The organism is Alteromonas sp. C1M14 (assembly GCF_018860965.1).
Taxonomy (GTDB): Bacteria; Pseudomonadota; Gammaproteobacteria; order Enterobacterales; family Alteromonadaceae; genus Alteromonas.
Genome location: NZ_JAHKQF010000004.1, coordinates 57,672 through 115,342, shown reverse-complemented (window position 1 = coordinate 115,342; position 57,671 = coordinate 57,672). Strand labels below are relative to the sequence as shown.

The 57,671-nt window shown below is 46.7% G+C and carries 55 protein-coding genes (2 of these 55 cut by a window edge); 23 read left to right on the top strand and 32 right to left on the bottom strand.

Annotated elements, in window-relative coordinates; genetic code table 11:
- Positions 1–968, top strand: the 3' portion of a protein-coding gene (panP, locus tag KO501_RS03700; protein ID WP_216028307.1) for a pyridoxal-dependent aspartate 1-decarboxylase PanP. It extends 658 nt beyond the left edge of the window; the window shows 968 of its 1,626 coding nt (coding positions 659–1,626); its start codon lies beyond the left edge, outside the window; the stop codon is at positions 966–968.
- Positions 969–1,009: 41 nt separating this feature from the next.
- Here panP and panC read toward each other — a convergent pair whose 3' ends face one another.
- The 7 genes from panC to sfsA form a co-directional block, all read right to left on the bottom strand.
- Positions 1,010–1,858, bottom strand: coding sequence for a pantoate--beta-alanine ligase (panC, locus tag KO501_RS03695; RefSeq protein WP_216028306.1), 849 nt, complete (start codon positions 1,856–1,858; stop codon positions 1,010–1,012).
- A 3-nt stretch (positions 1,859–1,861) separates the two neighbouring features.
- Positions 1,862–2,656 (bottom strand): 3-methyl-2-oxobutanoate hydroxymethyltransferase, encoded by a 795-nt coding sequence (panB, locus tag KO501_RS03690; protein ID WP_216028305.1) that lies wholly within the window; start codon positions 2,654–2,656, stop codon positions 1,862–1,864.
- A 61-nt stretch (positions 2,657–2,717) separates the two neighbouring features.
- The gene (folK, locus tag KO501_RS03685) at positions 2,718–3,221 is read right to left on the bottom strand and encodes a 2-amino-4-hydroxy-6-hydroxymethyldihydropteridine diphosphokinase (RefSeq protein ID WP_216028304.1); all 504 of its coding nucleotides are present in this window, start codon (positions 3,219–3,221) and stop codon (positions 2,718–2,720) included.
- Complete coding sequence (gene pcnB / locus KO501_RS03680) at positions 3,214–4,518, bottom strand: polynucleotide adenylyltransferase PcnB (protein ID WP_216028322.1); 1,305 nt, start codon at positions 4,516–4,518, stop codon at positions 3,214–3,216. Before pcnB ends, folK begins: the two co-directional genes overlap by 8 nt.
- A gap of 94 nt (positions 4,519–4,612) precedes the next feature.
- Positions 4,613–5,530, bottom strand: a complete 918-nt coding sequence (gene gluQRS / locus KO501_RS03675) for a tRNA glutamyl-Q(34) synthetase GluQRS (protein WP_216028303.1) — start codon at positions 5,528–5,530, stop codon at positions 4,613–4,615.
- 70 nt (positions 5,531–5,600) lie between these two features.
- A complete protein-coding gene (gene dksA, locus KO501_RS03670) occupies positions 5,601–6,050 on the bottom strand; it encodes an RNA polymerase-binding protein DksA (protein ID WP_216028302.1) in 450 nt (149 codons plus the stop codon).
- A gap of 219 nt (positions 6,051–6,269) precedes the next feature.
- A complete protein-coding gene (sfsA, locus tag KO501_RS03665; protein WP_216028301.1) occupies positions 6,270–6,971 on the bottom strand; it encodes a DNA/RNA nuclease SfsA in 702 nt (233 codons plus the stop codon).
- A gap of 56 nt (positions 6,972–7,027) precedes the next feature.
- Here sfsA and pepB point away from each other — a divergent pair, with 56 nt between their 5' ends.
- Positions 7,028–8,317 carry an aminopeptidase PepB gene (gene pepB / locus KO501_RS03660; RefSeq protein WP_216028300.1) on the top strand — a complete coding sequence of 430 codons (1,290 nt, stop codon included), beginning with the start codon at positions 7,028–7,030 and terminating at the stop codon, positions 8,315–8,317.
- 54 nt (positions 8,318–8,371) lie between these two features.
- Here pepB and KO501_RS03655 read toward each other — a convergent pair whose 3' ends face one another.
- A complete protein-coding gene (locus KO501_RS03655) occupies positions 8,372–8,554 on the bottom strand; it encodes a helix-turn-helix domain-containing protein (protein WP_216028299.1) in 183 nt (60 codons plus the stop codon).
- Positions 8,555–8,724: 170 nt separating this feature from the next.
- Here KO501_RS03655 and KO501_RS03650 point away from each other — a divergent pair, with 170 nt between their 5' ends.
- Both KO501_RS03650 and KO501_RS03645 read left to right on the top strand, forming a co-directional pair.
- Positions 8,725–9,324, top strand: coding sequence for a YhgN family NAAT transporter (locus KO501_RS03650; protein WP_216028298.1), 600 nt, complete (start codon positions 8,725–8,727; stop codon positions 9,322–9,324).
- Positions 9,325–9,329: 5 nt separating this feature from the next.
- Entirely contained in the window at positions 9,330–9,905 is a 576-nt protein-coding gene (locus KO501_RS03645) for a YjaG family protein (protein WP_216028297.1), read from the top strand.
- Here KO501_RS03645 and rsmD read toward each other — a convergent pair.
- A complete protein-coding gene (gene rsmD, locus KO501_RS03640) occupies positions 9,902–10,507 on the bottom strand; it encodes a 16S rRNA (guanine(966)-N(2))-methyltransferase RsmD (RefSeq protein ID WP_216028296.1) in 606 nt (201 codons plus the stop codon). The two genes, KO501_RS03645 and rsmD, sit on opposite strands and share 4 nt — an antisense overlap.
- A gap of 85 nt (positions 10,508–10,592) precedes the next feature.
- Here rsmD and ftsY point away from each other — a divergent pair, with 85 nt between their 5' ends.
- From ftsY to ftsX, 3 genes are read left to right on the top strand one after another with little or no spacing between them, the layout of a single operon-like run.
- Positions 10,593–11,930 carry a signal recognition particle-docking protein FtsY gene (ftsY, locus tag KO501_RS03635; RefSeq protein ID WP_216028295.1) on the top strand — a complete coding sequence of 446 codons (1,338 nt, stop codon included), beginning with the start codon at positions 10,593–10,595 and terminating at the stop codon, positions 11,928–11,930.
- Between the two features lie 43 nt (positions 11,931–11,973).
- Complete coding sequence (gene ftsE, locus KO501_RS03630) at positions 11,974–12,663, top strand: cell division ATP-binding protein FtsE (RefSeq protein ID WP_216028294.1); 690 nt, start codon at positions 11,974–11,976, stop codon at positions 12,661–12,663.
- The gene (gene ftsX / locus KO501_RS03625) at positions 12,660–13,640 is read left to right on the top strand and encodes a permease-like cell division protein FtsX (protein ID WP_216028293.1); all 981 of its coding nucleotides are present in this window, start codon (positions 12,660–12,662) and stop codon (positions 13,638–13,640) included. Before ftsE ends, ftsX begins: the two co-directional genes overlap by 4 nt.
- Positions 13,641–13,648: 8 nt before the next feature.
- Here ftsX and KO501_RS03620 read toward each other — a convergent pair whose 3' ends face one another.
- Positions 13,649–14,899, bottom strand: coding sequence for an HDOD domain-containing protein (locus KO501_RS03620; protein WP_216028292.1), 1,251 nt, complete (start codon positions 14,897–14,899; stop codon positions 13,649–13,651).
- A 284-nt stretch (positions 14,900–15,183) separates the two neighbouring features.
- Here KO501_RS03620 and KO501_RS03615 point away from each other — a divergent pair, with 284 nt between their 5' ends.
- Positions 15,184–16,608, top strand: a complete 1,425-nt coding sequence (locus KO501_RS03615) for a serine hydrolase domain-containing protein (protein ID WP_216028291.1) — start codon at positions 15,184–15,186, stop codon at positions 16,606–16,608.
- A gap of 49 nt (positions 16,609–16,657) precedes the next feature.
- On the opposite strand, the gene KO501_RS03610 is transcribed toward KO501_RS03615, so the two are convergent.
- Together KO501_RS03610 and KO501_RS03605 are read right to left on the bottom strand one after the other, a co-directional pair.
- Complete coding sequence (locus KO501_RS03610) at positions 16,658–18,247, bottom strand: amidohydrolase family protein (RefSeq protein WP_216028290.1); 1,590 nt, start codon at positions 18,245–18,247, stop codon at positions 16,658–16,660.
- Between the two features lie 116 nt (positions 18,248–18,363).
- The gene (locus KO501_RS03605; protein WP_216028289.1) at positions 18,364–21,402 is read right to left on the bottom strand and encodes a TonB-dependent receptor; all 3,039 of its coding nucleotides are present in this window, start codon (positions 21,400–21,402) and stop codon (positions 18,364–18,366) included.
- A 431-nt stretch (positions 21,403–21,833) separates the two neighbouring features.
- Here KO501_RS03605 and rpoH point away from each other — a divergent pair, with 431 nt between their 5' ends.
- Positions 21,834–22,688 carry an RNA polymerase sigma factor RpoH gene (gene rpoH / locus KO501_RS03600; RefSeq protein WP_216028288.1) on the top strand — a complete coding sequence of 285 codons (855 nt, stop codon included), beginning with the start codon at positions 21,834–21,836 and terminating at the stop codon, positions 22,686–22,688.
- Between the two features lie 72 nt (positions 22,689–22,760).
- Here rpoH and KO501_RS03595 read toward each other — a convergent pair whose 3' ends face one another.
- From KO501_RS03595 to pip, 3 genes are all read right to left on the bottom strand, one after another.
- Positions 22,761–23,687, bottom strand: a complete 927-nt coding sequence (locus KO501_RS03595; protein ID WP_216028287.1) for a bifunctional GNAT family N-acetyltransferase/hotdog fold thioesterase — start codon at positions 23,685–23,687, stop codon at positions 22,761–22,763.
- Positions 23,688–23,855: 168 nt separating this feature from the next.
- Complete coding sequence (gene dtd / locus KO501_RS03590; protein ID WP_216028286.1) at positions 23,856–24,293, bottom strand: D-aminoacyl-tRNA deacylase; 438 nt, start codon at positions 24,291–24,293, stop codon at positions 23,856–23,858.
- Positions 24,290–25,264: a prolyl aminopeptidase gene (gene pip / locus KO501_RS03585; protein WP_216028285.1), complete on the bottom strand. Its 975-nt coding sequence runs from the start codon at positions 25,262–25,264 to the stop codon at positions 24,290–24,292. Before pip ends, dtd begins: the two co-directional genes overlap by 4 nt.
- 86 nt (positions 25,265–25,350) lie before the next feature.
- On the opposite strand from pip, the gene KO501_RS18280 reads away from it, so the two are divergent.
- Positions 25,351–25,593 carry a DUF6677 family protein gene (locus KO501_RS18280; RefSeq protein ID WP_252728130.1) on the top strand — a complete coding sequence of 81 codons (243 nt, stop codon included), beginning with the start codon at positions 25,351–25,353 and terminating at the stop codon, positions 25,591–25,593.
- The gene (locus KO501_RS03580; RefSeq protein WP_216028284.1) at positions 25,590–26,240 is read left to right on the top strand and encodes a DUF2959 family protein; all 651 of its coding nucleotides are present in this window, start codon (positions 25,590–25,592) and stop codon (positions 26,238–26,240) included. The genes KO501_RS18280 and KO501_RS03580 overlap by 4 nt, the downstream gene beginning before the upstream one ends.
- Before the next feature lie 67 nt (positions 26,241–26,307).
- Here the strand turns inward: KO501_RS03580 and KO501_RS03575 are convergent, their stop codons facing one another.
- Together KO501_RS03575 and metF are read right to left on the bottom strand one after the other, a co-directional pair.
- The gene (locus KO501_RS03575; protein ID WP_354667806.1) at positions 26,308–27,174 is read right to left on the bottom strand and encodes a virulence factor BrkB family protein; all 867 of its coding nucleotides are present in this window, start codon (positions 27,172–27,174) and stop codon (positions 26,308–26,310) included.
- Positions 27,175–27,278: 104 nt separating this feature from the next.
- Positions 27,279–28,169: a methylenetetrahydrofolate reductase gene (gene metF, locus KO501_RS03570; protein WP_216028282.1), complete on the bottom strand. Its 891-nt coding sequence runs from the start codon at positions 28,167–28,169 to the stop codon at positions 27,279–27,281.
- 153 nt (positions 28,170–28,322) lie between these two features.
- Here metF and metJ point away from each other — a divergent pair, with 153 nt between their 5' ends.
- Positions 28,323–28,646 carry a met regulon transcriptional regulator MetJ gene (metJ, locus tag KO501_RS03565; protein ID WP_216028281.1) on the top strand — a complete coding sequence of 108 codons (324 nt, stop codon included), beginning with the start codon at positions 28,323–28,325 and terminating at the stop codon, positions 28,644–28,646.
- A 49-nt stretch (positions 28,647–28,695) separates the two neighbouring features.
- Here the strand turns inward: metJ and KO501_RS03560 are convergent, their stop codons facing one another.
- Together KO501_RS03560 and rpmE are read right to left on the bottom strand one after the other, a co-directional pair.
- Positions 28,696–29,937 (bottom strand): malic enzyme-like NAD(P)-binding protein, encoded by a 1,242-nt coding sequence (locus tag KO501_RS03560; RefSeq protein WP_216028280.1) that lies wholly within the window; start codon positions 29,935–29,937, stop codon positions 28,696–28,698.
- A 361-nt stretch (positions 29,938–30,298) separates the two neighbouring features.
- A complete protein-coding gene (rpmE, locus tag KO501_RS03555; RefSeq protein WP_216028279.1) occupies positions 30,299–30,511 on the bottom strand; it encodes a 50S ribosomal protein L31 in 213 nt (70 codons plus the stop codon).
- Positions 30,512–30,749: 238 nt separating this feature from the next.
- On the opposite strand from rpmE, the gene priA reads away from it, so the two are divergent.
- From priA to hslU, 4 genes are all read left to right on the top strand, one after another.
- On the top strand, positions 30,750–32,921 hold the full coding sequence (gene priA / locus KO501_RS03550; RefSeq protein WP_216028278.1) for a primosomal protein N': 2,172 nt from the start codon (positions 30,750–30,752) through the stop codon (positions 32,919–32,921).
- A gap of 102 nt (positions 32,922–33,023) precedes the next feature.
- Positions 33,024–33,590, top strand: coding sequence for an SPOR domain-containing protein (locus KO501_RS03545; RefSeq protein WP_216028277.1), 567 nt, complete (start codon positions 33,024–33,026; stop codon positions 33,588–33,590).
- A 162-nt stretch (positions 33,591–33,752) separates the two neighbouring features.
- Positions 33,753–34,277: an ATP-dependent protease subunit HslV gene (hslV, locus tag KO501_RS03540; RefSeq protein ID WP_216028276.1), complete on the top strand. Its 525-nt coding sequence runs from the start codon at positions 33,753–33,755 to the stop codon at positions 34,275–34,277.
- A 78-nt stretch (positions 34,278–34,355) separates the two neighbouring features.
- The gene (hslU, locus tag KO501_RS03535; RefSeq protein ID WP_216028275.1) at positions 34,356–35,684 is read left to right on the top strand and encodes an HslU--HslV peptidase ATPase subunit; all 1,329 of its coding nucleotides are present in this window, start codon (positions 34,356–34,358) and stop codon (positions 35,682–35,684) included.
- A gap of 49 nt (positions 35,685–35,733) precedes the next feature.
- Here hslU and KO501_RS03530 read toward each other — a convergent pair whose 3' ends face one another.
- The 5 genes from KO501_RS03530 to KO501_RS03510 all read right to left on the bottom strand — a co-directional run bounded on the left by KO501_RS03530 (position 35,734) and on the right by KO501_RS03510 (position 38,741).
- On the bottom strand, positions 35,734–36,630 hold the full coding sequence (locus KO501_RS03530) for a hypothetical protein (RefSeq protein WP_216028274.1): 897 nt from the start codon (positions 36,628–36,630) through the stop codon (positions 35,734–35,736).
- Between the two features lie 58 nt (positions 36,631–36,688).
- The gene (locus KO501_RS03525; protein ID WP_216028273.1) at positions 36,689–36,871 is read right to left on the bottom strand and encodes a hypothetical protein; all 183 of its coding nucleotides are present in this window, start codon (positions 36,869–36,871) and stop codon (positions 36,689–36,691) included.
- 72 nt (positions 36,872–36,943) lie between these two features.
- A complete protein-coding gene (locus KO501_RS03520) occupies positions 36,944–37,201 on the bottom strand; it encodes a helix-turn-helix transcriptional regulator (RefSeq protein ID WP_216028272.1) in 258 nt (85 codons plus the stop codon).
- Positions 37,202–37,519: 318 nt separating this feature from the next.
- The gene (locus tag KO501_RS03515; RefSeq protein ID WP_216028271.1) at positions 37,520–38,272 is read right to left on the bottom strand and encodes a hypothetical protein; all 753 of its coding nucleotides are present in this window, start codon (positions 38,270–38,272) and stop codon (positions 37,520–37,522) included.
- Positions 38,214–38,741, bottom strand: a complete 528-nt coding sequence (locus KO501_RS03510) for a nicotinate-nicotinamide nucleotide adenylyltransferase (protein WP_216028270.1) — start codon at positions 38,739–38,741, stop codon at positions 38,214–38,216. The genes KO501_RS03515 and KO501_RS03510 overlap by 59 nt, the downstream gene beginning before the upstream one ends.
- Before the next feature lie 257 nt (positions 38,742–38,998).
- On the opposite strand from KO501_RS03510, the gene pncB reads away from it, so the two are divergent.
- Positions 38,999–40,207: a nicotinate phosphoribosyltransferase gene (pncB, locus tag KO501_RS03505; protein WP_216028269.1), complete on the top strand. Its 1,209-nt coding sequence runs from the start codon at positions 38,999–39,001 to the stop codon at positions 40,205–40,207.
- A gap of 8 nt (positions 40,208–40,215) precedes the next feature.
- On the top strand, positions 40,216–42,333 hold the full coding sequence (gene nadE, locus KO501_RS03500) for an NAD(+) synthase (protein ID WP_216028268.1): 2,118 nt from the start codon (positions 40,216–40,218) through the stop codon (positions 42,331–42,333).
- A 36-nt stretch (positions 42,334–42,369) separates the two neighbouring features.
- On the opposite strand, the gene KO501_RS03495 is transcribed toward nadE, so the two are convergent.
- The 8 genes from KO501_RS03495 to KO501_RS03460 all read right to left on the bottom strand — a co-directional run bounded on the left by KO501_RS03495 (position 42,370) and on the right by KO501_RS03460 (position 51,342).
- Positions 42,370–43,572 carry a hypothetical protein gene (locus KO501_RS03495; RefSeq protein ID WP_216028267.1) on the bottom strand — a complete coding sequence of 401 codons (1,203 nt, stop codon included), beginning with the start codon at positions 43,570–43,572 and terminating at the stop codon, positions 42,370–42,372.
- Positions 43,569–45,926, bottom strand: coding sequence for an EAL domain-containing protein (locus KO501_RS03490; RefSeq protein ID WP_252728127.1), 2,358 nt, complete (start codon positions 45,924–45,926; stop codon positions 43,569–43,571). Before KO501_RS03490 ends, KO501_RS03495 begins: the two co-directional genes overlap by 4 nt.
- Positions 45,919–46,587 (bottom strand): methylamine utilization protein, encoded by a 669-nt coding sequence (locus tag KO501_RS03485; RefSeq protein WP_216028266.1) that lies wholly within the window; start codon positions 46,585–46,587, stop codon positions 45,919–45,921. Before KO501_RS03485 ends, KO501_RS03490 begins: the two co-directional genes overlap by 8 nt.
- Positions 46,588–46,765: 178 nt before the next feature.
- A complete protein-coding gene (gene gorA / locus KO501_RS03480; RefSeq protein ID WP_216028265.1) occupies positions 46,766–48,115 on the bottom strand; it encodes a glutathione-disulfide reductase in 1,350 nt (449 codons plus the stop codon).
- A gap of 113 nt (positions 48,116–48,228) precedes the next feature.
- Complete coding sequence (locus KO501_RS03475; RefSeq protein ID WP_216028264.1) at positions 48,229–49,557, bottom strand: response regulator; 1,329 nt, start codon at positions 49,555–49,557, stop codon at positions 48,229–48,231.
- A 45-nt stretch (positions 49,558–49,602) separates the two neighbouring features.
- Positions 49,603–50,541, bottom strand: a complete 939-nt coding sequence (locus KO501_RS03470) for an ATP-binding protein (RefSeq protein ID WP_216028263.1) — start codon at positions 50,539–50,541, stop codon at positions 49,603–49,605.
- A gap of 43 nt (positions 50,542–50,584) precedes the next feature.
- Complete coding sequence (locus KO501_RS03465; protein WP_216028262.1) at positions 50,585–50,749, bottom strand: hypothetical protein; 165 nt, start codon at positions 50,747–50,749, stop codon at positions 50,585–50,587.
- A gap of 29 nt (positions 50,750–50,778) precedes the next feature.
- On the bottom strand, positions 50,779–51,342 hold the full coding sequence (locus KO501_RS03460; protein WP_216028261.1) for a response regulator: 564 nt from the start codon (positions 51,340–51,342) through the stop codon (positions 50,779–50,781).
- Between the two features lie 340 nt (positions 51,343–51,682).
- Between KO501_RS03460 and KO501_RS03455 the strand changes: the two genes are divergently transcribed.
- The 5 genes from KO501_RS03455 to KO501_RS03435 form a co-directional block, all read left to right on the top strand.
- Complete coding sequence (locus tag KO501_RS03455; protein ID WP_216028260.1) at positions 51,683–53,383, top strand: EAL domain-containing protein; 1,701 nt, start codon at positions 51,683–51,685, stop codon at positions 53,381–53,383.
- Positions 53,384–53,453: 70 nt separating this feature from the next.
- Positions 53,454–55,490: an oligopeptidase A gene (gene prlC / locus KO501_RS03450; RefSeq protein WP_216028259.1), complete on the top strand. Its 2,037-nt coding sequence runs from the start codon at positions 53,454–53,456 to the stop codon at positions 55,488–55,490.
- Positions 55,490–56,185 (top strand): DNA-3-methyladenine glycosylase I, encoded by a 696-nt coding sequence (locus KO501_RS03445; protein WP_216028258.1) that lies wholly within the window; start codon positions 55,490–55,492, stop codon positions 56,183–56,185. Before prlC ends, KO501_RS03445 begins: the two co-directional genes overlap by 1 nt.
- Before the next feature lie 105 nt (positions 56,186–56,290).
- On the top strand, positions 56,291–57,085 hold the full coding sequence (gene ubiE / locus KO501_RS03440; protein ID WP_216028257.1) for a bifunctional demethylmenaquinone methyltransferase/2-methoxy-6-polyprenyl-1,4-benzoquinol methylase UbiE: 795 nt from the start codon (positions 56,291–56,293) through the stop codon (positions 57,083–57,085).
- Positions 57,085–57,671, top strand: the 5' portion of a protein-coding gene (locus KO501_RS03435; protein ID WP_216028256.1) for an SCP2 sterol-binding domain-containing protein. 67 nt of this gene lie beyond the right edge of the window; 587 of the gene's 654 nt are visible here — the first part of the coding sequence; its start codon is at positions 57,085–57,087; its stop codon lies beyond the right edge, outside the window. The genes ubiE and KO501_RS03435 overlap by 1 nt, the downstream gene beginning before the upstream one ends.

The following is a 57,671-nucleotide window of genomic DNA, read 5'->3' as shown; positions in this document are numbered from 1 at the left end:
ATTATTCCTTATCTAAGGCTGTGGATGTGCTAGGCATTGGCAGAGAAAACCTTATTTCCTTACCTTGCCCTAACCAAACCTTGTCCCCAGAATTAGCCCTAGCGGAAGGTAAACGCTACCAACAAGATGGCAATAAATTGCTTGCCATTGTTGGGGTCGGCGGAACCACCGAAACCGGCCATGTGGATCCGTTAGATGAATTAGCCGATGTGGCCAGAGAGTTAGGTTGTTGGTTCCATGTGGATGCAGCTTGGGGTGGTGCTACCTTGTTTTCCAAAACCTATCGGGAACGGCTAAAAGGGATTGAGCGCGCCGACTCGGTAACCATCGATGCCCATAAGCAGATGTATGTGCCCATGGGGGCGGGTATGGCACTGTTTAAAAACCCAGAAGACGCCAATACTGTGCGTCATCATGCCCAGTATATCCTGCGTCAGGGGTCTAAAGATCTCGGCGCTACCACCTTGGAAGGCTCGCGCAACGGCATGGCGATGATGGTATATGCATCGCTACATATTTTTGGCCGTCGGGGTTACGAATTACTGATCGATCAAAGTATCAGTAAAGCGGCTAAATTTGCCAGTATGATCAATGACCATCCAGATTTTGAATTGGTCACGGCCCCTACTTTATCCATTCTCACTTATCGGGTATGCCCAGAGAACACCCGGGCTAAGTTAAAAACCGTTAGTCAAAAAGAGCAACGCAAACTTAACCACAAACTGGATAGTCTGGTGGTAAATGTACAAAAGTTGCAGCGGGAAGCGGGCAAATCCTTTGTCTCTCGCACACGTTTAGAAAGCCTGGATTATGAAGGCACATCTGTCACGGTATTTCGGGTGGTGCTGGCTAACCCCCTTACCAGTGAACGTGATTTACACAATATTCTTGAAGAACAGTCCACCCTTGCCCGCGGGCGTCATATTTGGAAAGAACTTAGCGAAGGAAAGCACTCAATTTCTAATTAAAATGAGTGCTTACCTAGTCGTTTAATAAAGGCGAGGGTGTATCAGCGGGTGAAGCTCAGGTTGTCAATGAGGCGGGTGTTACCTAAGTATGCAGCAACAAGGATGACGATGTCGGTGGTATTCTCATCGGCTGCGGTTAAGGTTTCAGCATCACTTATCGCCAAGTAATCCGGTTTGAATCCCGCTTGCTCTATTTGTGCTGTGTAGGCTTCAATCAGCTGGGCATAATCTCGCTTGCCCCCTTTGATATCCTCTTTCAGTGCGATGATCAGCCGATACAACGACGGCGCACATGCTCGCTGACTTTCATTAAGATAGCCATTGCGTGAACTCATGGCCAAGCCACTTTCTTCCCGTTCAATGGGCACACCCTTAATGGTAATGGGCATGGAAAGATCTTGAGCCATCAGACGAATGATCTGCAATTGCTGAAAATCCTTTTCGCCGAAAAAGGCCATGTCAGGACTAACCATGTTAAAGAGTTTACAGACAATGGTTGCCACGCCACGGAAATGACCCGGGCGACTGGTTCCACATAAGATGTGAGATAAGCCGGGCACTTCCACATAGGTTTGTTTGGCCAACCCTCGAGGGTACATTTCAGAAACCGTGGGTAAAAATAGGGCTTCCACTCCCAGGGCTTCCAGCTTTGCCTTATCTTCATCCAAGGTGCGTGGGTAGGCGTCGAGATCTTCATTTTTACCAAATTGCATCGGATTAACAAAAATCGACACCACAACCACATCACAGTGCTCTTTGGCGGCACGGACCAGTTGCAGATGACCGTTGTGTAGATTTCCCATGGTTGGTACGAAACCTACTTTTTGATCGGCATTACGCCAGTTTTTGCGCGCCTGGCGAAGCGCTTGAACGCTAGTAAGAGATTGCATGATTTACTCGAAACTATGTGAAGATGCGGGAAACGCACCACTTTTTACTTCTTCAATGTATTTCTGCACGGCCTGGCGCATATCACCGGTCTCTTGCAGATAATTTTTAGAAAACTTGGGCATATAGTTGGCGCTAATACCAAACATGTCGTGCATCACTAAAATCTGACCATCGGTACAAGGACCGGCCCCGATACCAATTACTGGTATGGTCAATGCCTCGGTGATGGCTTTGCCTAAGGCGGTAGGGACACATTCTAACACCAGTAATTGTGCGCCAGCTTGTTCCAATGCTAGGGCATCTTCTATCAGTTTATTGGCTTTGCTTTCTTCTCGCCCTTGTACTTTAAAGCCACCAAACACATGTACCGACTGCGGCGTTAGTCCGAGATGACCACAGACCGGCACCCCTCGTTCTACTAGGCCAGAAATGGTGTCACTTAGCCATGCTCCGCCTTCAAGTTTAACCATGCTGGCGCCAGCCGCCATAAGGGTTGCCGCGTTTTGATAGGTGTCGGCAGGAGTTGCATAAGACATAAAAGGCATATCGGCTAACACGAAGGCCCGTGCCGTACCTCGGCGCACTGCGCGCGTATGATAGGCCACCTCGTCTACGGTGACCGGTAAGGTGTCGTCCTGACCCTGTAAAACCATACCAAGAGAATCGCCAATGAGCAGGACATCTATTTGTTGTTCATCGAACATCTTTGCAAAACTGGCATCGTAAGCCGTCAAGGCAGTGATTTTTGTTGCTGCTGTTTTTAACGCTTGTAAGCCAGAAATGGTAACTTTTTTCATTGGATTACCTCAGAGTAAGCACTGTGAACAGGCATGAATTAAGCTGGTGTTTAAACGGATTTTACGCCTGTTTGGATGTGGTCAGTCGTCGCAGACCATCAAGATTACATTTTGCCACCCATAACGCGATGGCGTTGCCGTCTGGCATTATCATACTGGGGGCTATTTCAAACAAGGGAACCATCACGAATTCTCTTTCTGCCATGCCGTAGTGGGGCACAGTGAGATCCGGGGTGGAGATAGTTTGGTTGCCATACAATAGGATATCTAAATCTAGGGTACGGGGCCCCCATCGCTCCTCTTTACGTTCACGGCCGTATCGAAGTTCGATATCTTGTAGCTGGGCAAGTAATTCTTGGGGGTCTAAGGTGGTTTCGATCAAGCACACCGCATTCACGTAGTCGGGTTGGTTTTCTGGCCCCATGGGGGCAGATAAATACAACGATGATGTGGTTAACAGTCTGCATGAATGCAAACTGTCGATTTCATCAAATGCCGCTTTTAAAGTGGTTTGTGAATCACCCATATTGCTACCTAAACTAATATAGGCATGCTCTTTATGCATTAGAGTCACTCCGCTTGGGCGCGACTTTTCGTCTGCGCTTGCGGGGTCTCGTAGCGCCACCTTCTTGTTGGCGAAGGGCGGTAAGCATTTTTTTCTGTTGTGCTGATTCGGCATGCTGGAATTGGGTCCACCAGTCAGCCAGTTCTAAAGGATCGCCCCCTTCGATTTCGCCGCGGACACATAAAAAATCATAGGCGGCACGAAATTTCGGGTGGGTGAGCAGTTGGAAGGCCCGACGGCCAAAGCGCCGTGGTAGGCGTTGTTGAAGCATCCAAATGTCCCGTATCACAGTAGAAAAGCGCTTGGGGATCATAATGCGTTGCACTTGACGGTGAATGACTTCACCGGCGGCAATGTTAAAGGCATCGTAGTGGCTTAAACCGCTTTCGGCCTGCAGTTTCTGAGCATGTTCTTCTAGCGGGTACCACAATAAGGCGGCATACAAAAATGCCGGCGTGACACGCTGATTACTGTTGATACGATGGTCGGTATTTTCCAATACCCGCAAAATAAACTGGCATTCACGGCTATCGGGAGTTTTAAGTGCTTCTGCGAGTTGGGGAAACAGGGGCTGTAATAAGCCATACTGTTGCAGCAGTTTAAATGTGGCAACGCCTGCACCACCAAGAAATAACTTTAACGTTTCTTCAAATAAGCGTGCAGGGGGAATATTAGCCAGTAAATGGGCCAGCTGGGGAATTGGATCGCCAGTACGTGGCGTGATGGTCATATCCAGCTTGGCGGCAAAGCGAATGGCCCGTATCATACGCACCGGATCTTCTCGGTATCGGGTTTCTGGGTCGCCAATTAATTCTACTTCGCGCTTACTAATGGCATCTCGTCCGCGAGCAAAATCGGTAACGGTGAAGTCAGCCACACTGTAATACATGGCGTTAAATGTGAAATCGCGACGTTGGGCGTCTTCTTCAATGGTGCCAAACACATTGTCACGCACCAACTGACCTTGGGCATTTTGTTGCCCTAGTTTGTTATCACTTTCCTCAACGCTGTGATGGCCGCGGAAGGTGGCAACCTCAATTATTTCACGGCCAAACACAATATGCGCCAGGCGGAAACGGCGCCCGATAAGGCGACAGTTTGCAAACAAACCTTTAATTTGTTCTGGTGTGGCATTGGTAACAACGTCAAAATCTTTAGGGATTTTCCCCAGCATAAGATCCCGTACACAGCCACCTACCAAATACGATTCGAACCCTGCTTTGTTAAGGCGATACAACACTTTAAGCGCGCTATCACTTATCTCTTCACGAGAGATACCATGTTCTGCACGGGGAATAGTGTAAGCCTCTATCGCCGTTTTTGAGTCGGGGGTTTTACCCAGAGCTCGTTTAACCGTTTTAAACACGCGCGTAATAATGATGTCGTCTCCGCTAAGTTCGAGGTTGTGTATAATAAGTGGATTCCTGCGCAGCGACAATAATTTCCCTTTTTTTCGGGACATTTTCGCACTGCCATTGGTTTATTGCCCATTGTAACACGGACGATGGCGATGAGGTTTCGTCATGAGTAACTGCATCGAAACCTAAAAAAGCCAGTGCGCTGCACAAATTGTGTACTGCATTGTCATCGATAATGGGTGCGGCATGATTCTGTTTGCTAAGTTTTCGTCCTAGTGTCACTGCTGCCACCGGAATATGGGCATAGCGAGGCGGTGGCTGCTTAAGTATCTGATACAAACTTAAATGGGTGGCTGTGGTTGCCAGCAAATCACTGCCTCTTACAATATGGGTGATGTTCTGTTCAATATCGTCAGCAACAACCACCAAATTATACGAAAACAAGCCATCTCGACGCTTCAAAACCGTATCTTCGAGGGCGTGTGGATCATCAATTGTCACTTTGCCAAGTACACGGTCATAAAATTGGGTAACGGGATGGGTTAATTGCACTCGTATGGCCGTTTTTCCGTCAGGGTGGTTCGCATAGCGACAGGTTCCCGCATACACACCACCACTTTCTTTAATCATTCGGCGACTGCAGGTGCAATTGTATGCCAGTCCCTGGGACTTAATGTCCGCGATGATTTCACGATAAAGTGCGTGACGGTGGGACTGATAAACCACCTCATCGTCCCATTCAAAGCCATGGGTTTCAAGTTGATGTAAAATGTGGCTGTCGGCACCCTTAACACATCTGGGCGTATCAATATCTTCCATTCTAACGCGCCATTTGCCGTTATGAGCACGCGCATCAAGGTAGCTGGCCAAAGCAGCCACGAGGGAGCCAAAATGTAGCGGCCCAGTGGGAGAGGGGGCAAATCTTCCGATGTACGGAGAAGAAGCTGGCATTGTACGAAGAATGACTAAACCCCTGACGCTGAAAAAGCTTCAGCGCCATTGGGGTTATGAATAAAGAAAATCAGCCTTGCAGCTGTTTTTCTTTTATTTCAGCCATGGTTTTACAATCGATACAAAGATCGGCTGTAGGACGGGCTTCAAGACGGCGAATGCCGATTTCAATACCACACGAATCGCAGAATCCGAAATCGTCTTCTTCAATACGTTTAAGGGTTTTTTCAATCTTTTTAATAAGCTTGCGTTCGCGGTCACGAGTACGCAATTCCAGACTGAACTCTTCTTCCTGTGCAGCCCTATCTACAGGATCAGGAAAATTCGCGGCTTCATCCTTCATATGCGTTACGGTACGATCGACTTCTTCACGAAGTTGGTCGCGCCACGCTTTTAACAACAAACGGAAATGTTCCATTTGTTGTTCGCTCATATATTCTTCATCAGGCTTTGGCTGATAAGGCTCAAGGCCGGCTAAGGCTAAAAGCCCTAAGGACTTTGTTTCTTTTCCTGTTGGCATGTACCACATCTCCTACACTACGACACCCACACGAGCTGAATAATCGAGTATCTATAGCAGAATCGCTATATTCAGGCAACGTAAAGCGTCAAAGTTACCCTTCCGTTATTTAATGCATCCAGTGCGCTTCGATGCAATGAGCCGGTGGCACAATTGCACCACAACGGTAAAAAGCAAGCCGCAAATATGGCGTTCCTTAGGGAAATTGCAACCACTTTTTTACAAAAATACCGGTAGTGTTTGATTTACCTTGATATTTTGTTCGTTGATTTCACAGCCAAGGGCCACGATTTGCATTCCTTTACTGCGGGCATCCAATACGGCTGCCCCATATTCTGGATCAATATGGTTGGCTAAGCGAACCGAATTAACCCCAGTATGCTGTACGCAAAAGACCAGCATAGTCGGAATTCCCGATTCGGCAAGAGCGCCTAAGGTTTCACAGTGTTTTTTTCCGCGGGTCGTTTTGGCATCGGGAAAGAACCCCTTGCCATCCTCGGCCAGGGTTACGGATTTTACTTCTGCATAAGCTTCCCCGTCTGCGGTGTGCAAATGAAAGTCAAAACGACTGTCAGCACCCGGCGGTGTAACCTCTCTTTTCCAATGCGTGACATCAGAAAATAGGTCGCAGGTCTTGTTTTCTATCGCTTCAGCCACCAAGTTATTTGCATTGTGGGTGTTAATGCCAATAAATTGATTTTGATGATTGCGTGCTAATTCCCAAGTATAAGGCAGTTTGCGTTTAGGGTTGGTAGACGTGCTAAGGTAAACATCATAGCCGGGTTCTGCACAACCGGTCATTGCACCTGTGTTTGGACAATGAGCGGTTACCCGCTCGCCACTATCTAATTCAACATCGGCGAGAAACCGCTTGTATCGACAAATAAGCTTTCCGTGAAGCAAGGGTGTAGTAAACTGCATAGTTACAAAATTTCAAATATTTGATGCCTAGTGTATCAAGCAAAAAAGGAAATGTTATGGCGATTTTTTCTGTATCACTGACTTTCGACAAGGCGCCTGCGCCATGGGGAGATAGTAGCCGTCTTAGTTTTAACGAACAGGGCGCGGTGATACATCTAAGTAATGAAGAAAACGCAGAGCGTGAAATTCGCCAAGCTGGACGTCGTATCGATGGTATGAATATAAATGAAGTCCAACTGCAAGGTGACTGGGCTAAAGCGTACCAATGGGCATTCGCCATGAGTTACACGCGAGCACGTCAGCCAGGGCGTATTCATTGGGCAGACAATAACGACAAACAAACAATAGAAAAAGAATACCAAGCACTGTTATTTACCCGCAAACTGGTTAATGACACGCCAGAAGATCTTTCGCCTGAGAATTTAGCTTTGCGAGCCGCGCAATGGTTACAATCCGTTGGCGGTGACAAGGTAACGACCACCACAATTGTAGGTGAGGGGCTAAAAAAAGCCGGATGGACAGGCATTTACAATGTGGGCCGGGGCAGTGAAAGACCACCGGTGTTATTAGAAGTAGATTACAATCCCAGTGGCGACCCACAAGCCCCTGTAGACGCAGCATTAGTCGGAAAAGGGATCACCTTTGACAGTGGCGGTTACTCCATTAAATCTAGCGAAGGTATGCTAGACATGAAGTGCGACATGGGTGGCGCGGCCACGGTTACTGGCGCGTTGGGGTTAGCTATTTCCCAGGGCCTTAATAAACGGGTTCGTCTGCTACTATGCTGTGCGGAAAACCTAATAAGTGGTCATGCGTACAAGTTAGGTGATGTATTAACCTACAAAAACGGCGTCTCGGTGGAAATCGTCAATACTGATGCCGAGGGCCGATTAGTGCTTGCCGATGGTCTTTTGCGGGCAACAGAACTGGGTGCGCCTTTGATCATTAACGCTGCCACCTTAACCGGTGCGGCAACGGTGGCCCTAGGGCACGACTATCATGGCGTATTTAGCCTAGATGACAAGGCCCGCCAGGCCATGTTGGCAGCGGCTCAAGGGGAAAACGAAAAATTTTGGCCATTGCCATTAGAACGCTGGCACCAAGACAAATGCCCCTCTGCTTTTGCTGATACGGCAAATAGCCGTCCCCAAAAAGGCGGCGGTGTTGGCGGAGCGTCAAACGCAGCCGGTTTTCTATCGCGTTTCGTAAACGAACAAGGTACCGGGTGGGTTCATTTGGATCTGGCTGCTGCCTACCATGGTACGGCAACCAGTGAGATGCCTGCTGGCGCTACCGGTAAAGGCATTCGTGCCATTGCGCGGATGCTGCAAACTTACGGTAGCTAAGCGATAAGTTGAGTTAATTTGGGCTGAATCGGATTGGGAAAGGGGCATTGACGATTAAATGCCGCCCAATCTTTCAGCTAACTGCTTGTATTTCTCCACTTCATTTTGGTCAAACAATGGCTTACCTTCGGTATCTTTTTGCTTGGCTATCAGCAAGTGTTCCCGCGCTAGACGTTCCACTCTGATGGGTTGAACGCCAAGAAATGTGGCCACCTCTTCAATTGACATTAAACTCATAGGTTATCTTTCCTGTGCTAATTAATAGTAAAATCAACGCGTAGATGCGACAATCGCGGGCTACTTGCCGTGTATTGAACCCAATTGGCGGTGTTTTCGACGCCGTTGATTTTTTAAACATAGCACTTACTTTTTAATTTCGCCCAATTCTACGTGGAGAGTTAAGTATCATGGATACTTGGTCGGCAGCCGTTATGTTGTTTTTGATCATGGACCCACTGGGGAACCTGCCCGTTTTTATGTCGGTGCTAAAAACCATCGAACCTAAACGCCGGCGGGTAATATTGATACGAGAACTGGTGTTTGCTTTGTTGATCTTGATGCTGTTTTTGTACAGCGGCCAGGCGGTGCTCGATTTTCTGAATGTGCAACAAGAAACCGTGAGCATTGCTGGTGGTATTATTTTATTTCTTATTGCCCTTAAGATGATCTTTCCACAGGCAGGCAACCCACTAGGATTAGCCGTAGGAGAAGAGCCTTTTCTCGTGCCTTTAGCCATTCCCATGATTGCCGGCCCATCAACCTTAGCTGCGTTGATTTTACTGGCCAATCAAAACCCAGACCGAATGGCAGACTGGACCATTGCACTTGGTGCCGCCTGGATTATCAGTGCGGTCATTTTATTGTTTTCTAATCTTTTCCATCGCTTGTTAGGTGAGCGAGGGCTTACCGCTATGGAGCGTTTGATGGGGATGATTTTGGTGATGATTTCAATTCAGATGTTGCTGGATGGCATTAGCCACTACTTTACCCATTCCAGCGGAGTATAAGCATAATGACAAAACTATCTACTTTTGCCCGGGTACGTCAATTGGAAGGTTGGCAAGCCGTGGCCTTTAGTGCCGCTTTACTGGAAAGAATGCTACCAAACTTTGCGTTGTTTAAAGAGGTTACAGACTTTGACGACGAAGGGGTATGTGAAAAGTGTTTAAGCCTGCTATGGGAATCGATAAAAAGCCCGAAGAGCAAAATTAACTTTTCAGTTCAGCTAGAAAAGGTTGAACAGGTCACCCCAGATACTGCTGACTACGATACCTTTGGCGTGTATCCGGCTATCGATGCCACCATAGGTTTAGCCGCCGCCATTATGCTGGTGCTTAAGCAGGATTTACAGGGATCGGTGGTGATTAGTAAATTGTCTCAAGGCAGCGTAGAGGCCTACTTGCTGGCTAGCGGTGTTGCCGAAGACGAGATAAAAGCCCATCCGTTAATGGAATTTGAGGTGGCGCTGCAAAATGCCTTACTCGATGCTGTCACCACTTCTGGTCCGGTTGCGGGTGTATGTGACACCCTCAAACAATTGGCCTTAGAAGAAGGTATCTCTAATATTGGTATTGAGATTAAAGGTTAACCTTCATCGGTGGAGGCTTGGTAGCGCAATAGCTGATATTGCACTTGCGCTAGCCGTTTTTCTTTAATCTGTACAAGCCTTGGATCCGTAGGTAAAGGGGCTGCGTTAATTTCCTGCTCCACATAAATCACCCCATCGGGATTAACCAAACCATGCTGCAAAATAAGCTGTAGCGCCGGTGGGGCTAAATTTTTGTTAAAGGGCGGATCGATAAAAATAATATCGAATCTTTGGCCTAAGGTGGGCAAGGCTTTTAGCGCATCCGATTGTATGACCTTGGCGTTGGCATGTAAGACACTTACATTTTTGCTAAGTTGTTCGGCAACGGCCCGGTCATACTCGACAAAGGTGCAATGCCCCGCATAGCGAGACAGGGCTTCAAAGCCCAGGCCACCAGAGCCGGCAAAGACATCAAGACACTGGGCATCGTGCAGATCGGCCATCAACCAATTGAATAGGGTTTCTTTGTTTCGGTCGGTGGTGGGGCGTAAACCATCGGTATCAGCAACGGGCAATTTTCGGCCCCGCCACTGCCCAGCGATAATTCTCACATTTCCTGGTTTTTGCTTTTGACGTAAAGGCTTTTTGGATACTCGCTTCATGGGTGCTGACAATGTATGATAACGGCTATTGAAAGTCGGCCAGTGTAGCCGAATTTTGCCGTTTTAATAAGGATTTGACCAAACAATGTCGAAACTTTTTGGCTGGTTCAGTAAGAACAAGCATTCTAAAAAAGATGAAGAAGTAAAAAACAAGCAGGAAACCACCCCTGCAGTTGATGAACCTCAAGTACCAGATGGAGAGCCAGAATTAACCTCTGAGCCCGTTCATCATGATGAAGGGGCCGACACGCCGCCAGCGCAGACCGAGCTACCTCCTGAAGTTCCATCCACGGACGCCCCGGCAGACACGTCGGCGGATGAAAAGTCAGACAATGAGGGATCTACCGAAAGCCCATCGCCAGTGGTAGTCACAGAAGCCATCGCCGGCAGTGTAGACACCGAGCTTGAGCAAACTGATACTGTGCCAGAGCCAGAGCCAGAGCCAGAGCCAGAGCCAGAGCCAGAGCCAGAGCCAAAGAAAAAATCCCTCTTTAGTCGTTTAAAAGAAAGCTTGTCGCGAACAAAAACCAATTTAGGTAGCGGTTTTATCAGCTTATTTAAAGGTAAAGCCATTGATGACGACTTGTATGAAGAATTGGAAACCCAATTGCTGGTGGCTGATGTGGGCATGGATACCACCCAAAAAATCATCACCCAGCTTACTGACAGTGCAAAGCGTTCCCAGCTAAAAGATGCTGAGGCGTTAGTGGATATTCTTAAGCAACAAATGCGAGATATCCTCAAGCAGGTAGAACGCCCCCTTGCTGAAGACATAAAGCAACATGACAAAAGCACCGGACCTTTTGTGATATTGATGGTGGGTGTTAATGGTGTGGGTAAAACCACTACCATCGGTAAATTAGCTAAACAGTTTCAGCAGCAAGGTAAAAAAGTGATGCTGGCCGCTGGTGATACCTTCCGCGCTGCCGCGGTAGAGCAGTTGCAAGTGTGGGGTGAACGTAATGCGATCCCTGTTATCGCCCAACCTACGGGAGCCGATAGCGCGTCGGTGTTATACGATGCCTTGGAAGCGGCTAAATCGCGAGGCATGGATGTTTTGATTGCCGATACCGCCGGGCGTTTACAAAACAAAGCGAACCTAATGGAAGAACTGAAAAAAGTGGTGCGGGTGATGAAAAAAGTTTCTCCCGATGCGCCCCATGAAGTGATGCTTACCCTTGATGCCGGTACAGGGCAAAACGCTGTCAGCCAGGCTAAACTGTTCAACGAAGCGGTGGGGCTTACCGGCTTAACCCTGACTAAGTTAGACGGTACTGCTAAAGGGGGTGTGATTTTCTCCATCGCTGATCAATTTGGTATTCCCATTCGCTATATCGGTGTAGGTGAAGGCATTGATGATCTGCGAACCTTTCAAGGGGATGAGTTTATCGATGCCCTTTTTAGTGAATCCGAAAGTGAATAACACAGGTTACCTTTCCGGCTATCCATCGTTGCAGGACTAACAGATGATTAAATTTGAGCAGGTGAGTAAAACCTATCCGGGTGGACAGCGGGCGCTGTCGAAAGTCAGCTTCCATATAGAGCCAGGCGAAATGGCCTTTCTCACCGGGCATTCCGGGGCAGGGAAAAGCACACTGCTTAAATTGATCAGCATTATGGAACGGCCCAGTGTGGGGCGGGTTCTTATTAATGGCCACGATCTTAATCAGATTAAACGGCGACAAATTGCCTTTATTCGTCGGGACATTGGGATGATATTTCAAAGCCCCCAATTGTTAAATTCAAAAACCGTATTCGATAACGTCGCGCTGCCCCTTATTATTGAAGGCTACGGCCGCCGAGAAACCGAGAAACGGGTACAAGCCGCCCTCGAAATGGTGGGGCTGCGGGATAAAGCCCGCAGTGTACCTATGATGTTATCTGGCGGCGAAGCCCAGCGGGTAGGTATTGCTCGGGCCGTGGTTAACAAACCGCCGTTACTTCTCGCCGATGAGCCCACGGGGAATTTGGATCCCAAACTCTCTATGGAAATTATTCGTTTATTTGAAGATTTTAATCAAGCCGGGGTGTCAGTGTTTGTGGCTACCCACGATCTTGGGTTAATTGCACGGATGAAATACCGCACCTTAACGCTGCGTAACGGACAGATGATCACCGATGGTTTGTCTGAAGACATGATGGAGCATGAGGAATGAGTATTTTATTTAAGGGCCGTTCACAAGGTGCCAGCGATACAAAAATTGGTTTTCTACAAATCATCAGCGCCTTTTTCGTCAGTCATCTTCGCCAAGCCCTTGGCAGTCTTGGCGAATTGTGGCGACAACCGGCGGCATCTATCATGACCGTGGCAGTGTTGGGCCTTAGCATTACCTTACCCAGTACGCTGTATATATTGGTAAAAAATACGGAAAAAATCAGTGCCGGCTGGGATCAAGCGTCAGAAATTTCATTGTTTTTAAGAGACAACACGTCGCCTGCCAGTGCTCAGCAACTGCTTACTCGGTTAAAAACCTGGCCTGAGATTGAATCAGTTACTTTCATTCCGGCCGACGAAGCGCTAAAAGAATTTCAATATTTATCTGGCTTAGGCGATGCAATTGCGTACTTAGAGTCTAATCCACTGCCGGATGTTGTGTTGGTCACTCCCACACCTAAAAATGCCACGCCGACGGCGGCACGTTTATTACTGGAAAAATTGCGCGAGCAAAGAGAAGTGGATATCGGCAAGCTGGATATTGAATGGCTGGAACGGCTGTACGCGTTATTAGATATTGCCCGAGAACTGGTGTCGCTTATAGGTGTATTGTTGTTTATTTCCGTGGTACTGATTATTGGTAACACCATACGACTCAATATATTAAGTAAGCGCGATGAGATTTTAGTGATGAAACTGGTTGGGGCAACCGATGCCTTTATCCATCGCCCCTTTATGTATACCGGGTTTTGGTATGGTCTCCTCGGCGGGCTAATTGCGTGGTGTGCCGTTATTCTTATTTTGTGGTGGATGGATAGCAGCATTCAGGCGTTTGCTAGCTTGTATCAAAAAGAATTTAATATCACCGGCTTGTCTGGCAACGCATTATTGCTCATGTTGGCATTGTCTGTGGGGTTAGGCTTGGTGGGCTCGCTGATTTCCGTTCAACGGCACGTGCAAGAAATCGAACCTAAGTAGCCTCTCTGTTACAGAGTCGGCTTCTTCATAATGGGTTTGGGAAAGTAAGTGGAGATGGTTGCTCTTACCCCATTTCCCCATTGAATGGCTTGATTGTAGAGGGCGTGAAGCTGTTTCTGGTCGATATTGAGAACCTTAGACTGCTGGATAATGTTCATCCACAAGGCCCCTTCAAAGGCACGGGTTAAGGCCAAATAGCTGTTAAATTCATTGGACTTACCTAATAGCGCATCGTTTACATCATCGGTGAGGGGCAATTGCTTAAGGACGTCTGGCATATCCTGATCTAACAACGCATCTAACAACGAAAACAAGCCGACAAGGAAACCCACAGGGGGATCAGTATGAATGCCCCGTTGCTGGGATAACAGATCAAAAAACTTGGCTCTGACTAATGACATGTGTATCAACTCTAGCGGCTTATCGTCGCTAAGGTTGGCCAATGACAGCAGGGCGATAAATTTCTTTATTTCCACCTCTCCCATGTAAGTTAACGCATGTTTCAACGACGTGATTTTATAGCGTTTATTTACCGTGGGATTATTAATGAATTTAAGTAACAAAAAGCTCAGCGCAGCGTCGCGCTCAATGATTTGATTAATACGGCTTATGCTAAAGTCATTTTGTGAACTCTCACCCATCAGATCCACAAGATTCATTTTTGACGCGGGCAGATGACGCTGTATACGGGCTTCAGGTAAAGAGAAAAAGTATCCTTGAAACAAATCAAAGCCAAGAGAGCGACAGCTGTCAAAGTCTTCATGGGTATTAACTTGTTCTGCAACCACCGAAATATTTGCATCTAAAAAACGGGGGATGGTACGCTCGATGAGATCGTATTTGGTTTTGGTTACGTCAACCTTAACAATATCAATAAACGGGAATATTTCGTGTTTGGCGCTCATCATCAGCGGGTCGTCGATGGCAATTTTAAAGCCCATGGTTTTAATATGGGAGCATGCATCGAGTAAGCCGGCAGACGGCGTCATGGGGTCATTAAGTTGCACGATCACCGATTCTGGATTTAAAGACGTAGGAAATCGGGAAATCAGGGTGTCGGGATTAAAATGTATAAACGATTTTTTGTCACCAGAGATATCATCTAACCCAAGGGGATGAAAATGCTGGGCAATAAATTTTGCTTTTTCGGGTGCCAGCTCGGGATAGGCGCCGCCTTTCCCATCTCTAAATACAAGTTCATACGCGAAGACGTCCTTTTCGCGATCAAGAATAGGCTGACGAGCAATAAACGCAAACATACGACCGATAATCCCTTCAACTAATGATTATAGCTTAAGCTGCCCACCTGCGTAATGATTGCAGGTGACCCCAACTTTATATGATGGAACATAAAATATCCATTAGCGAATGTAGCTAATTTTGCCTAAGTGGGTCGACTTACCGGCTATTGCGGTCTTTCTGCGTAGCACTTAACCTAACGGCATTACCCGCCTATGTATTGGTATTTCTCATACCCAGGCTATATTGCTTAGACTGTATTGCGCGTTTTTTTCATTCAGCTGTTTGTTTACAAGGAATTACTATGTTTCGTCCCTCCCTTTTCGTGTTGTTGCTTGCCGGTTTGGGCAGTCACCCAGCGTCAGCGGCATTATCGCATACGCAAATCCAACAAGTAGACGGGTTATTACAGTTTGAAGAGCAAGGTGTTGTCCCTGGTTGTGCCGCGGGGGTGTTTAAAGAGGGACAAGGGCAGTATGTTACGGCGAGTGGGTATAGCAACCTTGCCGAAGAAACAAAAATCAATGGGGATACCCGTTTTTATGCCGGCTCGTTATCGAAGCAGTTCACTGCACTGGGGATCATGAAGTTAGTGGAAAGAGGGAAGCTAAGCTTATCCGATCCTTTGACCCAGTATTTCCCCGAGATGCCTGATTACGCCCAAAACATTACCGTTAATATGCTCATCCATCATATTTCTGGAATACGGGATGGGCTGGGTCTTATTCGTCTTGCTGGGGTACCGGATCTTTCCACCTCAAACTTGTCTACGGCGCTAAAATTGTTGGCCTTGCAGCAACACCCTGATTTTGAACCGGGCACTCACTATGCTTATTCGAATGGCGGCTATTTGCTGCTGGCAGGCATTATCGAACAAGTAAGCAAAATGCCTTTTTCTGATTACATGCGTCAAGCGGTACTAGAGCCCATGGGGATGACGCAAAGCTTTTTTGTTTCTGCGCCTATTGCTGACGGGTTTATGGCGCAGGGATACCTCAAGCAAGGCAGCCTCTTTAAACAACAAAATGATTTTCCGTCTTTTAGTGGCTCAGGGGGATTAATTACCTCTATTAACGAACTTGGTAAATACGAATATGATTTAGCTCAGGGCCATAAGGTTTGGACAGATAAGGCCAAAACGATGATGTTGTCGCCGGCCACGTTCAATGACGGTAGTGTGGTGAGAGAGCAACACGGCCTTATTTATGCTGGTGGTATCAAACTGGGCATACAAGAGGGCAAACAATGGATGATGCATACCGGAGCATCATCAACCTTTAAATCAGCTTATGGTCGGCTTGTGGATAGTCATTACAGCATCATTGTGTTGTGTAACCGTAATGACGGCAAGCCTGCTACTAAATTGGCGGCTTTAGCCGATGTGGTGGCGACCTCATCACCTGATAACCATCAATACGAAGGGCCTTTGCGGTTAATGAAGGTCGCTCCTAAGCCCTCGGCGGTGCCACCTGCAGGGTCGTATTATTCAGGTGAATTAGACGTCACGTATCTGGTTGCGCCGGTAAAAGACGGAGCCGACGTGACGATAATATCAGCCTGGCCTGGTCATCCTCAGCCCGCGGCACAATTTCGTTTACGGTATGATGAAAATGGGGTGCTTAGAGATGGCATAAACGTGCTTGAATATGATCCCCAGACAAAGACCTTTGCGATGAAGCGAGGTCGGATCCACGGTATCGTGTTTACACCTGTTTCTGCTAACGGTTAAAACCGGTAAAAAATGAAGATGAAGCAACGTCGCTTCATCTTCATTGCGATTACCCGTTACTTTTAGGCACGGTTTTTCTTAACGCCTTGCCGGGGAGCACACCGGTCAACTCGCCGTTGGCAATGGCCGCTTTGCCGTTTAACCACAACCATTCCACCCCTGTAGAGACTTCTGTGGGGTTAAGATAATCGGCTTTTGGCAAATAGGTTTGGGGATCAAAAATAACGATATCCGCGTTATAACCTTCGGCTAATTTTCCATAATTGGTGAGGCCGAAAAATGTCGCTGGCAAGGTGCTACTGCGAGCCACAAATTCCTGCGCGCTAATTACCGAACGTTTTGCCACATAGTCATGAAACTTCTTCGGAAAGGTCGCGTATTTACGAGGGTGACCGGTACTGCCGTCCGAGGAAGTCATTACCCATTCTTGTTGCATGAAGGTGTCGATATCCTCTTGGGTCATATTAAAGCTGGCTACCCGAGCATTGCCCGCAAGAATAATTTTACGGGCCGCATCCACCGGAGACATCTGCCACAAATCCGCGACTTCCTGTAACGTTTTGCCTCGAATGTCAGGGCGTTTGGGATCGCTGATGAGCAAAGAATCGGCTCCGCCACGACGACGCAGATTATCCGCCATTTGGGTTTTAATCGTAGGCCATTGCTGAGGGTCTTGTAAGCGCGCATGGTATTGTTCAGCACTACCGGCTAACACTTTTCGCGGCACAAGGGCGCCGGCGACGCTGGTTCCTGACGCACGCCATGGATACTGATCGGCGGTAACCTTCACTCCTTGGCGCTGGGCGTTTTCGATTTGCTTGATAATGGCGGTGCTTTCCCCCCATACATCAACACCTAGCGCTTTAATATGGGCGATGTGTACCGGAATATCGGCATTGATGCCCACATCAATCGCTTCTTGCACAGCGCCGGCCAAGCCAATGCTATAACTGCTTTCATCCCGCAAGTGACTGTCGTAAACACCGCCTTTTCGCGCCGCTACACTGGCGAGGGCAACCACTTCGTCTAAGTCGGCAAAGTTGCCAGGAACATAATACAGGCCAGTAGATAAGCCTAGAGCGCCCTCATCCATGGCTTGAGAAACCAGGTTCTGCATTTGTGTAAGTTCTTCGGCTGTGGGAGCCCGATCTTCAACCCCCATTACCGCGCGACGCACAGCTCCATGGCCAATATACACCGCGACATTGGTGCCTAGCCCTGCTTGCTCGAATCCATCAAGCATAGGAGTGATCTGAGTTTCGCCGCCGCCATCAACGTTACAAAATACGGTGGTAACACCCTGAGTCAGGTAGTTGTTGTTGGGGTTCGGGCTGTCGAAGGTAAAATCGGCGCAGGCATGAGTGTGGGGGTCAATAAAGCCTGGCGCAACATAGGCGTTGCCAGCATCAATGGTTTGTTTGGCATTAACATTGTCCGGAAGGGTTTGCTCAACAAACACAATTTTGCCGTCCTTAATGCCAATTACCCCTTCTGTGGGGGCAAAATCCCCACCACGAAAAATGTGTTTGCCCGTGATCAGGGTATCAATTTGCTGTTGAGGTTGGGCACAACTGCTTAATAGAAGTGCGCAACTGATCGACAGTGACAGACCCCGTAACATGGTTGAATTTAATTTCATTTTTTAACATTCCCTGAACGGTTTATGATGAATGAATCTGAAAAAGCCGCCTTCTTTTCACTGCCTGTCCGCCATAAACGGAACACAAGAATCACAATGAAAAGAAGGCATAGGTTTTATCCGTCGATAAAAGTTTTAAAGCGAACGTAGAAGAAACGCCCCTCTGCACTATGTAAACTGGCTTCGTAGCCGTAAGTTTCGTCAGCAAGTGGGGGTTGACGGTCAAACAGGTTTTTGATGCCCAAACGAATAGTCGAGCCATCCCAGTTTGAACCGTTATCGATGGTATATTGGCCGTAGGTGTTAACGCTTGTCCACGAACTTACCCGCCAAAACTCACCGGTTTCATCATTGACTGCACTGGTATCGTAAAATTCACCTACGTACTTGCCATAGAGACCAGCGCTCCAGTTGTCGTATGTCCATGTGAGGGTACCACTGGCTTGCCATTCAGGACGGCCGTCCATACCAATGAGATCGCCCACATCATCAAGCACTAATCCTAAGGACTCTAGCTGCGCTGATTGTTCGTCAACAGATTGATAGGCTTCGATTAGCTTGGCAGCATTTAATTTAAATTTGAAGCTACCAAACTTAGTATCACGTAACTGATAATACATGCCTAAATCTAGGCCTTCAGTGGTACGGGAGTCTAAGTTTTCGAATTCACCGATTATTTCAATGATATCACCTACGGCGGTTAAGCCTGAGCCGTCAAAAAACGCAATATCGTCTTCGGTCACATCAGAGCGTATAACGTTGGCGTTGCTGCTACCGTTTAAGCGTGCGTAATAATCAAGATCAGCAACGTTTTGGTAAGAACGAATACCGATTAAGTCTTCTTGTTTGATCTTCCAATAATCTGCCGTCAACGTAAGGTTTGCTATCCAATCAGGCGAGTAGGTAAGGCCTAAGCCGTAGTTAAAATCTTTTTCCGGAGCTAGCTCTGTATTGCCCAGGCGAATATTCTCGGCACTGTCGCTAATATTACAGGCACCTAAGTTTGCAATTTCCCCTTTGTTCACACTGGCCTGACAGCGGTAATAGTCAGTAGGATAGTTGACTCGCGTTGTGCTGGCAGTATGCAGTTGCTCTAAGTTTGGTGCTCTGAATCCTTCGGCATATGAGCCGCGAATTTGCAATGAGTGGGTTGGATACCAAGACAATACTGCCTTCGGTTTAAACACATCGCCTACGTCATTGTATCGTTCGTATCGTCCAGCAAGCTGAAAATCTAATTTCTCAACCAGTGGGATGTCCATTTCAGGGCTTACCAAAGCGCCGGCCAATTCTACAAAGGCAGAAAATACGTTTCGGGAACCGTCGGCATCAGGTTGTCCGCTAGAGCCCATGACATCTGACGCATACGCGATACCAGTGACATCATCTTGGTAAGTCACTGTGCCATCTAAGCGGTCATCGTAGTCATTTTCAAAGCTTTCATAGCGCCATTCAACACCGATTGCGGCACCCACATCGCCACCGGGCAAGGTGAACAGTGAAGCATTCGACATTTTGTAGTCCATAAGGCCAAGGGCGGTTTTGCCGGTGCGCTTAACGTCAATAAGGAAATCGTCGATGACCGCTTGGGAATTACAGGTGCCGCCACAAAATGGGTTGTAGGCGCTTTCATCGGTGCGGTTAACCGCATCTTGGAACAGACTTAAACTCGTTCGGTTATGGGTTATATCGTCAGTTTGTGCTTCTGAATATAAGGCAGCGGTATCCCAATCCCATTCTCCTATTGCCCCTCTTGCTCCACCGAGCATACGGTAGGAAGTGTTTTCTACATTAATTTTTCTAGGGCCGGCGTCAAGAATACGGTATGCAGAAACCGTTACGTCTAGTCCACTTGCTGGAATGTCGTAACCTTCTACACGATTTACACTGGTCCCTAGGGGGTTCCAGTATGCATCACTGGAAATGGTCACAGGTGCAGACGTGAGGGTGGCCGTCTCGGCTCTTTGTGAGTTGGATTCTGCCCAGTAATAGCTCAGTTCACCGTACAGCTCAGCACCGTTATCTAAGGCATGATTAAGAAATAAGAACGCGTTAGCGCGTTCGGTTTCGGGAAGTAACGTACGGCTTTGGTTCGTGTTGTACCCTTGGGTATCTGTGGTAATGCTACCGCTGTCGATACACAGACCATTGCTAAGTACACACTGTTGATCGGCATCACCGGCATCGACGTCTTCGATATGAAAGCGCCCAGCCGATGAGGTTAAACCGTCGACGCTACTTGAGGCGTCGAATCGGCCCCAGCCGGTGGTGGTGGAGGTGTTTCTAAAATTGGTATCGCCTTGCCAAGACGTTCCTTCAAGATAGGCGCGACGATCGGCATTGGCGGCGTAGGGTAATTCAGAGGCCATGACTTCTGAACTATGATAATAATTTGCCGATAACGTGATGTTGGTGCTGCTGTTGTTGAGATCCCAGCCACTGAGCATGTTCATGGTGATCTTATCGCGACTGGTATTCTCTGCTTCGCCGTATTGCACATCGAACTGATAGCCAGCAAAGTCTTTTCTAAGCTGGGTGTTTACCACCCCAGCTACCGCATCAGAGCCGTATATCGCCGCTGCACCGTCGTGAAGTATTTCTACTTGGCTAATGCCCGCCACGGGAATGGAGTTCATATTAACGGTGGTAACAGGAACCGAGTTCTCCGTTTGTGAACCTGGGTGTTGAACCAGACGTCGGCCGTTTAACAATACTAAGGTATTGCCTGTACCAATACTGCGTAGGTTGATAGACGCGACGTCGCCGCGAGAGGCGTACACCCCAGATACAACGTCATTCCCATTGAAGCTAACCGTACCGTTACTGGGAATTGATGAAACCAATTCCATACCTGAGGTCGCACCGATGGCGTCGATATCACTTTGGTCGATAAGAGTGACCGGTAAAGAGCCTGTGACCTTTGCGCCTTTGATGCTAGATCCCACCACGAGGATTTTCTCTAATGCTTCGTCGTTTTCGTTGCCAGAGTCTGCGTTCGAAAGCGGGGTGTTTGCATTAGAGGAGGGAGTGGCTTGAGCGATTAACGTTTCATCTACGCTTTGTGCTAATGAGGGCAAAGAAGAACCTGCTAGCGCCGCCATTATGCAAAGTGAAATGCGGTGTGGCCGCATTGTGCGTTTGTGTGTGATTGTCATGTTATTTCCCTGTTTTTTAATGGTATTTTTATCTACGCAGGCTCACTTTGACGAAAAAATGCACACATCACAATAATAAAGAAGGGGGTGCCCTATAGATGCGGGTTATAACGTGAGGTTCTATCAGGTAGCGGAAGAGTCTTAAGGGCCTGCGCTGGATCATAGTTTCTGCAAGGGCAGGGGTGTTATACTAGTAGTATAAGCAAGTTGGCAGGCATCGCTGCAAGAACAACGAAAATTCCCCTTGTGGGGCGCTCATCGACCGAATCAGTAGGTCGGTCGTGGAAAAAGAACTTTTATGATTAAAAAAGGTCTTGAATTTTAGCGAAACGTCACTATATTCCGTCATTGGAGTTAAAAGCTGACAGTTACAGACTCGAAAGGCGTTCCATAGTTTGATAACATGGATCGCTTAGCAAATTGAGGTGAATATGAGCAATAAATTGCAATCAATGGCCCTTTCGGTGCCTCACAGCGGTAGTATTGAAGGCTACATTCAGGCTGTGAGTAGCATTGACATGCTCTCAGCTGATGAGGAACGGAACCTAGCAGTACGCTTGCGGGAAGACGGCGATCTTGAATCAGCGAGAAAACTGGTAATGTCGCACCTGCGCTTTGTTGTCCATATAGCGAAATCCTATTCCGGTTATGGTTTGCCACAGGCTGACCTTATCCAGGAAGGTAATATTGGACTGATGAAAGCAGTTAAGCGTTTCGACCCAAGTGTGGGTGTGCGATTGGTTTCCTTCGCTGTTCATTGGATTAAAGCCGAAATTCACGAGTTTGTACTGAAAAACTGGCGTATTGTGAAAGTCGCCACCACCAAAGCTCAACGCAAACTCTTCTTTAATTTGCGTAAAGCGAAAAAGCGTTTGGGCTGGTTTACCCACGAAGAAGTGCAAACCGTAGCCAGTGAGCTGGGTGTGAGTACCAAAGAAGTGCTTCAGATGGAAGCGCGCATGAGTAGTCACGATCAGGCGTTTGATCTTAGCGCCGATGATGACGACAGCGGTAGCTTTGCGCCGGTGCAGTTCCTTGAAGATAAAACCACTGACGTGGAAATGGATGTGATCAATAACGACTGGGATGCAAATGCATCGAGACGTTTGTATTCAGCCATCAAAACCTTGGATGCTCGTTCGCAGGATATTATCGAAACACGTTGGTTAGCGGATAACAAAATTACACTTCAGGATTTAGCCAATAAATATGAAGTGTCGGCAGAACGTGTTCGCCAAATCGAAAAAAATGCGATGAAAAAACTTCAAGCTGCCATGTCAGCCTAGATTTTTCATTCATAAAAAAAAGCGCCCTACGGCGCTTTTTTTGTTTTTGTTATCGCTTCGTCTATTGCTATCTTAGCGTTGGCCGTCTTGCTTGTTGTCCATATCTGAGGGCAATATCCAAAATACCCCTTTAAATTCGGCTACGGCGACATCGTCATCTAAGATATCGACCTGTAGCGTAAAGCGACATTTATTTTGTTTCTCTAATGGTGCAAATTTTCCACTGACCGTTTCGATATGGCAGGTTGCCCGGGGCTTCATGGTAATGGGTTTATGGTAATGAATATCGCCGTCACCTAATACAATGTCGCCGGCTAATTGGCGCTCTTTAAGCTGTAAATACAACATGCCCCAGCCCGTTAACGTTGCCAATGAGAAAATACTGCCGGCAAACATACTGCCGTGAATATTAATGTTTTTGTTTAACGATGCGCGGGTTTCCAGTGTGCGGCCAGTGTACTGATGTAGTTTAATCCCCATGTGTTCGGTAATAGGGATGGTTTCCGTCCAGGTATCCTGTAATTCTTTACACCATTTAGGGTGCAGCATCACAATGCCAGGATCACTGAGTTTCTTCACCATCTGTTGGCGTTTAAGCATGCCTAGTTCATTGGGGGCTTCTCGTTCAATAACGAAACCGCAGGAAAGGAAAAAGTCGATGGAGGTTTCCCGACTATTGGTTACCGCGCGCTCTGCCCCTAATTCCCGAGCCACCCCTTCTAAGGCACCGAGAATCATTTGCCCGAGACCACGACGTTGGTAGTCACTATGCACCGCGATATGGCGTATCTGCGCTTCTTCTGCGGTATTTAGGTGTACTCGGCCAGCGGCGACGATGTCACCCTTGCCATTAATAATAACCCGGTGTTCAGCAACCAACTCGTACTCATCTTTTTCTGAACCCGGAGGGAAATTCCAAGGTTGACGAAGGTATGTCCATCGAAAGGTGAAGTATTTTTCTAATTCTTCTTCGGTTTTGGGTGTGGCTACTCTAAACACAATACGTAGACCCTTTATTCATTCATAAGCACCCATTTAAACCCATGGGAGGCGTCTTTAACAAGTGTAATTGTCTTACACCGGCTCAAGTGACCTTAAAAACCCTAAGTTCACTGATGATGGTTTGTAATTGGGTACGATTTTTAAACGCAAGACGGCATAACAGGATTACACATTAAATTGGAATGTCACCGGCCCGTCGTTAATCAGAGCAACTTTCATGTCAGCGCCAAACTGGCCAGTGTGTACGGGAATGGATTTTTCCTTTAAGGCGGATACAAATTGCTCGTAGATCCGTTTACCGTGCTCTGGGGAAGCGCCCTTAGAAAAGCCCGGACGATTACCTTTTTGGGTATCCGCCACTAAAGTAAATTGAGAGACCACCAATATAGCGCCATTAACTTGCTGTACATTGAGGTTCATTTTACCCTCCTCATCTGCAAAAAGGCGATACTGGGAAAGTTTGCGCACTAATTTTTCAATTTGCTCATCACCGTCCTGTTTTTCCACTCCAAGCAAGACCAGTAAACCATGACCGATTTGGCTGATGATGTCGTTGTTAACCGTAACACTTGCTTCACTTACCCGCTGCACTAAGCCTATCATTTCTGTTCCTTCAAATATTTCGACATTTCTCGGGTCGCACGGCATAGGGCTAAGGCAATACCGGGTTCGGACGTGCTGTGCCCAGCATCTTGTACAATTTGTAAGGTGCTATTTTCCCATACCTTATGCAGTGTATAGGCAGCCCGAGTACTGCAGATAACATCGTATCTGCCATGGACAATTGTACCGGGGATGTGGGCTATTTTGTCAATGTTGTCCAAAATGAAGCCTTCGGGAATAAAGCAATGATTGGATAAGTAATGGCACTCTAGCTTTGCCAAGCTGGTCATAAGGTTGGGGGGATAATGGCCAGTAAATTCGCCGGTACCCGGCGGTAACGAAATTTTCGATAGCCGCTCTTCCCATATATACCATCGCTTAAGGGCATTCATGCGATGGATTTCATCGGTAGAATCAAAGCACTGGCGGTAATAATCGCAAACCGAGGCGGTGGTAACAGGTTGTGTTACCCCTTCCACAAACAATTCGTAATGGTCCGGAAACAATGATGCCGCTGCGCCTTGGTGAGATAAGAACCAGTCTCTGTCTTCTTGTCGGGCTAAAAACACCCCTCGTAGAATTAATCCATTGATGGTATCCGGCGCGTCAATGGCCGCTAATAAGGCCAGCGTAGCCCCCCAAGAGCCGCCAAATAACGTCCAGCAATCAATGTCTAGTAACGTTCGTAGTTGACTTATATCCTGCAGAATGTGGGCGGTGGTATTGTTGGTTAACGAACCGAATGGGTGGGACCTACCGCAACCTCTTTGCTCAAGGCCAATAATGCGGTAACGGTTGGTATCAAAGAAACGTTGGTAACCGGCAGCTAAGCCTGCGCCCGGCCCACCATGTAAATAAAGTACTGGTAAGCCATCAGGATTACCACTTTCCTCGTAGTAAAGGCGATGACCATCGTCTGAGTCAAAGTACCCACTGCGGTAACATCCGGTGTCAGGGTAAAGTCGTTTCATTTTATTTCAGTGCGTTGTATGTCTTGTTTTTTTAGTTTAGTTTAGCTACTAAAACACATATTTACCTAATATACGAGGACGATTATATGGCTGGTCAGGGATCAGGTGGTAATGTTATTGCGGCAATTTGTAACTTTTTTATTCCCGGTTTGGGGCATCTAGTTCAGGGTCGCATACTTAGAGCACTGTTATTTTTCATTATTTGTTTTGCGTGCTATGGCCTGGCAGCCACAGTGATATTCTTTTTTCTTTGGCCGGTGGGGGCTATCTTTCACCTATGGGCAATTATTGATGCCGCCCGTTATCGGGGGCCAGAGGTGAGGTTATGATGAGGAAATGGCAAGCAGGTTTGATAGGGCTGGCCATCAGTCTGTCGTTAAGTGGGTGTCAATCTGCGTATTACTCGGCCTGGGAGAAGCTAGGCGTAGAAAAGCGGGATATCCTGGTAGACAGGGTGGAAAACGCTCAATCGTCTCAGGAGGACGCTCAAGAGCAGTTTGCTGATGCCTTAGAAGAATTCAGCGCGCTGATCAATTTTGATGGTGGCGAACTCGAAGATGTTTATGATGATCTCAATGGTGAATATCAAGATAGTGTCGCCGCGGCAGAGGATGTTAGCGATCGTATCGACAAAGTAGAAAGCGTAGCCGATGCGCTTTTTGCTGAATGGGAAGAAGAGCTGGATAAATATGACAGTGATAAGCTGCGCCGTGCCAGTGCAGATAAGCTTCGCACCACGCAACGTCAGTACGAAACCATGATCAAAGCGATGAGAAAAGCCGAAGGCAGAATGCAGCCGGTGTTAACGGCCTTACAGGATAATGTGTTGTATTTAAAGCATAATCTTAATGCCAGTGCGGTTGGGGCTTTACAAGGGGAGCTTGAAACCATACAGCAAGATGTGTCTCGCCTTATTGGTGAAATGCAAACGGCGGTGGCAGAGTCCGATGCTTTTATCCAAACGATGAAAAATTAAGTGAATAAAAAAACGGGCTAAGGCCCGTTTTTTATTTCTCACCATAAATAGTGCCACCACTAGTCGATTATTCCACCGGGACTTTACGGGGTTCTTCACTGGCCCGAATATCACCAAAGGCATCTTCTAAGCTACAGGTGAATTCTGCGCCAACCAGCACCACTATCCAAGAAACATAGACCCACAAAAACAAAATGGGTAACACCGCCAGTGCGCCATATATCACCTGGTATGAGGTAAAGTTTGTGATGTAAAGGGCAAAACCTTTTTTCGTAAACTCAAAAAATATGGTGGCAACCACGGCACCTATAAGGGCATGGGAGTATTTTACCCGCCGGTTAGGTACCAGCAAATAAAGAATAATAAACGCCAGTAAAGCGGCAAAACTAGGGATCAGGGTGAGCATAAACGTGCCCACGCCCGGGGTATATTCTTCTGCAAATTCGGCTACGCCCACCAAATAAGAACTGATCGCCACACTCGACCCCATTAACATTGGGCCAAGGGTGATCACCATCCAATAAATGGCAAACGTATAAATAATGGGGCGATCGCTTTGGGTGCGCCAAATACGGTTGAGGGTTTTGTCCACATTGGAAATCAACAGCAAGGCCACAATAAGCAGTGACAGTATACCCACCGCGCCCATTTCAGAGGCATTGGAGACAAAGTCTGACATGTAATTTTGTACTACGTCACCGGCGGTGGGAACAAAGTTCGAGAAAACAAATGCTTCGAGCTTAGTGCGCACAGAGGCAAAGGCAGGAAATGCCGACATCACCGTAAAGGTAACCATGATAAAAGGCACCAGGGACAACAAGGTGACGTACGCTAAATGGCCCGCGGAAATAGTGATATTGTCTTGGCGACAACGGCGTAAAAATATTTGAAAAAACGTCACCGCTTGAGGACGCTTTTCATGCCAGAGTTTCACCCAGCGGTTATCAGACAAAACGATCTCCTTGTATACAACGTAAAATACATGCTTGCCTGATTAGTGTAACCACTGTCAACGCGAGGGCAAAGGATTTTTAGCCACTATGCTTCATTACCTCGTACACCAAGCATGTGACAAATGGCATAGCTTAACTCACTACGGTTCAATGTATAAAAGTGAAAATGTTTCACTCCTTCTTTCGCCAGTACTTTCACCTGTTCCATGGCGATGTTGGCGCCAAGCAAGTTGCGGGTGGTTTGATCATCGGCATCTAGCCCTTCGTACATTTTATGTAACCAGCCCGGAACATGTACGTTGGTAAAGCCGGCAAAACGGATCAAGGTTTGATAATTGGTTACAGGGAGAATACCGGGCACGATATCTAAATCGATGCCAGCGGCTGCAGCGCGATCGCGAAAACGCAGGTACAAACTGGTATCAAAGAAAAATTGAGTAATGGCTTCTGAGGCGCCAGCTTCCGCTTTACGTTTTAAATTTAATAAATCGAATTGGGCGTTGGGCGCTTCAGGGTGTTTTTCTGGATACGCGGCAACAGATATATCAAAATCGGCCACATCCTTTAACAAGCTGACTAAATCTGACGCGTACATCTCGGTTTTATCCATGCCCTTGGGTAAATCGCCTCGTAATGCCACAATACGACGAATTCCCGAGTTCCAGTATTCTTGGGCTATTTGCGTCAGTTCTTCCCGGCTAGCGTCTACACAGGTAAGGTGAGGGGCAGCTTGCACACCGGTTTGGGTTTGAATACGCTTAACCACATCATGAGTGCGATCCCGCTCACCGCTGTTGGCGCCATAGGTCACCGACATGTAAGAGGGTTTTAACGGGGCTAAACGTTCCACTGATTTCCAGAGGGTTTGTTCCATTTTTTCCGAATTTGGTGGGAAAAATTCAAACGATACATCGATATCGCGTAATTCCGATAACGATTGATTTAACGCATCGATACCTTGTGCATAGGAAACCATTTTGCTGACTCACTTTTATGGACGTTTAGACGTCTAAACTAAATAATATATGTCTGGACGTCAAGAGGTTTACACGGCTTAATTGACCTTTTCGCTACATTGTTTAGAATTTCTGCCTATAAATTACAAAAACAGGCAATTTGAGAATTAAAAATGGCAGAATGGAACGGTAAGTATATCCACCCCTACGCAGAACATGGGAAAAAAAGTGAGCAGGTTAAAAAAGTTACCGTCTCAATCCCAATCAATGTCTTAAAGGTACTCACAGACGAACGTACCCGCCGACAAATTAATAATCTGCGTCATGCTACAAACTCAGAATTGCTCTGTGAAGCTTTTCTGCATGCCTTCACCGGTCAACCTTTACCCAACGATGATGATCTTCGTAAAGACAATCCTAATCGCATTCCAGCAGAGGCGCGTCAAATTATGGAAGACATGGGCATAGATTCTAGTGTAGACAACGAAGAAGAATAAGCACAAAAAAGCCAGCATTCAATGCTGGCTTTTTGCTTTTATGCTGTGCTTAACCGTATTGGGGCGGCAGGGTCTCGATACCGGCCACACCGGATTCAATGGCCGCTAAAGCGACAGCTTTGGCGATGCGCAGGCGTAAGCGTTCATCCATGGGTTTAGGGATAATATAGTCTTTACCAAAGGACAACGACGTGGTGTTACTGGCTTTGAGTACGTCATCGGGTACCGGTTCTTTGGAGATGGAACGCAAGGCTTCAACGGCCGCCACTTTCATTTCATCGTTAATGGCGGAGGCTCTAACATCTAGCGCACCACGGAAGATAAAGGGAAAGCATAAAACGTTATTTACCTGATTAGGGTAGTCTGAACGACCCGTTGCCATAATCAGATCGTCTCGCACTTCGTGGGCCAACTCGGGTTTAATTTCTGGATCTGGGTTGGAGCAGGCAAACACAATGGGGTTGGGCGCCATAAGCGCTAATGCTTCAGGTGGCAGAACATCGGGGCCCGATACGCCCACGAAAATATCCGCGCCATCCATCACATCTTCCAATGTGCGTTTATCGGTATTGTTAGCAAACAGCATTTTATGTTCGGTAAGGCCTTCGCGACGGGTATGGATCACCCCTTTGCGGTCAAGCATATAAATACGTTCACGTTGGGCTCCGCATTTAATTAGTAGCTCCATACAGGCTACCGCCGCAGCACCTGCACCCATACATACGATTTTTGCCTCTTGTATTTTTTTACCTTGAATTTCTAGCGCATTTAGCATGCCTGCGGCAGTGACTATGGCCGTTCCATGCTGGTCATCATGAAACACAGGGATTTTACAGCGTTTAATAAGTTCTTGTTCGATTTCGAAACATTCAGGGGCTTTGATATCTTCTAAATTAATCCCCCCAAAGGTGTCGGCAATATTTGCCACCGTATTAATAAACTCTTCGGTAGTACGATGCTTGACTTCGATATCGATGGCATCTAAACCGGCAAAGCGTTTAAACAGAAGTGCTTTACCTTCCATTACAGGCTTTGAGGCTAAGGGGCCTAAATTTCCAAGACCGAGAATGGCGGTGCCGTTACTAATAACGGCAACCATGTTGCCCTTTGCCGTATAGCGATACGCGGCATCAGGATCATCGGCGATTTCCCTTACGGGTTCGGCGACACCGGGGCTATACGCGAGTGAGAGATCATCAACGCTGTCTGCGGGCGTTGACAACTCAACCTTGATTTTGCCTGGTGTAGGGAGGGCGTGGTAATCGAGGGCGCGTTGTCTGAAGTCTGACATTATTTTTTGTGTCCTTCTCAGGTTTCGGTCTTTGCATAACTGCAATTTCGCTGCACTGCCACATATTGCTTTTATAATTTTAGCGACACTTGTTTACAAATGTATCACAACACCTTATTCAGTACATATCAGATAAGGCGCTAACATATAAATAACTGTAATGTGTCTTAAATTTGGAAACAAACCGGAAATTCCAATTATCACTATTCATGTTATTTATTAGATAAGGTGATTATGGTTAACGTTGTGAATATAACCTCGGAGACGGTATTGGCCGTGGGAAATGGATAGGGCAACAGATGTCAGTATTGAAGACACAAAAAAAGCGCCTAAAGGCGCTTTTTTTAAAGAAGGTACAAATTTATTTCTTGCTAAGTGCACCAAAACGTTTCTTGAAGCGATCAACACGCCCGCCGGTATCAACGTTACGTTGCTTACCAGTGTAGAAAGGGTGGCACTTAGAGCATACGTCTAGGTTAAGGTCTTTACCTAAAGTAGAGCGTACTTGAATAACGTTACCACAAGAACAGGTTGCAGTAATTTCTTTGTATTCAGGATGGATATCTTGTTTCATGGGTTACCTCAATGCTAAGGCCGTATCGCTATCCAGCCCGAAGCTGAACACCATACGCAACTATATTCAATACAAGACACGAGGCCTTGCCGTAAAGAGCGGCGCATATTAATGTATGACGCCGCTTTGATCAAGAACTGATGGTTAAAAGTGAAGAAAAAATGGTCAGTTGGCGATTCCGTAGGGATCACAGCCGTCATACACGCCCTGAACAACGATTATCTTTATTGGAAATGTGATGCATTTTGTTGAAGTTGCGGTACCCGTACCGCTACGACAGTCTTTTACCTATAGTAGTGACGCGGTGCCCCAGCCCGGTTGCCGAGTTATCGTGCCTTTTGGCCCTCGCAAGGTGGTGGGGGTGGTGCTGGGTGAAAGCTCAAACCCTGCCAATATCAGTAAAATAAAGCCACTAGACACGGTACTGGATGAGGCCGCCGTTATCGATGAGGTGCAGCTTACCCTGTGTCATTGGTTATCTCAGTATTACTTGCATCCCATCGGCGAAGTCATCCACACCGTGTTGCCCGTATTATTGCGTAAAGGCGAGTCGGCGCGTCCTGTGGATGAGCGTTGGTGGAAGGTGAAGGGGAACGGTGAGGAAAATGTGGCTTCACTCACACGGGCAAAACGACAGGCCGCGTGTTTACAGGTGTTGCTCAATGGCCCAATGCGAGACAGTGAACTTAAAAGCCATTTTGCTACTACGGTGATCAAAGGCCTCGCTGACAAAGCACTGATTGTGGAAGAGAACCGCCCACCGCCACTAAAACCCCGTATGTGGCTGACAGATTTAAAGATTGGCAGTAAGCCACTTCCAGACAAAGAACAAGGGGTGGCGATTGCCGCCATTAACCAATCCCGGGGGCAATTTGCGCCGTTTTTGCTTGAGGGTGTTACCGGAAGCGGCAAAACAGAAGTGTATCTACAGGCCATTGAAGAAGTACTGGCCGGCGGGCAGCAGGTGCTTATATTAGTACCAGAAATTGGGCTCACCCCTCAAACGGTGTCACGCTTTGCAAAACGCTTCGGTATTGATATTGGCGTGCTTCATTCTCAGCTAAACGATAAAGACCGCTTAGCGGTTTGGCAACGGGCCAGAGAAGGGGAATTGGGCATTATTATCGGCACACGTTCTGCCATCTTCACGCCATTAAAATTCCCTGGCATGATCATCGTTGATGAAGAGCATGATGAATCCTATAAGCAGCAAGATGGCCTTAGATATCATGCGCGAGATCTTGCCGTTATGCGGGCGAGTACAGAAAACGTCCCTTTGGTGTTGGGAACGGCCACGCCGTCATTAGAAACCTTAAACAATGCTTTATCTAAACGCTATGGACACTTGCATCTGACTAAACGGGCCGGTGGTGCAGTACAAACGCACCAACATTTATTGGATGTGCGAGATCAGCGTATGCAGTTTGGTCTTGCCGATGGCATGATCAGTATTATGCGTCAGCATTTGTCCATGGGAAATCAGGTGCTGGTTTTTGTGAACCGTCGAGGTTATGCCCCAGCGTTATTGTGTCACCACTGTGGGCATTCTGTGGATTGTCGACGTTGTGAGCGGCCTTATACCGTACATCGCAGTCAGCAGCGTTTACAGTGTCATCATTGCGGCGGGGTGAAACCCATTCCTAAGCAATGTCCCCAATGTGGTGAACACAGCTTGGTGACTGCCGGTGTGGGCACAGAACAAATTGAAGAAGGGCTCGCTCAGTTATTTGCGGGCGTAAAGCAGGTAAGAATCGACAGCGATTCGGTGCGCGGTAAAGATAAATTACAGCGCACCCTCGATGACATTAACGGGCAGAAATACCAGCTACTAATCGGTACCCAAATATTGTCAAAGGGGCATCATTTTCCCCATGTTACCTTGGTGGTGGTCATGGATTGTGATGGGGCATTATTCAGTGCTGATTTTCGTGCCAGTGAGAAGCTTGCTCAATTAGTTACCCAGCTAGCAGGAAGAGCCGGGCGAGCGTCTAAACCGGGAGAAATGTGGCTACAAACCCATAATCCAGGGCATCCCTTGTTACAGGACCTAATTCACAATGGGTATCATCACTTTGCCCGCCAAGCATTGGAAGAAAGAAAACTGGCAGCCATGCCGCCATTTCAGTCACAGGCGGTGATCCGCGCTGAGGCGACCCATGGCGCCATGGCGTGGGATTTTTTAGAGCAAGCCAAACAAATTTTGGCGACAGACAATGTGCGATTAAACGGCCCACTGCCTTGTTTAATTGAAAAGCGGCAGGGGCGCTATCGGTTTATGCTGGTGTTGCAAGGAACCCAACGTAAGGCCATTAATACCTTGTTGCGCAAGGCCCTACCTAATCTTTCGGCATTACCCCTTGCTACTCGGGTGCGATGGTCACTCGATGTTGATCCCTCAGATTTTAGTTAATTGGCAATACAATTGGCGAAGATACGGGCAGCTTTTTTATTAAAATAGCGATACACTGGCGAAAGAAAAACAGGTTTATTTTTACGGGATTATTCGCCGCTTATGGCTCAACGTGATTATGTTTCTCGTGGTCGCACACCACAGAATAAAAAGAAAAACAGCAATAAAGGCAAAGCGCCGCCGCCACAAACTAACAAGAAGAAAGTGTGGGTTCGTTTGGTGGGCGTGGTTGTCGCGATTTTATTACTTATCTATTTTTTGTTTTCCATTAAAGATAATGTGGATGAAACGGCCGATGCGCCCATGACACCGCTGCCGCAACTTACCGAAGAAGAGGAACTTCCAGAGTTACCCGAGGAAGAATGGGAATACATCAAAACCTTACCGGGTTATGAAGTCGAAGTGGAAGTGGCAGAGCAGAAAAAATCAGACAAACTGTATTTGTTGCAGTGTGGTTCGTTTAGAACCCGTTCTCAAGCCGACGAAATGAAAGCAAAAATCGCCTTTCAAGGGTTAGAAGCCCAAGTGCGCGCGTCCACAGGCACTAACGGTGAATGGTTTCGGGTCATTATGGGGCCATTACAAACCAAACGCGATGCAGAGCGCGCACGACACAGCCTACGAAAAGTGAATATTACCACCTGCATGATCCTCTACTGGAACCTGTAGCCTAAGCCATACAAAGTGCTGACTGCCAAATCATGGCGTCAGCCTTGGCGGCTAAATCCCAAAATCTGCCCTTGAAAAAAGCGTGTCATCCCCCACTTATCCTTCATTGGTTTTTTTCGTCTGATATTGACTCAGACAACACCCGCAACATGGGGAATTAACGTGACAACGATAGTATCTGTAAGACGTGATAATCAGGTCGTCATTGCCGGAGATGGTCAAGTCTCTTTGGGCAATACAGTAATGAAAGGCAATGCGAAAAAAGTGCGCCGCCTGTACAACAATAAAGTATTGGCCGGCTTTGCTGGTGGCACCGCCGATGCGTTTACCTTATTTGAACGGTTTGAATCTAAACTGGAAATGCATCAGGGTCATCTCACCCGCGCTGCCGTGGAATTAGCCAAAGATTGGCGAACGGATCGCATGCTACGCAAATTAGAAGCGTTACTGGCGGTGGCCGATGAAACGGCATCGTTTATTATTACCGGTAACGGCGACGTCGTGCAGCCTGAGAACGATCTTATTGCCATTGGTTCTGGTGGCGCGTATGCCCAAGCCGCAGCAACGGCGTTGTTGGCCAATACCGAGCTGCCTGCCAAAGAGATTGCAGAAAAGAGTTTAACCATTGCTGGTGATATTTGCGTGTATACCAACCATCATCAGACAATAGAAGTATTAGATTATTAATCGATTGCAGTGACGGTTTCGTCTACCCAACTGCAGTTGATTGCTGTGACACACAGCTAAAAGAAAAGAAGGTTTATTATGTCTGAGATGACACCCAGAGAAATAGTTCACGAGTTGGATCGCCACATTATCGGTCAGCAAGATGCCAAGCGGGCGGTGTCAATTGCCCTAAGAAACCGCTGGCGTCGTATGCAGTTACCTGAAGAATTGCGTCAGGAAGTCACGCCTAAAAATATCTTAATGATTGGGCCTACGGGTGTGGGTAAAACTGAAATTGCCCGCCGTTTAGCTAAGTTGGCAAACGCCCCCTTCATTAAAGTGGAAGCCACCAAGTTTACCGAAGTGGGTTATGTGGGCAAAGAAGTCGAATCCATTATCCGGGATCTGGCCGATATTGCCGTTAAAATGACCAAAGAGCGGGAAGTGGCGAAAGTGAAGTTCCGCGCTGAAGAAGCCGCTGAAGAGCGTATTCTTGATGTCTTATTGCCGCCGCCTGAAGATGCGTGGGGTAAAAAAGAAGACGTGGAAGATAAAGGCACCCGTCAGAACTTCCGCAAAAAATTGCGGGAAGGCAAGCTTGACGACAAAGAAATAGAAATCGATGTGGCATTGCCGCAAATGGGTGTGGAGATTATGGCACCGCCAGGCATGGAAGACATGACTAACCAATTACAGTCTATGTTCCAAAATATGTCTGGGTCACAAAAGAAAAAGAAAAAGCTGAAGATTAAAGACGCCCTTAAACTGCTTATTGAAGAAGAAGCCGCGCGGTTGGTTAATCAAGAAGATCTGAAAGAACAAGCCATCGAAGCCGTTGAGCAACATGGTATCGTGTTCGTGGATGAGATTGATAAAATCTGTAAGCGAGAGGGAAATAATTCTGCCGATGTATCCCGAGAAGGTGTGCAGCGTGATCTTCTGCCGTTAGTGGAAGGATCAACGGTGTCAACTAAGCACGGTATGATCAAAACTGACCACATTTTGTTTATTGCATCTGGTGCATTCCAAATGAGTAAACCGTCGGATCTGATCCCAGAAATGCAGGGTCGATTACCTATTCGGGTAGAGCTAGCGGCACTGAAAGTTGAAGATTTTAAACGTATTCTTACCGAGCCCAACGCGTCTTTGACCGAGCAGTATCGTGCCTTGATGGAAACCGAAGGGGTTAAAATTGAGTTCACCGAATCCGGTATTCAGCGCATCGCCGAAGCCGCTTGGCAGGTAAATGAACGGTTAGAAAACATTGGTGCTCGTCGTCTGCACACCGTGTTAGAGCGGTTAATGGAAGATATCTCTTATGATGCGTCGGAAAAATCTGGCGAGACTTTTACCATTGATGCCGACTATGTCAATTCACACCTAGAGACCTTGGTGGATAACGAAGACTTAAGCCGGTTTATTCTTTAATATCTTAGGGCGTTCATCGCGCCCGTCTATTTTTTTAGATGGCTGTAAATTAGGTTACAGCCGTCTTTATCATCGCTCCTATCAATGCCTCTGTAATGGGCAGTCCCGTATCCGATTCAAACCGACAAAATGTGGGGCATGGGTTCGCTTCTAAAAAAACATATCGATTGTTAGACGTTCTACGCCAATCTATGGCACACCATTTCATGCCCATTTCCCGGCATAGTCGAATGCTTAAATCCTCAATGTTTTTGGGCAGATTGGTCTTGTGTGCGCTGGCACAAGTATCAATGCGATAATCATCGGCATCCGACGATATCTCCGCACTAAACACCTGATCATCAATGACAAAACTACGTATATCCTCGCCCTCAACCCATGCTTGAAATGTCAACGGTGGGCCGGTTAAAAGAGCAGAAATAGGCGTGGATAACTTACCATTGCGTTTAATTCGTTGGGTATAGGTACCGCCAAATACGGGTTTAACAATGAGGTTGGGTTGCGTACGGCAAAAACTTGTTACGTGGTGAATATGATTGCTGATACAAGTCGCCGGAATAAGGGCGCCAAGTTTATGGGCGGCACTTAACTGCATGGGTTTGGCTTGATGATACCTCACTGCGTGTAGCGAATTGTACCAGCGGTGCGGACAGGTTAAGAAAAGCGGCGACAGGGCACTGGTGAGATTGGCTAACAATGATGAATTAGTTGACTGAATTGGGGGCACAAAGCGCTGCCAGTAAAACACACCGAATGCTTCTAGTGGGTATTGTTCGTTTTGTTGAGCAATGAGGTAGTGGTTATCTTTGGGGGCGAAATGAATATGGATATTACTCGGGAAATGGGCAGTATTGACAATGCATACGTCAACCTTCGAGGTGGCTAAGGCGTTTGCAATGTGCTGTATCTGTGGGTCGGCAGCATCGCCAAGACAAAGGGCAAGCATACAATGAGTATTAATCTAATGACGGCGGCAGCCACTTATGCTGCCGCACGTCGCTGGATTAAAAAAGTGACTCATCGGGATAACTACCACCGGTTTCACCTAATGCCTGGGTGTAGTAAGCCGGTAGGCGAAAGGTTGCGTTAAAAGGAAGGCTTACCTCACCACCCGTTGTACTACCGCCGTTAACATTCGCCTCGTCTTGCTTATCAAGTGGGCAGGGTAACGCTGTATTTACTTGCATGTTGTTCTCCTTAAAAGGGACTATTCCTTGTTGCCAGACCCCCTGTCTGACCTTACCCAGTGTACTATTTTGCTAGCGGGTGTCTGCTGATCCCATGTCGGGTTGATGCAGTTGACGATAATAATTTGCCATCAGCGACGTACGGTTAGGAATACCGAGTTTTCGGTAAATGTTTGCACAGTGAAACTTAACGGTGCGTTCGCTAATAAATAATTGAGAAGCGATTCGTTTGTTGGGTAACCCCTCCATAATTTTGTGTGCGACCTGTATTTCTCGCCTGGAAAGCTGCTCTATCTGTTTGCTTATGGGTATTGCGTGATTGTTCATCATACTGTCCTTCTCATTGTGTTAGGTCCTAAGAAAGTGACGTGTTTGGGTACCGCTAGGCTACCTATGTTTGCTCCCCATGCGAAAGACCGGAGCCTTAAGGGTGATGTGGAAACGCCTTTATTCCCATCATGAGCGCCTAACGAGACGTATCAGCATGAGGCTGACAAATTATATTTTGAAGTGTTGACTGAGGATGACTACTGCATGAAAGACAAGGGGTAAAGAAAGGCTGAAAATTATTTAATATGTCCGTATTTTTTAATTGCTGTCCGTTTAGCACGGGCGTAATAAAGAGGAAGTACTCATGATGCTAAAGGGTCAATAATCAAATGCACCTTGCAGCACGCGGGAAAAAAAGTGAGGTTTATAAGGGTTCGTGTGTGTATAGAGTTTAGCGCGACTGCGTTTCACAATTTTTGATTCGCCGGTTTCCATAACCGAAACACTTTCATCAATACGATCTCTGAAGTTCTTTTTATGCAGAGGCTTACCTAAAATTACCTCATACACCGTTTGTAGCTCAGACAGGGTAAACGGTTGGCGAAAGAAAAAGTTAGGCTCTGTGCTGTACCTCGCGCGGTTATACAAACGCTGAAAAGCTTTTTGAATAACCATTTGGTGATCGAAGGGCAGGCTTACCGGTGGTGCGTCGTGAAGAAAATCTGTCACCGCAAACCAGTGTACGTCTGTTAAGGCAAGAGCATGCTCATCGGTGAAGCACAAATAGGGGCAGGAAATACTCCACCCTTGCGGATCCCGGGCTAAATTACCTTCAAATTCTAACTTTGCTGTATAGGACGGGGTAATGCCGGTCTTACTTTTAAGATGACGTAGCAGGGTGTCGTTGAGCGTTTGGTCACTGTGAGGGTCTATGGCGCCCCCAGGTAAAGCAAGGGTGTTAGCGTACACCGCCGCGTTAGCAGGGCGACGCACCAAGGCGACCTGCAATTGCCTTGTGATGATACGAAACAATACCGCATTGATGGTACAAACTGGGCGGGTGATACTGGATTCAGACATAAACGGAATGGGTAGTGAGGTAAGCTGCCACCGAAGGGGTGACGAATCCACGGATATCTTGGTTATTGGATACGGCGTTTCTTACCATGGTTGAACGCACCGGCACATTTTCTGGCACAACCAGTACATCCCAGCGCTGCGTGATGTCATCGGCTTTGTAGAACTTATTCCAGTTCGCTTTGTTATCCGGACCAATAACAAAGCTAAGGTTATCTTTTTCATACCCATTGTTGTGTAAATATGACAACACGTCGAAGGTATACACAGGGACATCGTCTTTGGCAATAAGATGCTCCACACTGAGGGCGTGCACTCGACTGTCATTAATGTCACGCACAAAGGCTTCGGTTAGCGCCACTCTATGAGAGTAGGCGATCATGGATTTGGCAAAGGCGTGTTGATAAGCAGGAATGAGCAATACCCGATCATAACCATTTTCATGGTTTAACACTGTTTTCACAGCATCTAAATGCCCTCGGGTAGGCGGGTTAAAGGCAGAACCCAATATAGCGATGTTCATTGCGTATTCCATTTATAGAGTATTTTAAAGATACTTATTTCGACATTAAAAAGCAACAGAATGACCGTGAATATCCCTGTTTATCATGCATTGTGATAGGCTTTTCTCCGTGTTATTTTTAACTTATCGTTGACTTTAAAGGGTATTGATAGAATACTCGTTAACTATTGTTATAACAGGATGAGACCAAACCCTTGCATCCGCCAACGTCCAACCACAAAAAACGCCATCTTAATCACTCACTTCGAGCGAATGCCATGGCGCGCAACTCCCTATTTAGAAAAAACCTCAACTTTTCTGCCCTCGATAACGACTTCTACAAAATGAACATGTGGCAGTGCTTTATGCACCAATATCCCTATGTGGAAGACGTGGAATATCGTTTTGTGGTGCGAGGTGATACCGACTTACGGCCCTATCGGGCTGAAATTCAGCAAGAATTAGCCAAAATTGAAGGCCTACGATTTACCTCAGGGCAAATTCAATGGCTAGAGCGCATTCCTTGGTATACCAAAGACTTTATTGAATGGGTGAGAATGTGGTCGTATCAAAATCGGTTTTTGCATATCGGTGAAGAAGATGGCCAGTTAGCCATTAGCGCAAAAGGGCCATTGATGCATGTGCATAATTTTGAAATGCCGGTTTTATCAACGGTGGCCGAGGTGTATAACCGCCATAATTACCCAAATAAGAGCTATGAAGATGTTCGCCAGCCTTTATATGAAAAAATAAAATGGTTGCAACAACAGCATAAAAAGCATGATTTAACCGGCCTACAAATAGCCGAATTTGGCACCCGACGACGGTTTAGTTACGAAGCCCAATTTACCGTTATTGATATGCTCAAAAAAATGCTTCCCGATTTTTTCGTGGGCACTTCGAATATGCACCTGGCTAAAGAGTTCGATATTTTGCCTATTGGCACCATGGCCCATGAAATTTTCATGTTGTCTCAGCAAATTGGGGTGCAACTGGTGCATTCCCAAAAACATACGCTAGAAACCTGGGTAAAAGAGTTCCGCGGCCAACTTGGCTATGCGCTAACCGATACCATTGGCATGGATGCCTTTGTTCGCGACTTTGATTTATATTTTGCCAAATTATTCGATGGCTTGAGACATGACTCCGGTGATCCGATAGAATTCGGAGAAAGGGCGATTGAGATGTACAAAAACCTCAATATCGACCCCACAAATAAAACCATAATATTTAGCGATAGCCTGGATTTTAAAACCATGGTGTCGTTGTTTTTACGCTTTCGCGGGCGCATTCGTACATCTTTTGGCATTGGTACGTTTTTATCCAATGATGTGCGTGGTGTGACGCCGTTAAATATTGTGATGAAACTGGTGCGGGTAAATGGCAAACCCGTGGCGAAAATTTCAGATGCGCCGGGTAAGAACCTGTGTGACGATCCCGAATTCGTCAGCTATCTGAAAAAAGTATTTGAAGTAGACTGGGCATAAGGTCACCAATGGCAAATTACACCCGAATAGGCACAGCAGCGCTGCGTCAGATTCCATTTGATTTTAAAGGTAATGTGACGCGGGTTCTCACCGCTATCGAGCGAGCCGTGTCAGCACATATTAATGTTTTGCTGATGCCGGAGCTGGCTTTAACCGGGTATGGTTGTGAAGACAATTTTAACTACCAAGAATTTAATGATGCCACAGAAGCTGCGTTGCAAGATGTGCTAAACGGTCTTCACCGATTGCATCACAAGGCGAAGAGCGGCCAAGATTTACTGGTAGCGATGGGGATGCCGGTTATGTTTCCCGGTGGCCAAGTTTACAATACCACCGCCTTTGTTAGCGCGAAGGGCTTGCATGGCTTTGCCTGTAAGCAGTATTTAGCCCGTAATGGGGTGCATTATGAACCCCGGTGGTTTGAAGCCTGGCCGCGAGGCAAGGTGGTGAATCATCCCCGTTTTAATGTGCCTTTTGGCGATATCGTTATCGACGCTAGAGGGGTGCGAATAGGCATCGAAACCTGTGAAGATGCGTGGGTGGCTAATCGGCCGGGACGGGATCTGTACCATCGTAATGTGGATGTTTTGCTAAACCCCAGTGCTTCCCATTTTGCCGTGGGCAAAAATAAGGTTCGTGAACAGTTTATTAAAGAAGGCTCTCGGGCTTTCGGTGTGGTTTATGCCTACGCCAATTTAGCGGGCACTGAAAACGGCACCAGTATTTTCGATGGTGGGTCAATGATTGCGTCGGAAGGGCAGGTGGTATCTCGCGGCGACCGCTTTAACGTACGTGATGTGGTTATGAACCAAACCTTGGTGAATTTAAGTGCCAATCGGGTGTCGCGTATAAATAGCAGCGAAACCATTATGATTGATGACAATCACGTGGTTTCGGCGCCGCTAACGTTAGCCTTGCCTAGCGACGCCGTACTGGCTGCTCGCAAGTTCGACCGCGTTGACGCTGCCAACGATGAGCTTCCCTTATTTTGGTCCTCATTAAGTGAGGATGATCACAACTATACCGAAATTTGCTATGCGCTGGGCAACGGCTTGTGGGATTGGACCACCCGAACTCATACCCACGGTTATGTGGTGAGTTTATCTGGCGGCGCTGATTCTGCTTTGGTGGCAGCGTCGGTGTATGTGTCTCATTTCGTTGCTCTAGAACAGCTGGGTGTGGCCGATTATCTTGCGGCTTTGCCAGCAAAACTACGAGAGAAGATCGCGCCTGTGTCGCCCGGCGAAGATAAAGTGGCTTGGTTAAAACACAAAGCCATGCCGCAAATATTGGTGTGTTTATATCAGGGCACCAGCAATTCTTCGGATACAACCTTAAACGCGGCAAAATATCTAGCCCAAGAGATAGGCGCCACCTTTTACAGTTGGAATATCGAACCGGTAGTACAGCAATACCATCAACTGGTAAACGAGCTCTACCCTGATAACCCACTGAGTTGGGAAACCGATGATATCGCGTTACAAAATATTCAGGCCCGCAGTCGTAGCCCAGGGGTATGGATGTTGGCAAACCGGGAAAATAAATTGCTTATTGCCACCTCGAATTTATCCGAATCGGCGTTGGGTTATGCCACTATGGATGGCGACACCTCAGGTGTCATTTCTGTTATTGCCGGCATTAATAAAACCACTATTCGTAAAATTAATCAGTGGTTAGAACAAACCGGCTTGCCGCTAACCATGGATGGCGAAAGTGCTCGCCATCGCCTTGAGCAAATGCACCGGGTGAACGTTCAGCAACCCACGGCTGAATTACGGCCAGAAGAGCAAACTGACGAAGCCGATCTGATGCCCTACGTGGTGTGTGATTTTATTATGAATTGCTATCTTGCACGGCAAATGTGGCCCAAAAGCATACTGGTGGAGCTGATGTTAAATGGGTTTGATAAACAACATGACATACGCCAATTAGCAGGGTTTGTGGAACGGTGGTTTACCCTATTTTGCCGCAACCCTTGGAAGCGATATGGCACCAGAGCCGGCTTTCATATTGAACAGGTATCGCTGGATCCTAAAACCTTCCACCGTTTTCCATTACTGAATAATGGCTTTAAAGAGCAGCTTCAGGTTATGTGGAATTTCGTAGACGATATAAAAAGCGATTAATCTCCAGTAGCAAGCCATCACTGGTAAGGCCGACCTTTACCAGTGATATTCGCTTACCAATAAGGTTTGCTGCTGAGTGACCGCTGTTGGTAGGTTAAATTGAACCCGGTTTGCGGCATCACTGTGCACTCGGGAATATTCCACGCCCACTTGCCAATGATCAGACACATCATATCGCCAGTTAACCGTTATGCCATGGCCGTGACTGTTATTTTGGTCATTTTCAAAAATATCATCTTCATCCACATCAAATATATCAACCCGGGCCGAAAACCGATGACGATCTTGGCGGTGGCTTAGCATGGCGTAGAAGGCATCGTACTGGGTGTAAACAAAGTGTTCACCCATTAGGGTGTCACCGGTCATCCACTGCATAATAAACCGGGTTTTGGTTGTTATATTATGTTGCATGGCCAGTGAGTGAAATTTGGTGTGCCAAGCATATAGTCGCTGATCATTAACCGCATTAGGATCGGCTAGGTTGTCGTAGTAATAGTAACGTAACTGAGTTTGACGTAGATAATCCAGATGAAGGCCGACATAGACGCCCCATTTACCATCAATTTCGGTAAAGGGTTCTACCCAATCTGGGTGCCATATCACGTTAGTATCAATAACCGTTGGGTAAGGGGCAAATTGTAAGCGTTCGTGATGCAGGCTTTGGCGGTCGTGCAGCGCAAATCCACGCCATGAAATAATGGAGCCTAAGGGATCATTACCTTTAAAAACGGCGGCACGAAACTCCCAGCTCCACGGACTACGCACGGCCCGTCCCGGTCGATAGAGAATAAATTCAGCGCCGGCGGTACGTAACTCTTCGCCTATCCAGCTGTTAATGGCTGACTGGGAGTAGGTGTATGGCGATAACCAGTTGGTATCCACATTTTCCAATGACATTTCAGGGTAGAAGAACCCCACCCGAGCCCGCCATTTTATGCGACTGGGTAAAAGGGGTTTATAGATAAGTTGAAGCTGGGTAAGACCAAGGTGCTGATCGCCATCGGCATAATAACTGGCGTCTACCTGCACATCAAAAGACGGTACCACGGTATGCTTGATACGCATGACAGTTTGCTGCAATGCCACATCATTATCGTCAAAGCGGGTAACCCCAGTGCCACTTTCAAGCCAGGTGGTAGGAAGGTCGGATTGGTGCCAGACGGCTTGTACTTTACCGCTAAACTCGGTCCCCAATGACGAAACACTGACCGCACACAGCAGCAACATCAACCACTTCATTGCACCGCTCCCTCTACGATACTGGGAGTGGCAGCTGTGGTAAGCCACTCATCAAACTGTTCGGCAGGAAGGGGTCTGGACATATAATAACCTTGGGCTCGGGTACAGCCCACCTCACGTAAATAATCCAATGAGGCTTTATCTTCCACCCCTTCTGCTACTACTTCTAAATGCAAGTTTTTCGCTAACGACACAATGGTATTCACCAAGGTTTTATCATCATTGCTACTGGCCAGTGACAGAACAAAGGCCTTGTCTATTTTAAGTTCATGAACGGGCATATCTTTAAGTTGAGCCATGGACGAATATCCGGTACCAAAATCGTCGATAGAAAGTTTGATCCCCATGCGTTTAAGGGCATTAAGGGCACGAAGAGCATTTTCTGGATCATGCATGATGGCGCTTTCGGTCACTTCCAAGGTGAGATATTTCGCGTCACTGTTGTATTTGCTTAATAAATTACTCACTAGCGTGGGTAAGGTCATATCAATGAGATCCACCGCCGAAATGTTCACTGCCACCGAAATATTGTGGCCTTTTTCTCGCCAGGCTTTTTGTTGTTTTAATGCGGTACGTAAACCCCAATTGGTTACGTTTCGAATGGCGCCGGTTTGCTCTGCAAGGGGAATGAAATCGTCTGGTGAGATGAAACCGTGTTCTGGGTGGATCCAACGCATAAGGCACTCGACGCTGGTAAAGGTATTTGAGGCAATATCTAGCTTCGGTTGATAGTAATACTGAAGTTGCCCTGCTTGCAGCGCGCTTTTTAGCTCTGACATCAGGTTGAGGCGCTGTACTGAATGTTTATTCAGTTGGGCAGAGTATAGGGCGAAACTTTGATGGCTATCTTTACAGTGATACAAGGCAATATCAGCACACTGCATGAGCCCTTGGGCTGTTTCGCCATCTTGGGGGTGTTGAGAAGCCCCAATACTACAGCTAATTTCCAATATTAAGCCTTCAATATTGAAAGGGTGGTCGAACACCGCAGCCACTTTATTGACCACCGATTCTAATTCGGCCTGGGGTAGACAAGTGACAATAAAGCCAAATTCGTCGCCGCCTAAACGGGCAAGAAATCCGGTCATTTCGTTTATGGAATTTAAGCGTTTGGCAATATGCTGTATTAGCAAATCGCCGGTATCATGGCCCACGGTGTCATTAATGTCTTTAAACCGGTCGATATCTAACATTAATACGGCGACGGTGCCGCATGGATTATCCTTTAACGTGGCTTCCAACTGGGTAATAAACTGATTACGGTTGGGAAGGCCGGTAAGGTCGTCATAATAGGCCAGTTGATTGATTTGTTTTTCACGCACCTGAATGCCGGTTTGCATGTCGTTAATAGCCAGCGACAGAGCATCCACTTCAGCGGTACTGGATTCAGGAAAATGGGTAACATGTTTACCCATGCGGATGGAATTAGCTGCTACGGCCAATTTATTTAGTGGCCCGGTAATGCCTCTTGAGAGCATCAGCGCGCCCAATAAAGAGACGAAGCCGGCAAGTAATAACAAGCCAACAAGTTGGAGCTGCATGCTGTTATAGGACAGATAGGCTTTGTCTTCTAACGTGGCAAGAACAATATACACCGGGTCGCTACCGGCAAATCCCACCTGTTTTGAGGTATAGATATAGTTTGCGTCTTCAAGGGTGGCAGTATGTAGGCCAGGGGTATAGTTGAGAGTAAGATTAAAAAAGGCGTTGGACAGGGCCGTAGGCAATGTGGAACTAAGTAAAGGGGCTTCTCGATCAGGTATCAATAAGCTCACGTCCAATTCCGTTAACTTGGCAATATTTTCATTAATTAGCTTTTTGCCATCATAGCCGAGGAATACCCATGCATCTGTGCGCCGGGAGCGTTCAACAAACTTAACCGGCACCCCTTTCATCAAGTACACGCCATCGGCGCCGTCATACCAGCTTAACCCTTGTTCGAGGAAACCATTAAGGTTAGCCGGCACGGGGGCTAAGTCTGAGGTGCTGGTTAGTCGGTGCATACTTTGATCTAGTACCATGAACATATCTGCATCGATACGTTGTTGCTGGTTGCGCATGGCAACGGCCAGTGAATCGGGATCATCCTTGGCAGCAATGTATTGCTTAATGGTGTAGTTACCGGACAAGTTATCGGCAGCCCGGAGTAATAGTTGGGCGTGGTTATTCAGTTTATCTTCCACCACGCTGGCCGAGGTACGGGTTTGGGTGAGTAACTGTTGTGTTGAGTGCGTAAAGGTGGCTGAGCCAACAAGAAGTAGGGTAAAAAGAACAACAAAGGCAATAACTACCAGAAAAAACAGCAGCATTCTGTTGCGTAGTGAATTTAGCGTGGCTTTCATACGTTTACTCATATTGACCAAACTCATCATCAGCATTGTATTGAGAAAAGTCGGGCAATAAGGCTCGAGTTAGCGGTAATCGCAGGGTTTGATTTTTGGTTAACGTGAGTTCTCGACGGAGTATCTCTTGGGGTTCCTGCATACGAGGGTGATAGATCGACAAGGTATAGCTACCAGGGGGAACGACAAATTCACTTTGACCCTTGTCGTCACTGGCTGAAAAATAGGGTGTATCAACCACATAAATATAACCTAACATCCAATCATGAACGTTGCAGCCAAGCTCTACCACGCCCGGGGTATCAAAGGTTAATGGATCCGCTTCGCTGTCTTTATCTAACAAAAGGGCAAAACGTTTGGCGGCAGAAAAAGAGTAAACCTGATGCTTAATGGAATCGGAATTAGGAAAACGAACTTGGGTGTCTTTGCGAACAATGAGAAAGTGAGGTGCAAACTGGCGGTTAATTTGATCCATTACCGCATGGGGCGTGTCAGTGACCGGGGCCGCCCCTTCAGCAGGCGTCAGGCTTACCGCAAACCCAGGTAAGGGCAATCCGGTATTATCCAGTACGGTAACACTTACGGTGACGGGGGGGCTTTGTGCCCTGACCGAAGCCGTTACACATAATCCTGCCAATAATATAATAAGGGGTGTTGCATAATAACGTAGCATATTTGCTGTCCTGCGATGGTAAACCCAAGTAGCGGACAACAAGTTTGTACGTCCATTTGTTAAGGTAGCAGACCGGAGCAAAAGCGCTATTATTACGATAATACCTTTAACGGTGTCACAATACCTAAAATGGTGGCGATAGAATCACAGTTACAGGTGTACTCTATCGCCAATAGTGTTATGTCATGGTAACAAACTCTTCGGCACTGGTGGGGTGGATTGCAATACAGGCGTCAAAGTCAGCCTTGGTTGCGCCCATTTTAATGGCCACACCAAACCCTTGGAGTATTTCATCCATTCCCATTCCAATGCCGTGTAGACCTACCACTTTTTCGTCGTCGCCAGCACAAATAAGCTTCATTTTTGTGGCCTGACGGTGACGGGTGACAGCGGTATACATAGCCGAAAACGACGAGGTATAAACCGTTATGTTCTCTTTGCCATATTGATCTTCGGCTTCAGGTTCGGTAAGGCCAATGGTACCAATTGGTGGGTGGCTAAATACCACGGTTGGAATTTGCTTATAGTCTAAGTGAGCGTCATCTTTGCCATTAAACAAGCGTTCGCTAAGCAGTCGACCCGCTTTTATGGCAACGGGGGTTAATTCGGCATGGCCGGTGACATCGCCAACAGCATAAACACCAGATACATCTGTATTCTGGAATTTATCAACCTGTATATAGCCTTTATTATTGGTTTTTACGCCGGTGTTTTCTAGTCCGATGTTATTGCTAGAAGGTTCGCGGCCAATAGCCCAAATCAACACGTCGGTGTCAATAACTTCACCGGTGGTTAATGAAATGGTCAAACTACCATCTTCGTGTTTTTCAACCTGTTTAACCCCTGATTGCTTGTGCAAGGTTGGCCCCTCATTGTCAATCATCTCAGTAAGAGTCTCGGCAATGAGGGGGTCGAAATGACGCAGAGGGGTATCATGACGAATAATAAGGTCGGTTTTGGTACCCAGACTATGCAGTACACCTGCTAGTTCTACACCAATATAGCCGGCTCCTACTACGACCGCTCGGGCGGGTTGAGACGCGAGGGCAAAGAATCCATCAGAGTCAATGCCATGCTCCGCCCCTGGAATATCCGGGAAGCGTGGGCGACCACCGGTAGCGATAGTAATGTGTGGGGCGGTATATTTTTCGCCATTAATCTCTAGAGTATGATCATCAATAAACTGGGCATAGCCTTTTATCCAGGTCACATCGTGTTTCGCCAGAACTTTGTCGTAAGAAGCATGGATACGTTGAATGTATGCTTGACGATTGGCGACCAGTACTTCCCAGTTAAATTTATTTACCGTAACATCGAAGCCGTAGTCTTCACCGTATTTGTGAATAGCTTCTGCGATATTGGCCCCAAACCACATGGCTTTTTTCGGCACACAACCTACATTTACGCAGGTTCCGCCAATATCTCCGCCTTCAATTAGTGCTACTTTCTTGCCATATTTGGCAGCTCTGTTCGCCGACGCGATACCGCCGCTGCCGCCGCCAATACAAATATAGTCAAACTCGTTCATAGGTTATGTACCACTTTAAAAAAAAATATTTTTGCACACAAACACCTGCATCGCCAAATACAAAAAAGCGAATTGGGTGATATTTAAAATCGAACATACGGCCTGTTAACCGATTATTCGGTGGTGGTTTCTACGGAGGTGTTGCTACTTTCAATTACCGTAGGCTTGATAGTGATAGTAAAACGACGGTTAGGATCCTGTTCAAATTGCACCAGCTTCGCGATGGTACTTTCAGTAAAAACATGATCTTCCGGTAAAATAAGAATATGGCTGTCGTTATAAAGATTATTGGCTAACACCATGCCCGGAACAAGATCACTGGCGCTTAAGGTATTGTCCATATGCTTGGGTAAGCCAATTTCTTTTGCACTAAGTAATAAGTCAAGAAATTCACCGTCGTAACGGGTATTGCGATGCTTTTTCAGTTCTTGTTTTGCCTCAGCCGGTGTCATGGTTTTATCCACAATACGGCCGGTAACGAATCGCCAATAGTCTCGACTGATGGCTAAGATGCGTGCTCCTGGGGGAATTTCCTTGGCAACTTTATTGTAGAGCCCAGAACCGTTCCAATGTTCAAACTGTAAAGCCAGAATGTCAGAGACAGGCTTCATATGTTCTGCGGGGGTTAAAATGGTGGCTGCCTGTTGGGTTTGCGATAAAAACTTTTTTTGTTGCTCGTAGTTTAATGCGCTAAAAGGCGGCGTGAAATCACAGGCTTTTAGGCCAAGGCAGCCAAATTCACAGATTAAGCTGGCATAGCGTATTTTTTTGATTTCAGCGGGATCTAACCCCGCTTTTTGGGCAATAAAAGCAGACAAGTCACTTACTTCAATAGCAAACTTTCCGTCGATATCAGGGTTAATACTGATCACATTAAACAGCACTTGCTCTAACGCTTTATTTTGTTTTTCTATGCGTTGTAAGGCCATCTTGATTTGCTTTGTGCGTTTCACAACGGTTTGCTCTAACACGCCATTGATGTCTTTAAGCTTTTTATTTTGTAAACGGGTAAGCTTTTGCAGACGGGTATTTTCATCTTTAAGGCGTACCCGTTCTAACCCTTCTTCTAAGGTACGAATAAGTTCCTGGTTATCCCACGGCTTTTGCAAATAGCGATGAATTTTACCCTGATTGACGGCTTTAATGGTGGAGTCCATATCGGCGAAGCCCGTTAATACCACCCGAAATGTGTCTGGGTATAAGCTGGCTACCTGTTCTAGTAGTTCAGCACCGGACATGTGGGGCATTTTCATGTCTGAAACCACCACTTGTACGGAATGTTTAGCTAACAATGCCAGGGCTTTTTCACCGCTTTCCGCCAACAACATATTAATATTCATTTTAAACAGAGCGCGTTTGAGTGCACGTAAAATGTTTGGCTCGTCATCGACAAACAGGACGGTGTATCGCGTTTCTGTCTGAGTTTCTGTTTGTTCATTCATAGTTTGTCCTCAACATCGACCTGTTAGATGCTACGGGTAATGTCATTAGGTGTTTGGCTCTGAAAGAGGGCTTTCTGTTGGCGGTGCAGTAATTGGCAACGATAAAGTGAACGTGCTGCCTTTATTTTCTGTACTGGTAACGCTAAGGGTGCCGCCGTGTTCAGCGGCCAGACTCTGGGAAATGGACAGGCCTAAGCCCGTGCCCTTGCCTTCCGGTTTGGTGGTAAAATAAGGGTTAAATACCTTATCGATATGTTCACGTTTGATGCCGATACCAGTATCTGTAATGTGCACAAAAACGTGGGTTTCATCGTGCTTGGTGGTGATTGTAATCAACCCTTGTTTACTGGTTTCTTCAATGGCTTGCCCAGCATTAATGAGCAAATTGGTGAAGATTTGTGTCACTTTCCCCTCGTTAATAAAAACTTGGGGTACGTCGTCTAGGTGCAACTGCTGTTCACAGATGTACTTTAATTGGTTGTTCACCATGCTCAGGGTCGTTTGCATGCAGCCATTGATATCGCACCATTGACGCTCACCAGAATCGATGCGAGAAAAAAGTCGTAGCCCATTTATAATTTCACCCACTCGGGCTAGCCCTTCAGAAGACTCTGCTATTAACGAAACGATGTCCTCACAAATAAATGGAATATCATGCTGCTCGATAAGCGCTTGTAACGAGACATTTGTGAGGGGGGGAGCATTGGGTGTGTTTGCGGAATCAATGAGAGTGCTTATTACCGTTTGGTAGGCTTGAATATAACTGCTAAGGGTAGAAAGATTACTAGAAACAAATCCCACAGGGTTATTAATTTCATGGGCCACACCAGCCGTAATTTCACCAATTGACGCCATTTTTTCCGCTTGTAGAAGCTGGCGCTGGACTTCCTGTAGATCCTGACGTAACGCCGCAATAAGCCGGTCTTTGTGCGCGGATTGCATTGTCAGCCCTTGGATGATTTTGTCTTGGTTAGGCGCTGTCATGTTATCCACGCCTCTTCTTTAGCAATACTGTTTCGTCCGCCATTTAGCGTAATTCCAAATCGTCACAGGTTTTATAAAAGTAGACTGAAATTACTTGGTTGTCTTGGTGAGGAAGCACAATTGGCTTAGCGAGTACTGCGCATGTGAGTAAAACAAAAACAATAGCCCCCCAAATTGGCGTTTGCCAAATGTATTTACGTGCAGGCATAACTGTTATCCTTCAAAGGGCTATGGCGATCATTTGACCGCCATGAACTTGTCAAAAAGCTCGGTAAGAGCATGGTTATCAAACGGTTTTTGCAGCACAGCATCTGCACCTACTTCTAGGGCTCTCTCTAAGCTACAGTTGTCGAGGGCCGATATCACAATAATTTTTACCCCAAGGTATTTCGCTTGTTCGCGGGTAAATTGAATGACGCTGTAACCGTCCATGCCTGGCATGCTTAAATCTAAGGTAATCACCCTAGGGTTGTGCTGACTTAGCATGATCCCAGCCTGAAAGCCGCCGGTGGCAATGAGGGTTTCATAGCCGGCACGACGGGCAATGCGCTGAATCGACTTAGCTACCGGTAATTCATCATCAACAATGAGAATGCAAGGGTTCGCTTCATGCTGCAATTGGGGGGGGATGGGCATGCCGTGTTGTTCAAGAAAGGCGATGAAATCGTCTACCAAAACACGGTTATTGCCTCTGCCGGGTAGTTTAAACCCCTTTAATTTTCCGCTTTCCAGCCAGCGAATTACCGTTCTGAGATTTACATCACAATAAGTGGCAATTTCGCCTGATGTCAGGGTTTTCATAATTTCGTTTCTCCAGCACAACTACGTCAGATTGCATCGATAACAATCATGGCAAATGAATCAAATACGACATTTAAGGCACTTAAACTGTGCATTAAAAATTTTTTCGCTTGCTTTTACTTTTCTTAAATTTCTGTTTTTAAAGGTTTATTACTGAATTTTGCGTAAGGATTAGACGAATTTATAAAGGTATTTTCGTTTGGTAGACGCTATAAAGTAATGACTTTTCATAATTGTAGCGACTTAATGTTGGTCGTCTATTGAACAATAGTAGAGCTTGAGGCGTTTGTTTTTGGCTTAGCCCCACTATTTTTTGACCCTATAAAATTAGAGGTAACCCATGTCTGCTCCAAACACCGTTTTTACCCAGAGTACTGATCTGGATTTGCTGGTGGTGGATGATGAACCCATGGTTCTTAAATCTATCAAGCGAGCCGTAAGACCTGCCGGTTATCGGGTGCATACTGCGCAAAATGGGCGGGAAGCCATGGACATTTTAGCGAATTTCCCCATTGCGGTTGTGCTTACTGATCACCGTATGCCAGGCATGACTGGAGCTGATTTACTCAAATATATTCATGAGTTTTATCCCCAAACCATTACCTTGATGTTAAGTGCCGAAAGCGATTTTTCTATGGCGGTGGGGTTGTTAAACAGCGGACTGGTGAATAAGTACCTCACTAAGCCCTGGAGCAGCAGCCAACTGGTAACAGAAATTGAACAGGCATTTGGCTATTTTAAAGAACGTCGAGAAAACGGATGGCGACACCGTATCACCCAATTATCTACGCAGTTAGAATCAGACACGCCAGCGCAGCCTGAAAATGTAGTGACACTGAACAAAAGTGGCGCATTTGTGGTTGTTAAACTGGTTAATATGGAAGATATCTCCTATAGCCACGGCGGCAGCATAATGGAGCAATTGCTCGATGAAATTGAGCAACAAATACGGGCAATGGTAGGCACGCCCTGTCATTTGCGACAAGACCAGTTTGGCTTGTTCTCATTTCAGTTTCCGCAAAAAGGTAGCGAAAAATTGGAAAACTGGTGTATGTCGTTACGCCAAACGCTGCAAAAAACCTATGTTATTGATAACCGGGCCGTCTATGGTCAAATTGGCGTGGGATTTACCTTGGTCGCAACCCCCCATGTGGATCTAAACACCCTGACTAAAAATCTTGAGTTAACGATTCTTAAAGAAATGCATGCTCGCCAAGTGACCAACTTAGATTGCCTGACCATAGAGCGCTACAAGCGCCAGCAACATATTTGTGCCGATGTGCAAAATGGGTTGGACAACAATCAGTTTAAATTGGCCTATCAGCCTAAGGTAGATCTGCGCACTGGTATGATTAAGGGGGCGGAAATTCTGCTGCGTTGGCAGCATCATCAACTAGGGTGGGTGCCGCCTGCAGAGTTTGTGCGTATTGCTGAGCTTGATGGGCAAATCGAAGCTATCGGTGAGTGGGTGCTCAGACAAAGTGTACGGGCGGTATCTGAATTGGTACGTTTTAGTGAGGACATCCGCAAGATATCCATTAATGTTTCTGCAAAACAGTTACAGAATTTACACATTGTGCATGTATTAAAAGAAGAAATAGCCCGTTATTCAGTTAACCCTGCATGTATTGAGCTTGAGGTCACCGAAACCGCGGTGGCTTCAAACAGTGAATTTGTACGTAATTTACTTTGGCAGCTTAAATTGTTGGGGGTCAATATTGCTATCGATGATTTTGGTGCGGGATTTACCTCTATGTCTTATCTGGCGCGATTACCGGTGGATGTATTAAAGCTCGACAAGTCGCTGGTAGATAATATTGATACAGAAATTAACAGCAAGGAATTAATCCGTAGCTTAATAGACACTTGTAAACGACTGCACATTGAATCCGTTGCTGAAGGGGTCGAAACCAAAGCCGTATTAAACGTGCTTCGTGAATTGGGCTGTGACCAGGTTCAGGGCTTTTATTACAGCAAAGCGGTGCCGCGAGAGGATTTTGAAAAGCTGGTTATTCAACAGCCCTTTCGAACAATGTGCTAATGCCGCTTGTTTTTGTGTCCTGTGATCCCTACATTCACTTACAGGACTTCAATAAGCAAGCGAGATCAATATGACAGCACCTGCCATCGAGCAAGTTGACGGGTTACCCCTTTTTTCAGGCATTAACCCGGAAGATATCAAACCAGCGATAGAAAAAGCCATTGCCCATTGCAAGGAGACTATCGACGACGTTGTCGCATCCGCAGATTATAGTTACCACAATGTGGTGGAAAAAATTGAAGAGGCTGATGATCGGCTAGGTAAAATGTGGTCGCCGGTATCACATATGAATTCTGTGGTCAGCAGCGACGCCCTGCGAGAAGCCCACGATAGCTGTTTACCTCTATTATCGGAATACGGTACTTGGGTTGGCCAACATGAAGGTCTGTTTAATGCCTACACCGCATTAAAAGAAAGCCAAGAATTTGCGTCTTTAGACGAGCAAAGCCAAAAGCTCATCGATAACACCTTGCGAGACTTTACATTGTCTGGTGTCGCTTTGTCTGGCAAAGATAAAAAGCGATTTGCTGAAATACAATCACGGTTAAGCGAACTCGCCTCTACGTTTAGTAACAATGTAATGGATGCCACTATGGCCTTCACCAAACATGTTACCGACGAAGCGCAATTAAGTGGTTTGCCTGAATCTGCCCGCGCGGCGGCAGCACAAGCCGCCCATCAAAAAGATTTACAAGGCTGGGTATTTACTCTCGATATACCGTCTTATCTACCGGTAATGATGTATGCCGACGACGCCGGTTTACGAGAAGAACTGTACCGAGCCTATTCCACCCGAGCCTCTGACCAAGGGCCCAATGCCGAGCAGTGGGATAACACTGCTATTATCCAAGAAACCCTAGCACTGCGTTCAGAAGTGGCCAAACTGCTAGGGTTTGAAAGTTATTCAGCCCGTTCCTTAGCCACCAAAATGGCTGACTCTACCGACCAGGTACTGGGCTTTTTAGAAGATTTGGCAGAAAAATCCCGCCCACAAGCTCAACAAGAGTTAGAAGAAGTTAAAGCGTTTGCCGAAGAACGATTTGGCAAATCCGCGCTAAATGCTTGGGACTTACCTTATTACAGTGAAAAGCTGAAACAGGAAAAGTACACCATTTCTGATGAAATGCTGCGTCCTTATTTTCCTGAAGACAAAGTGCTACATGGTTTGTTTGAAGTGGTTCACCGCCTATACGGGCTTAAGATCATCGAGCAGCCCGGTGTGGATCTGTGGCACGATGATGTGCGTTATTTCACTATTACCGACGATGCGGATGCCATGCGTGGCAGTTTCTATCTCGACTTATATGCCCGCGCTAAAAAACGGGGTGGTGCATGGATGGATGAATGCCGAGTGCGACGCAAACTACCAAATGGCGATATCCAGTTACCGGTTGCGTACTTAACCTGCAACTTTAATGCTCCGGTAGGGGATAAACCGGCGTTGTTTACCCATGATGAAGTGGTTACCTTGTTCCATGAATTTGGCCATGGTTTGCACCATATGCTGACCAAAATGTCGGTGGCCGGTGTATCAGGAATTAATGGCGTGCCTTGGGATGCGGTGGAATTACCCAGTCAGTTTTTAGAAAACTGGTGCTGGGAAGAAGACGCGCTGACATTTATTTCTGGTCATTATGAAACCGGCGAGCCACTGCCTAACGACTTACTGGATAAAATGTTAGCTGCACGAGATTACCACTCGGCGATGCAGATGGTGCGGCAATTAGAGTTTAGTTTGTTCGACTTTAAACTGCATCAGCAAAATGGCAGTGAAGTGGATGTGCAACAGGTATTAAACGATGTAAGAAGCAAAGTGGCGGTGGTAACGCCTCCGTCGTTTAACCGTTTTCAGCATAGTTTTGGTCACATTTTTGCCGGCGGTTATGCCGCAGGCTATTACAGTTACAAATGGGCGGAAGTGCTGTCGGCGGATGCCTTTAGCAAGTTTGAAGAAGACGGCATCTTCAACCGTGACACAGGTAAAGCCTTCTTACAGAATGTGCTGGAAAAAGGGGGCAGCAAACCGCCTATGGACTTGTTTGTCGCATTTAGAGGCCGCGAGCCGAAGGTGGATGCATTACTGCGCCACTCGGGGATCCGTGTGTAATGGCAGCAGAGCAGTTTTCTGTTATTTACCAAAGGGCGGTAAAACGTAAGGGCTCAGAAGAAGCCCTTGCGGCGCTATTAAGTCAGCCACTTGCCAAGGATGAGGTGGCCTTAATACCCGATGATCGTTTTTTGTCAGCGATGACGAAAAAAGTATTCCAGTCAGGGTTCGTTTGGCGGGTAGTAGAAAGTAAATGGCCGCAATTTGAAGAGGTATTTTTTGGCTTCGACATAGAGAAAATTTTGTTGATGCCTGATGAAATGTTTGAACAAAAGGCCAGCGATAAACGTATTATCCGTAATTACAAAAAAGTGATGACAGTGCGAGACAACGCGCTGATGATTCAGGACGTGGGCCTGCAACATGGCAGTTTTGGCGCTTTTGTCGCCCAGTTTGGTGGCCACGACATTACCGAACTTTGGCGTTATTTAAAAAAACACGGTGCTCGGTTAGGCGGTAATACTGGGCCTTACATGTTAAGAGCGTTAGGGGTAGATACTTTTTTATTGTCTCGCGATACCGAAGATTACTTGCGTAAACATGACATTATTGATGGCACCCTAAGTAGCCAGCGCTCATTGCGCAGTGCCAATGGGTGTTTTGCCCAGTGGCAACAACAAAGTGGTCTTTCTCTGCAGCAAATCAGTCAAATTCTTGCTTACAGTTGGGGCGCCAATGATCGTCACCCGATGTGATGAAAAAATGAGTTTTATTTCAATCATTAGGCGGTAAAGCGCTGTTGCTCACCGCCGGATTTCGTTACACTTCTTCTCATTAGATATAAGAACTTCAGGAATGTCATGAGCGATAACCAGGCTTCGTCTTCAACCCCCACATCTTCAGCTGAAAACAATGACAGTACCACCCATTTTGGTTTTAAACAGGTAGATAAAAACCAAAAAGCATCGTTGGTGGAAAATGTCTTTGATTCTGTCGCTGCCAAATACGATGTGATGAATGATTTGATGTCTATGGGAATTCACCGTTTGTGGAAGCGACACACCATAGATTGTTCTGGTGTACGAGCCGGACACAAGGTGCTGGATATTGCTGGTGGTACTGGCGATTTGACCGCAAAGTTTTCCCGTCTTGTGGGCAGCACAGGTTCGGTAACCTTGGCGGATATTAACCATTCCATGCTGAAAGTAGGGCGAGATAAACTACGAGATAAAGGGTTGGTTTCTAATATCGAATATGTGCAAGCCGATGCCGAAGCTTTGCCTTTCCCTGATAATACGTTTGATGTGGTGACGATGGCGTTCGGATTGCGCAATGTCACCGAAAAACAAAATGCCCTTAATTCGATTTTCCGAGTGCTAAAACCAGGCGGTCGCTTATTGGTGTTGGAGTTTTCCAAACCGACCTCTGAACAACTCAGTAAGATATACGACATTTATTCTTTTCATATCTTGCCTAAAATGGGGCAATTAGTGGCTAATGATGCCGAGAGTTATCAATACTTGGCTGAAAGTATTCGTATGCACCCGGACCAAGAAACATTAAAAAGTATGTTTGAGCAGGCGGGTTTTGAGCAATGTGACTATCAAAATCTTACTGGCGGTATAGTGGCTTTACATCGAGGGTACAAATTCTAATGCCAGCAACGGCTTTGCTAACCGCACTGTCAGAAACGGTGATAAATCGATTGGTTGCGCTGGACGCAGACAGTGCCCAGCGTTTGCGTCCCCTTGCCAATAAACGTTTGTACGTGTTTATCGCCAATACACCGTTGGCATTTTCATTGGTGTTTTCAGATCGCATTGATATGGTGGCTGAGCATCAAGACTACGACGAAATCGTAAAACACCTCGATAGCCAAAGTTGTTGTGTGCAGGTGGCGTTAGATACCTTGCCACAACTACAGCAAAGTAGCCGTTTAACTGCATTGATTCAGGAAGGAAAGCTCTCTGTGGAAGGGGAACTTGCCATCGCCCAACAGGTTAGTCAGCTATTCCAAGGGCTAGACATCGATTTCGAAGAACTGCTTTCTCGATACACCGGAGATATTGCCGCTAACCAATTGTTTAGTACCGCGGGTGCGATTAAACGGGGTTTAGATTCCTTTGCTGATAATTTCAAAGCCGGTTTAAGCAATGCATTAACGGAAGAAAAAAACATTGGCGTTCCTTCGTTGGCAGTGGCCCATTTTGCCGATGAAGTCTCTGATTTACGCGACGATAC

What these genes read in the sequence shown, in the direction of transcription:
- KO501_RS03545 (WP_216028277.1), top strand. Translation starts at nt 33,024, where the DNA reads ATGGCTCAACGTGATTATGTTTCTCGTGGTCGCACACCACAGAATAAA.
- metJ (WP_216028281.1), top strand. Translation starts at nt 28,323, where the DNA reads ATGGCAGAATGGAACGGTAAGTATATCCACCCCTACGCAGAACATGGG.
- nadE (WP_216028268.1), top strand. Translation starts at nt 40,216, where the DNA reads ATGGCAAATTACACCCGAATAGGCACAGCAGCGCTGCGTCAGATTCCA.
- pepB (WP_216028300.1), top strand. Translation starts at nt 7,028, where the DNA reads ATGGCGATTTTTTCTGTATCACTGACTTTCGACAAGGCGCCTGCGCCA.
- KO501_RS03470 (WP_216028263.1), bottom strand. Translation starts at nt 50,541, where the DNA reads ATGACAGCGCCTAACCAAGACAAAATCATCCAAGGGCTGACAATGCAA.
- KO501_RS03615 (WP_216028291.1), top strand. Translation starts at nt 15,184, where the DNA reads ATGTTTCGTCCCTCCCTTTTCGTGTTGTTGCTTGCCGGTTTGGGCAGT.
- KO501_RS03510 (WP_216028270.1), bottom strand. Translation starts at nt 38,741, where the DNA reads ATGAACATCGCTATATTGGGTTCTGCCTTTAACCCGCCTACCCGAGGG.
- KO501_RS03655 (WP_216028299.1), bottom strand. Translation starts at nt 8,554, where the DNA reads ATGAGTTTAATGTCAATTGAAGAGGTGGCCACATTTCTTGGCGTTCAA.
- hslU (WP_216028275.1), top strand. Translation starts at nt 34,356, where the DNA reads ATGTCTGAGATGACACCCAGAGAAATAGTTCACGAGTTGGATCGCCAC.
- prlC (WP_216028259.1), top strand. Translation starts at nt 53,454, where the DNA reads ATGACAGCACCTGCCATCGAGCAAGTTGACGGGTTACCCCTTTTTTCA.
- KO501_RS03455 (WP_216028260.1), top strand. Translation starts at nt 51,683, where the DNA reads ATGTCTGCTCCAAACACCGTTTTTACCCAGAGTACTGATCTGGATTTG.
- gorA (WP_216028265.1), bottom strand. Translation starts at nt 48,115, where the DNA reads ATGAACGAGTTTGACTATATTTGTATTGGCGGCGGCAGCGGCGGTATC.
- KO501_RS03610 (WP_216028290.1), bottom strand. Translation starts at nt 18,247, where the DNA reads ATGAAATTAAATTCAACCATGTTACGGGGTCTGTCACTGTCGATCAGT.
- KO501_RS03620 (WP_216028292.1), bottom strand. Translation starts at nt 14,899, where the DNA reads ATGTTTGCGTTTATTGCTCGTCAGCCTATTCTTGATCGCGAAAAGGAC.
- metF (WP_216028282.1), bottom strand. Translation starts at nt 28,169, where the DNA reads ATGGTTTCCTATGCACAAGGTATCGATGCGTTAAATCAATCGTTATCG.
- KO501_RS03525 (WP_216028273.1), bottom strand. Translation starts at nt 36,871, where the DNA reads ATGCAAGTAAATACAGCGTTACCCTGCCCACTTGATAAGCAAGACGAG.
- KO501_RS03580 (WP_216028284.1), top strand. Translation starts at nt 25,590, where the DNA reads ATGATGAGGAAATGGCAAGCAGGTTTGATAGGGCTGGCCATCAGTCTG.
- priA (WP_216028278.1), top strand. Translation starts at nt 30,750, where the DNA reads ATGCATTTTGTTGAAGTTGCGGTACCCGTACCGCTACGACAGTCTTTT.
- rsmD (WP_216028296.1), bottom strand. Translation starts at nt 10,507, where the DNA reads ATGAAGCGAGTATCCAAAAAGCCTTTACGTCAAAAGCAAAAACCAGGA.
- KO501_RS03460 (WP_216028261.1), bottom strand. Translation starts at nt 51,342, where the DNA reads ATGAAAACCCTGACATCAGGCGAAATTGCCACTTATTGTGATGTAAAT.
- sfsA (WP_216028301.1), bottom strand. Translation starts at nt 6,971, where the DNA reads ATGCAGTTTACTACACCCTTGCTTCACGGAAAGCTTATTTGTCGATAC.
- KO501_RS03605 (WP_216028289.1), bottom strand. Translation starts at nt 21,402, where the DNA reads ATGACAATCACACACAAACGCACAATGCGGCCACACCGCATTTCACTT.
- KO501_RS03530 (WP_216028274.1), bottom strand. Translation starts at nt 36,630, where the DNA reads ATGCTTGCCCTTTGTCTTGGCGATGCTGCCGACCCACAGATACAGCAC.
- KO501_RS03520 (WP_216028272.1), bottom strand. Translation starts at nt 37,201, where the DNA reads ATGATGAACAATCACGCAATACCCATAAGCAAACAGATAGAGCAGCTT.
- KO501_RS03475 (WP_216028264.1), bottom strand. Translation starts at nt 49,557, where the DNA reads ATGAATGAACAAACAGAAACTCAGACAGAAACGCGATACACCGTCCTG.
- KO501_RS03650 (WP_216028298.1), top strand. Translation starts at nt 8,725, where the DNA reads ATGGATACTTGGTCGGCAGCCGTTATGTTGTTTTTGATCATGGACCCA.
- ftsY (WP_216028295.1), top strand. Translation starts at nt 10,593, where the DNA reads ATGTCGAAACTTTTTGGCTGGTTCAGTAAGAACAAGCATTCTAAAAAA.
- gluQRS (WP_216028303.1), bottom strand. Translation starts at nt 5,530, where the DNA reads ATGCCAGCTTCTTCTCCGTACATCGGAAGATTTGCCCCCTCTCCCACT.
- KO501_RS03560 (WP_216028280.1), bottom strand. Translation starts at nt 29,937, where the DNA reads ATGTCAGACTTCAGACAACGCGCCCTCGATTACCACGCCCTCCCTACA.
- dksA (WP_216028302.1), bottom strand. Translation starts at nt 6,050, where the DNA reads ATGCCAACAGGAAAAGAAACAAAGTCCTTAGGGCTTTTAGCCTTAGCC.
- KO501_RS03485 (WP_216028266.1), bottom strand. Translation starts at nt 46,587, where the DNA reads ATGCTACGTTATTATGCAACACCCCTTATTATATTATTGGCAGGATTA.
- KO501_RS03465 (WP_216028262.1), bottom strand. Translation starts at nt 50,749, where the DNA reads ATGCCTGCACGTAAATACATTTGGCAAACGCCAATTTGGGGGGCTATT.
- pncB (WP_216028269.1), top strand. Translation starts at nt 38,999, where the DNA reads ATGGCGCGCAACTCCCTATTTAGAAAAAACCTCAACTTTTCTGCCCTC.
- ubiE (WP_216028257.1), top strand. Translation starts at nt 56,291, where the DNA reads ATGAGCGATAACCAGGCTTCGTCTTCAACCCCCACATCTTCAGCTGAA.
- ftsE (WP_216028294.1), top strand. Translation starts at nt 11,974, where the DNA reads ATGATTAAATTTGAGCAGGTGAGTAAAACCTATCCGGGTGGACAGCGG.
- panB (WP_216028305.1), bottom strand. Translation starts at nt 2,656, where the DNA reads ATGAAAAAAGTTACCATTTCTGGCTTACAAGCGTTAAAAACAGCAGCA.
- dtd (WP_216028286.1), bottom strand. Translation starts at nt 24,293, where the DNA reads ATGATAGGCTTAGTGCAGCGGGTAAGTGAAGCAAGTGTTACGGTTAAC.
- KO501_RS03445 (WP_216028258.1), top strand. Translation starts at nt 55,490, where the DNA reads ATGGCAGCAGAGCAGTTTTCTGTTATTTACCAAAGGGCGGTAAAACGT.
- pip (WP_216028285.1), bottom strand. Translation starts at nt 25,264, where the DNA reads ATGAAACGACTTTACCCTGACACCGGATGTTACCGCAGTGGGTACTTT.
- rpoH (WP_216028288.1), top strand. Translation starts at nt 21,834, where the DNA reads ATGAGCAATAAATTGCAATCAATGGCCCTTTCGGTGCCTCACAGCGGT.
- rpmE (WP_216028279.1), bottom strand. Translation starts at nt 30,511, where the DNA reads ATGAAACAAGATATCCATCCTGAATACAAAGAAATTACTGCAACCTGT.
- ftsX (WP_216028293.1), top strand. Translation starts at nt 12,660, where the DNA reads ATGAGTATTTTATTTAAGGGCCGTTCACAAGGTGCCAGCGATACAAAA.
- KO501_RS03495 (WP_216028267.1), bottom strand. Translation starts at nt 43,572, where the DNA reads ATGAAGTGGTTGATGTTGCTGCTGTGTGCGGTCAGTGTTTCGTCATTG.
- KO501_RS03645 (WP_216028297.1), top strand. Translation starts at nt 9,330, where the DNA reads ATGACAAAACTATCTACTTTTGCCCGGGTACGTCAATTGGAAGGTTGG.
- KO501_RS03490 (WP_252728127.1), bottom strand. Translation starts at nt 45,926, where the DNA reads ATGAGTAAACGTATGAAAGCCACGCTAAATTCACTACGCAACAGAATG.
- panC (WP_216028306.1), bottom strand. Translation starts at nt 1,858, where the DNA reads ATGCAATCTCTTACTAGCGTTCAAGCGCTTCGCCAGGCGCGCAAAAAC.
- folK (WP_216028304.1), bottom strand. Translation starts at nt 3,221, where the DNA reads ATGCATAAAGAGCATGCCTATATTAGTTTAGGTAGCAATATGGGTGAT.
- KO501_RS18280 (WP_252728130.1), top strand. Translation starts at nt 25,351, where the DNA reads ATGGCTGGTCAGGGATCAGGTGGTAATGTTATTGCGGCAATTTGTAAC.